The organism is Halomonas hibernica (genome assembly GCF_013183775.1).
Taxonomy (GTDB): Bacteria; Pseudomonadota; Gammaproteobacteria; order Pseudomonadales; family Halomonadaceae; genus Vreelandella; species Vreelandella citrativorans.
Map to the genome: position 1 here is coordinate 230686 of NZ_VIFN01000004.1, position 57671 is coordinate 288356.

The 57671-nt window shown below is 54.1% G+C and carries 53 protein-coding genes and 1 tRNA gene (2 of these 54 only partly in view); 34 read left to right on the forward strand and 20 right to left on the reverse strand.

Annotated elements, in window-relative coordinates:
- The 8 genes from truD to lpxL all read left to right on the forward strand — a co-directional run.
- Positions 1-4, forward strand: partial view of a tRNA pseudouridine(13) synthase TruD gene (gene truD, locus FKN99_RS08730; RefSeq protein ID WP_172117496.1) — the end only. The gene continues 1037 nt to the left of window position 1, outside the view; only the last 4 of its 1041 coding nucleotides appear in the window; the start codon falls outside the window, past its left edge; its stop codon occupies positions 2-4.
- A 35-nt stretch (positions 5-39) separates the two neighbouring features.
- Positions 40-786, forward strand: a complete 747-nt coding sequence (gene surE, locus FKN99_RS08735) for a 5'/3'-nucleotidase SurE (RefSeq protein WP_172117497.1) — start codon at positions 40-42, stop codon at positions 784-786.
- Entirely contained in the window at positions 773-1450 is a 678-nt protein-coding gene (locus FKN99_RS08740; RefSeq protein ID WP_172117498.1) for a protein-L-isoaspartate(D-aspartate) O-methyltransferase, read from the forward strand. Before surE ends, FKN99_RS08740 begins: the two co-directional genes overlap by 14 nt.
- Positions 1447-2406, forward strand: coding sequence for a DUF368 domain-containing protein (locus FKN99_RS08745; protein ID WP_172117499.1), 960 nt, complete (start codon positions 1447-1449; stop codon positions 2404-2406). Before FKN99_RS08740 ends, FKN99_RS08745 begins: the two co-directional genes overlap by 4 nt.
- Before the next feature lie 17 nt (positions 2407-2423).
- Positions 2424-3470: a peptidoglycan DD-metalloendopeptidase family protein gene (locus FKN99_RS08750; protein WP_172117500.1), complete on the forward strand. Its 1047-nt coding sequence runs from the start codon at positions 2424-2426 to the stop codon at positions 3468-3470.
- Between the two features lie 158 nt (positions 3471-3628).
- The gene (gene rpoS, locus FKN99_RS08755) at positions 3629-4603 is read left to right on the forward strand and encodes an RNA polymerase sigma factor RpoS (RefSeq protein ID WP_087112035.1); all 975 of its coding nucleotides are present in this window, start codon (positions 3629-3631) and stop codon (positions 4601-4603) included.
- Between the two features lie 112 nt (positions 4604-4715).
- Positions 4716-5816 (forward strand): alanine racemase, encoded by a 1101-nt coding sequence (gene alr, locus FKN99_RS08760; RefSeq protein ID WP_172117501.1) that lies wholly within the window; start codon positions 4716-4718, stop codon positions 5814-5816.
- A gap of 9 nt (positions 5817-5825) precedes the next feature.
- Complete coding sequence (lpxL, locus tag FKN99_RS08765; RefSeq protein WP_172117502.1) at positions 5826-6740, forward strand: LpxL/LpxP family Kdo(2)-lipid IV(A) lauroyl/palmitoleoyl acyltransferase; 915 nt, start codon at positions 5826-5828, stop codon at positions 6738-6740.
- 88 nt (positions 6741-6828) lie between these two features.
- Here the strand turns inward: lpxL and speD are convergent, their stop codons facing one another.
- The 4 genes from speD to FKN99_RS08785 form a co-directional block, all read right to left on the reverse strand.
- On the reverse strand, positions 6829-7623 hold the full coding sequence (speD, locus tag FKN99_RS08770; protein ID WP_172117503.1) for an adenosylmethionine decarboxylase: 795 nt from the start codon (positions 7621-7623) through the stop codon (positions 6829-6831).
- A gap of 229 nt (positions 7624-7852) precedes the next feature.
- Entirely contained in the window at positions 7853-8272 is a 420-nt protein-coding gene (locus FKN99_RS08775) for an OsmC family protein (RefSeq protein ID WP_087112043.1), read from the reverse strand.
- Positions 8273-8381: 109 nt separating this feature from the next.
- Positions 8382-9041, reverse strand: a complete 660-nt coding sequence (gene murU, locus FKN99_RS08780; RefSeq protein WP_172117504.1) for an N-acetylmuramate alpha-1-phosphate uridylyltransferase MurU — start codon at positions 9039-9041, stop codon at positions 8382-8384.
- On the reverse strand, positions 9038-10048 hold the full coding sequence (locus FKN99_RS08785; protein ID WP_172117505.1) for an aminoglycoside phosphotransferase family protein: 1011 nt from the start codon (positions 10046-10048) through the stop codon (positions 9038-9040). The genes murU and FKN99_RS08785 overlap by 4 nt, the downstream gene beginning before the upstream one ends.
- A gap of 70 nt (positions 10049-10118) precedes the next feature.
- Between FKN99_RS08785 and FKN99_RS08790 the strand changes: the two genes are divergently transcribed.
- The 7 genes from FKN99_RS08790 to FKN99_RS08820 all read left to right on the forward strand — a co-directional run bounded on the left by FKN99_RS08790 (position 10119) and on the right by FKN99_RS08820 (position 18084).
- On the forward strand, positions 10119-12566 hold the full coding sequence (locus FKN99_RS08790) for an LPS-assembly protein LptD (protein WP_172117506.1): 2448 nt from the start codon (positions 10119-10121) through the stop codon (positions 12564-12566).
- A 35-nt stretch (positions 12567-12601) separates the two neighbouring features.
- Positions 12602-13627 (forward strand): peptidylprolyl isomerase, encoded by a 1026-nt coding sequence (locus FKN99_RS08795; protein ID WP_172117507.1) that lies wholly within the window; start codon positions 12602-12604, stop codon positions 13625-13627.
- A complete protein-coding gene (gene pdxA, locus FKN99_RS08800; protein ID WP_172117508.1) occupies positions 13628-14686 on the forward strand; it encodes a 4-hydroxythreonine-4-phosphate dehydrogenase PdxA in 1059 nt (352 codons plus the stop codon).
- Positions 14687-14727: 41 nt separating this feature from the next.
- A complete protein-coding gene (gene rsmA / locus FKN99_RS08805; RefSeq protein ID WP_172117509.1) occupies positions 14728-15558 on the forward strand; it encodes a 16S rRNA (adenine(1518)-N(6)/adenine(1519)-N(6))-dimethyltransferase RsmA in 831 nt (276 codons plus the stop codon).
- On the forward strand, positions 15555-15932 hold the full coding sequence (gene apaG / locus FKN99_RS08810; RefSeq protein ID WP_172117510.1) for a Co2+/Mg2+ efflux protein ApaG: 378 nt from the start codon (positions 15555-15557) through the stop codon (positions 15930-15932). Before rsmA ends, apaG begins: the two co-directional genes overlap by 4 nt.
- A 191-nt stretch (positions 15933-16123) precedes the next feature.
- Positions 16124-16942 (forward strand): symmetrical bis(5'-nucleosyl)-tetraphosphatase, encoded by an 819-nt coding sequence (locus FKN99_RS08815; protein ID WP_172117511.1) that lies wholly within the window; start codon positions 16124-16126, stop codon positions 16940-16942.
- A gap of 2 nt (positions 16943-16944) precedes the next feature.
- Positions 16945-18084, forward strand: coding sequence for a polynucleotide adenylyltransferase (locus tag FKN99_RS08820; protein ID WP_172117512.1), 1140 nt, complete (start codon positions 16945-16947; stop codon positions 18082-18084).
- A 19-nt stretch (positions 18085-18103) separates the two neighbouring features.
- On the opposite strand, the gene folK is transcribed toward FKN99_RS08820, so the two are convergent.
- Together folK and folB are read right to left on the reverse strand one after the other, a co-directional pair.
- Positions 18104-18649 (reverse strand): 2-amino-4-hydroxy-6-hydroxymethyldihydropteridine diphosphokinase, encoded by a 546-nt coding sequence (gene folK, locus FKN99_RS08825; RefSeq protein WP_172117513.1) that lies wholly within the window; start codon positions 18647-18649, stop codon positions 18104-18106.
- Between the two features lie 4 nt (positions 18650-18653).
- Positions 18654-19025 (reverse strand): dihydroneopterin aldolase, encoded by a 372-nt coding sequence (folB, locus tag FKN99_RS08830; protein WP_172117514.1) that lies wholly within the window; start codon positions 19023-19025, stop codon positions 18654-18656.
- Positions 19026-19103: 78 nt separating this feature from the next.
- Between folB and plsY the strand changes: the two genes are divergently transcribed.
- Entirely contained in the window at positions 19104-19676 is a 573-nt protein-coding gene (gene plsY / locus FKN99_RS08835; RefSeq protein ID WP_172117515.1) for a glycerol-3-phosphate 1-O-acyltransferase PlsY, read from the forward strand.
- Here the strand turns inward: plsY and tsaD are convergent, their stop codons facing one another.
- Positions 19677-20726, reverse strand: coding sequence for a tRNA (adenosine(37)-N6)-threonylcarbamoyltransferase complex transferase subunit TsaD (gene tsaD, locus FKN99_RS08840; RefSeq protein WP_172117516.1), 1050 nt, complete (start codon positions 20724-20726; stop codon positions 19677-19679).
- Between the two features lie 235 nt (positions 20727-20961).
- Between tsaD and rpsU the strand changes: the two genes are divergently transcribed.
- The 3 genes from rpsU (at position 20962) to rpoD (ending at position 25284) form a co-directional block, all read left to right on the forward strand.
- Complete coding sequence (rpsU, locus tag FKN99_RS08845; RefSeq protein WP_008956349.1) at positions 20962-21177, forward strand: 30S ribosomal protein S21; 216 nt, start codon at positions 20962-20964, stop codon at positions 21175-21177.
- Positions 21178-21352: 175 nt separating this feature from the next.
- Positions 21353-23203, forward strand: coding sequence for a DNA primase (dnaG, locus tag FKN99_RS08850; protein ID WP_172117517.1), 1851 nt, complete (start codon positions 21353-21355; stop codon positions 23201-23203).
- A 224-nt stretch (positions 23204-23427) separates the two neighbouring features.
- Positions 23428-25284 carry an RNA polymerase sigma factor RpoD gene (gene rpoD, locus FKN99_RS08855; protein ID WP_172117518.1) on the forward strand — a complete coding sequence of 619 codons (1857 nt, stop codon included), beginning with the start codon at positions 23428-23430 and terminating at the stop codon, positions 25282-25284.
- A gap of 125 nt (positions 25285-25409) precedes the next feature.
- On the opposite strand, the gene FKN99_RS08860 is transcribed toward rpoD, so the two are convergent.
- Entirely contained in the window at positions 25410-26981 is a 1572-nt protein-coding gene (locus FKN99_RS08860; RefSeq protein WP_172117519.1) for an AbgT family transporter, read from the reverse strand.
- 174 nt (positions 26982-27155) lie between these two features.
- Positions 27156-28052, reverse strand: a complete 897-nt coding sequence (locus tag FKN99_RS08865) for a LysR family transcriptional regulator (RefSeq protein WP_172117520.1) — start codon at positions 28050-28052, stop codon at positions 27156-27158.
- Between the two features lie 160 nt (positions 28053-28212).
- Between FKN99_RS08865 and FKN99_RS08870 the strand changes: the two genes are divergently transcribed.
- The 6 genes from FKN99_RS08870 to FKN99_RS08895 all read left to right on the forward strand — a co-directional run bounded on the left by FKN99_RS08870 (position 28213) and on the right by FKN99_RS08895 (position 34413).
- Positions 28213-29322: an S-(hydroxymethyl)glutathione dehydrogenase/class III alcohol dehydrogenase gene (locus FKN99_RS08870; protein ID WP_172117521.1), complete on the forward strand. Its 1110-nt coding sequence runs from the start codon at positions 28213-28215 to the stop codon at positions 29320-29322.
- A gap of 90 nt (positions 29323-29412) precedes the next feature.
- Positions 29413-30267, forward strand: coding sequence for an S-formylglutathione hydrolase (fghA, locus tag FKN99_RS08875; protein WP_172117522.1), 855 nt, complete (start codon positions 29413-29415; stop codon positions 30265-30267).
- Positions 30268-30275: 8 nt separating this feature from the next.
- A complete protein-coding gene (mtgA, locus tag FKN99_RS08880) occupies positions 30276-30992 on the forward strand; it encodes a monofunctional biosynthetic peptidoglycan transglycosylase (protein ID WP_172117523.1) in 717 nt (238 codons plus the stop codon).
- Between the two features lie 261 nt (positions 30993-31253).
- Positions 31254-31646 (forward strand): DUF4168 domain-containing protein, encoded by a 393-nt coding sequence (locus FKN99_RS08885; protein WP_172117524.1) that lies wholly within the window; start codon positions 31254-31256, stop codon positions 31644-31646.
- 129 nt (positions 31647-31775) lie between these two features.
- Positions 31776-33686 carry a DUF294 nucleotidyltransferase-like domain-containing protein gene (locus FKN99_RS08890; protein ID WP_172117525.1) on the forward strand — a complete coding sequence of 637 codons (1911 nt, stop codon included), beginning with the start codon at positions 31776-31778 and terminating at the stop codon, positions 33684-33686.
- Position 33687: 1 nt separating this feature from the next.
- Positions 33688-34413 (forward strand): 3'-5' exonuclease, encoded by a 726-nt coding sequence (locus tag FKN99_RS08895; protein WP_172117526.1) that lies wholly within the window; start codon positions 33688-33690, stop codon positions 34411-34413.
- A 70-nt stretch (positions 34414-34483) separates the two neighbouring features.
- On the opposite strand, the gene FKN99_RS08900 is transcribed toward FKN99_RS08895, so the two are convergent.
- The 4 genes from FKN99_RS08900 to FKN99_RS08915 form a co-directional block, all read right to left on the reverse strand.
- Positions 34484-36127 (reverse strand): BCCT family transporter, encoded by a 1644-nt coding sequence (locus tag FKN99_RS08900; protein WP_172117527.1) that lies wholly within the window; start codon positions 36125-36127, stop codon positions 34484-34486.
- 160 nt (positions 36128-36287) lie between these two features.
- Entirely contained in the window at positions 36288-37160 is an 873-nt protein-coding gene (locus FKN99_RS08905) for a glycine betaine ABC transporter substrate-binding protein (RefSeq protein WP_172117528.1), read from the reverse strand.
- Positions 37161-37312: 152 nt separating this feature from the next.
- Complete coding sequence (locus FKN99_RS08910) at positions 37313-38143, reverse strand: ABC transporter permease (protein ID WP_172117529.1); 831 nt, start codon at positions 38141-38143, stop codon at positions 37313-37315.
- A complete protein-coding gene (locus tag FKN99_RS08915) occupies positions 38143-39345 on the reverse strand; it encodes a quaternary amine ABC transporter ATP-binding protein (protein ID WP_172117530.1) in 1203 nt (400 codons plus the stop codon). The genes FKN99_RS08910 and FKN99_RS08915 overlap by 1 nt, the downstream gene beginning before the upstream one ends.
- Positions 39346-39729: 384 nt before the next feature.
- Here FKN99_RS08915 and FKN99_RS08920 point away from each other — a divergent pair, with 384 nt between their 5' ends.
- Both FKN99_RS08920 and FKN99_RS08925 read left to right on the forward strand, forming a co-directional pair.
- Entirely contained in the window at positions 39730-40137 is a 408-nt protein-coding gene (locus FKN99_RS08920) for a hypothetical protein (RefSeq protein ID WP_172117531.1), read from the forward strand.
- 281 nt (positions 40138-40418) lie between these two features.
- On the forward strand, positions 40419-40619 hold the full coding sequence (locus tag FKN99_RS08925) for a hypothetical protein (RefSeq protein ID WP_172117532.1): 201 nt from the start codon (positions 40419-40421) through the stop codon (positions 40617-40619).
- Between the two features lie 91 nt (positions 40620-40710).
- Here FKN99_RS08925 and FKN99_RS08930 read toward each other — a convergent pair whose 3' ends face one another.
- The 5 genes from FKN99_RS08930 to FKN99_RS08950 all read right to left on the reverse strand — a co-directional run bounded on the left by FKN99_RS08930 (position 40711) and on the right by FKN99_RS08950 (position 46841).
- Positions 40711-42111 carry a sigma-54-dependent transcriptional regulator gene (locus FKN99_RS08930; RefSeq protein WP_172117533.1) on the reverse strand — a complete coding sequence of 467 codons (1401 nt, stop codon included), beginning with the start codon at positions 42109-42111 and terminating at the stop codon, positions 40711-40713.
- A gap of 11 nt (positions 42112-42122) precedes the next feature.
- The gene (locus FKN99_RS08935; RefSeq protein WP_172117534.1) at positions 42123-43568 is read right to left on the reverse strand and encodes a sensor histidine kinase; all 1446 of its coding nucleotides are present in this window, start codon (positions 43566-43568) and stop codon (positions 42123-42125) included.
- Positions 43569-43676: 108 nt separating this feature from the next.
- On the reverse strand, positions 43677-44855 hold the full coding sequence (locus tag FKN99_RS08940) for a PQQ-dependent sugar dehydrogenase (RefSeq protein ID WP_172117535.1): 1179 nt from the start codon (positions 44853-44855) through the stop codon (positions 43677-43679).
- 99 nt (positions 44856-44954) lie between these two features.
- Positions 44955-45848 (reverse strand): AEC family transporter, encoded by an 894-nt coding sequence (locus tag FKN99_RS08945; RefSeq protein ID WP_172117536.1) that lies wholly within the window; start codon positions 45846-45848, stop codon positions 44955-44957.
- A 78-nt stretch (positions 45849-45926) separates the two neighbouring features.
- Positions 45927-46841 (reverse strand): LysR family transcriptional regulator, encoded by a 915-nt coding sequence (locus tag FKN99_RS08950; RefSeq protein ID WP_172117537.1) that lies wholly within the window; start codon positions 46839-46841, stop codon positions 45927-45929.
- 183 nt (positions 46842-47024) lie between these two features.
- Between FKN99_RS08950 and FKN99_RS08955 the strand changes: the two genes are divergently transcribed.
- Positions 47025-48983 carry a ligand-gated channel protein gene (locus tag FKN99_RS08955; protein WP_172117538.1) on the forward strand — a complete coding sequence of 653 codons (1959 nt, stop codon included), beginning with the start codon at positions 47025-47027 and terminating at the stop codon, positions 48981-48983.
- 151 nt (positions 48984-49134) lie between these two features.
- On the opposite strand, the gene FKN99_RS08960 is transcribed toward FKN99_RS08955, so the two are convergent.
- Positions 49135-51345 carry a TonB-dependent receptor domain-containing protein gene (locus FKN99_RS08960; protein ID WP_172117539.1) on the reverse strand — a complete coding sequence of 737 codons (2211 nt, stop codon included), beginning with the start codon at positions 51343-51345 and terminating at the stop codon, positions 49135-49137.
- 274 nt (positions 51346-51619) lie between these two features.
- Between FKN99_RS08960 and FKN99_RS08965 the strand changes: the two genes are divergently transcribed.
- The 4 genes from FKN99_RS08965 to FKN99_RS08980 are packed head-to-tail and all read left to right on the forward strand — an operon-like array spanning position 51620 to position 55558.
- Positions 51620-52543 (forward strand): ABC transporter substrate-binding protein, encoded by a 924-nt coding sequence (locus FKN99_RS08965; protein WP_172117540.1) that lies wholly within the window; start codon positions 51620-51622, stop codon positions 52541-52543.
- Positions 52544-52582: 39 nt separating this feature from the next.
- On the forward strand, positions 52583-53596 hold the full coding sequence (locus FKN99_RS08970; protein WP_172117541.1) for a FecCD family ABC transporter permease: 1014 nt from the start codon (positions 52583-52585) through the stop codon (positions 53594-53596).
- A 7-nt stretch (positions 53597-53603) separates the two neighbouring features.
- Positions 53604-54752, forward strand: a complete 1149-nt coding sequence (locus FKN99_RS08975) for a FecCD family ABC transporter permease (protein WP_172117542.1) — start codon at positions 53604-53606, stop codon at positions 54750-54752.
- Positions 54749-55558: an ABC transporter ATP-binding protein gene (locus tag FKN99_RS08980; protein WP_172117543.1), complete on the forward strand. Its 810-nt coding sequence runs from the start codon at positions 54749-54751 to the stop codon at positions 55556-55558. Before FKN99_RS08975 ends, FKN99_RS08980 begins: the two co-directional genes overlap by 4 nt.
- 20 nt (positions 55559-55578) lie before the next feature.
- Here the strand turns inward: FKN99_RS08980 and FKN99_RS08985 are convergent, their stop codons facing one another.
- Positions 55579-56154, reverse strand: a complete 576-nt coding sequence (locus FKN99_RS08985) for a hypothetical protein (RefSeq protein ID WP_253927004.1) — start codon at positions 56152-56154, stop codon at positions 55579-55581.
- Between the two features lie 128 nt (positions 56155-56282).
- On the opposite strand from FKN99_RS08985, the gene FKN99_RS08990 reads away from it, so the two are divergent.
- Together FKN99_RS08990 and FKN99_RS08995 are read left to right on the forward strand one after the other, a co-directional pair.
- Positions 56283-56359, forward strand: a tRNA-Ile gene (locus FKN99_RS08990).
- 292 nt (positions 56360-56651) lie between these two features.
- Positions 56652-57671: the start of a class I SAM-dependent DNA methyltransferase gene (locus FKN99_RS08995; RefSeq protein WP_172117545.1), read on the forward strand. 1764 nt of this gene lie beyond the right edge of the window; 1020 of the gene's 2784 nt are visible here — the first part of the coding sequence; the start codon lies at positions 56652-56654; its stop codon lies beyond the right edge, outside the window.

Sequence of the window (57671 nt, forward strand, 5' to 3'; positions counted from 1 at the left end):
GTAAGCCGCCAGATTACGCTGATCAACAAGGAGGCATCAATGCGGCGACTGCTGCTCTCTAACGACGACGGTGTTTACGCCCCAGGGCTGAAAGCGCTACATGATGCGCTGGAGGCTCATGCCAAGCTGCGTGTCGTTGCCCCGGACCGTGACCGTAGCGGGGCAAGTAACTCGCTGACATTATCGCGCCCGCTCTCATTAATCGCGCTGGAAAATGGTTTCTATAGCGTGGATGGTACGCCCGCTGACTGCGTTTACTTGGGCGTAAATGGCGTGTGGGATGAGCGGCCTGATCTGGTTATTTCAGGGATTAACCACGGTGGCAATTTAGGCGATGACGTGCTCTATTCAGGCACGGTGGCCGCGGCCATGGAAGGACGCAACCTGGGCATGATCGCGATTGCCATGTCGCTATGCGGTGATCGTTACTTTGACACCGCGGCGAAAGTGGCATCCAGCCTGATTGGTGCCGCCGATCAACTCTCCTTGCCGCCCAGAACGCTGCTCAACGTTAACGTTCCAGATGTGCCGTGGGAAGCCATCAAAGGCGTTAAGGTAACCCGGCTTGGATATCGTGGCCCGGCTGAAAAACCGCTTGCGATCAAAGATCCTCGTGGGCGGACGCGCTACTGGATTGCGCCGGTTGCTGCCAATGCGGATGACGGTGAAGATACCGATTTTGCAGCGATCGAGGCAGGGTATGTATCGATTACGCCGCTGCAAACCGACTTGACGCGCCACCCTGCGTGCCGTGACGTACAGGACTGGTTGGATGCCTTTGCCTGATATTTCGCCCATTGAGCGGCGCGGGCGGGGAATGACCTCTCAGCGTACCCGGGATCGCATGATTGATCGGTTGATCGAACAGGGCATTCGACACCCGGATGTGCTTGATGTGATGGCTGGCGAGCCCAGGCATCTGTTTGTTGACGAGGCTTTGGCGCATCGTGCCTATGAAGATACAGCGCTGCCTATCGGCTTTGGGCAGACGTTATCACAGCCGCTTACCGTGGCGCGGATGACAGAACTGGTTGTGAAAGCCGAGCCACGCCGTGTGTTGGAAGTGGGCACCGGCTCTGGGTATCAAACGCTGATTTTGTCGCGCTTAGTGAAAGAGCTTTACTCCATTGAGCGTATTTACGCCTTGCATGAGCGAGCGAGTGATCGCCTTTGGCGCTTGGGCGCAGAGGTAACGCTAACCGTTGCCGATGGCGGCGAGGGCTGGTCAACGGCGGCACCGTTCGATGTTATTTTATTGACGGCTTGTGCGCAGACACTGCCTGAGATATTGCTCGAGCAGCTAAGTCGCGATGGGGTGTTGATTGCGCCGTTGGAAGCGCCTGATGGCAGCCAATGGCTTACCCAGATAAAGCGCAGTGGGAATGCGTTTGAGAAGCGGCGGCTTGAGCCCGTGCGTTTTGTACCTTTATTGCAAGGAGTAGTGGATTGAAGCGTAAATCCTTGGGGATTTTTTTTAAAGGTGCCGGAATGGGGGCCGCAGATGCCATACCCGGAGTTTCCGGGGGCACGATTGCCTTTGTTACCGGCATTTATGAAGAGCTGATCAATACCATTAAGCAGTTTGGTCCTGGCGCGCTGGTGGTTTGGCAGCGTGATGGGTGGCGTGCCCTCGTTAAGCACTTGAACCTGGCCTTTTTGATCCCTTTGCTGGCCGGTGTCGGCATCAGCCTGGTCAGCGTGGCGCACTTGGCGCTATGGCTGATGGAAGCGCACCCTCTGCTGCTTGATGGCTTCTTTTTCGGGCTGGTTGCCGCCTCTGGAATGGTGGTCGCTCAAGCGGGAGACCGCTGGAAATTTTGGTATTTATTTCCGCTGTTGGCCGGTTTACTGTTAGCCAGAATGCTGCCGAGCTTAATGCCCTTGGTGCTATTGCTCGGTAATGAAGCCACGATTGTGATGGTGGCGGGGTGTATTGCGATTAGCGCCATGTTGTTGCCAGGCGTGTCGGGCAGTTTTTTGTTGCTCACGATGGGGCTCTACGGCACGATAATGGGGGCTATTCGCAGTTTCGACATCACTATTATTATGCTGTTTGGTATGGGATGTGTGATAGGCCTTGCGCTGTTTTCGCGGCTATTATCCTGGCTGTTAAGACGTCATCATGGCTTTACGATGCAATTGCTTTTAGGGTTTATTATTGGCTCGTTGCCGGTTCTGTGGCCATGGCGCGAGCTGTTGCGTTATCAGGTTGGTCCAAGCGGGCAAATGATACCCTTGGAGTACCGTTATTTGCTGCCCAGTGATTATGCCGCGTTGACCGGCGCTTCCGCGCAGATTATCGGCGTGGTGCTGCTGATGGTCGTTGGTATATTGCTGGTCATGCTATTGAACCGTCGGGCAGGGAAGTCGACCACGTTAGATTCAACTAATACGGCTCAGCGCTGAAAAGGAGTAGGGTTTGCATGCGTAAAGTCTTCATGATGTCAGCCTTGGTGTTGGCAATTAGCGGGTGTGCCAATCAGCAGCACAATACCCCGCAAGTACGTGACTTGAGTGAAGCGAGTCGCGTGGTGGAAAACTCGCCTCAATATACCGTCAAACCAGGCGATACCCTGTATGGCATCGCTTGGCAGCATAATCTGGATTACCGCCAGCTAGCTACTATCAACAATATTGATGCGCCCTACCAAATTCACCCCGGACAGATGATTGCATTGCGTGAAGGGGCAGGGGCTGGCAATAATTCCCAGCCCGCAAATCAGGCGCAAAACACGCCGAGTGAATCGCGCGGCGTTGTCGCAACCGGGCTCAACCCGCAGGCGACAGCAGTAGCCAGTAACGACCAGGAACTTGATTGGCTACTGCCTGATGAGTCGGCGATTGAACGCGCTCAGCGTTTAAACGCTGAGCGCCCTGAACAACAAGCCGTTGAAAGTGCTCAGCAGGTAGCGTCAACTAACAGTGCGCCGCAAGAATCTCCCTCTCAACCCGAGGTGGCTGCTACCGAGCCAAGGCCTGAGCCAGAAGCGGTCCCAGCATCGGAGCCTGAGGAGCAGGTGGTTGCTCAATCCGAAACACCTGCGGCTGCTCCAGTGGAACGTTCGGACCGCTCATCGCGTACGTTCACGCCCGCAGAGACGATCAACTGGCAATGGCCGACAGATGGGCAAGTCACGGGCAACTTCGGCGAAGGTGATTCGATTACCGCCGGGATTGATATCGCCGGACAAAAGGGGCAACCTGTCAAAGCCGCAGGCCCTGGTATTGTCGTTTATGCGGGTAGTGGTGTACGTGGGTACGGTAATCTTATTCTTCTTAAACACAACGATCAGTTCCTAAGTGCCTATGCGCATAACGACAGCTTAAACGTTAGTGAAAATGACGTGGTTGAAGCAGGCGAAGTGATCGCCACCATGGGAAACAGTGATGCAGAAAGCGTTAGGCTGCACTTTGAGGTGCGCCGTGATGGTCAGCCTCAGGATCCTATGGAGTTTTTACCTGCACGCTAATCAGTGGAGTACCCGATAAGCGAGTAGCGGCAAGGTTTTGTTGAGCCAGCCCCTTACGAGCTGGCCCACATAAAAATAATAACACCAGTAACGCACACGTAAGCGTGGTTACCTTTAAATATTAAAAGGCGGGCAGGCGATACTACGGGGGTAAGGCCATGAGTATGCTGGAGAAGGATCTACAGGAGGTTGACCTGGATGCTGCCGAAGAAGCGTTGGAAAACGCTGACGATGATGTCGCAGCGGAAGAGGAAGCTTTTGAGAAAGCACTAGGACGTGAGGACCGGCAATCGACTCAAAGCCTGGATGCGACGCAAATTTACCTCAATGAAATAGGATTTTCGCCGCTCTTAACGCCAGAAGAAGAGGTCTATTATGGCCGCCTGGCGCGAAAGGGGGATCCGCTTGGTCGTTCTCGAATGATCGAGTCTAACCTGCGGTTGGTGGTTAAAATTGCCCGGCGCTATCTAAACCGTGGGCTGACGCTGCTGGATCTCATTGAAGAGGGTAATTTAGGGCTTATTCGTGCCGTTGAAAAGTTTGACCCTGAGCGTGGGTTTCGCTTTTCAACCTATGCAACATGGTGGATTCGACAGACCATTGAACGCGCGCTAATGAACCAAACGCGCACCATTCGTCTGCCGATACATGTGGTGAAAGAGCTTAATATTTATCTGCGTGCCGCGCGTGAGCTGACACAAAAACTTGACCATGAAGCGACCGCTGAAGAGATTGCTGAGCATCTCGACAAACCGGTTGATACGGTCAAGAAAATGCTTGGCCTCAATGAGCGTGTCTCCTCGGTAGACTACCCCATGGGTGGAGAGAGTGATAAACCGCTGATTGATACCTTGGCCGATGATGATGTTCAAGGCCCAGAAGGTTGCCTGGTAGATGGTGATGTGCGTGAACACGTGGATCTTTGGCTTGATGAGCTAAGTGATAAACAGCGTGAAGTGGTCGTGCGTCGTTTTGGTTTGCGCGGTCATGAGGCGGCCACCCTGGAAGAGGTCGGCGCTGAAATTGGCCTGACACGCGAGCGTGTACGACAGATTCAAGTCGAGGCATTAAAGAAGCTACGCCGTACGCTTGAAAAGCAAGGCCTGTCGCTAGAGGCGATTTTCGAAAGCTAGCCAAGACAGCGTGGCTACGTAGGCACGGCCTCAACGCACCGAGTTTATACTCGGTGCGTTGTTGTTAGAGGGGCTATTTTTGATGACTTATTATGTATAAGCGAGATACGCAATGCGCCCGCTAGCGGCCCATATCGATTTGGATGCTCTGCGTCACAACTATCAGTTGGCGTGCCGCTGCGCGCCACAAAGCCGCTCGGTGGCGGTTATCAAAGCGGATGCCTATGGTCACGGCGCTGTAGCGTGTGCTCACGCGCTTGAAAGTCACGTCCCGGCGTTTGCGGTGGCGTGTATCGAAGAAGCGATTGCGCTACGTAACAGCGGCATCAGCAAACCTATTGTGCTGTTAGAAGGTATCTTTAGCGCTGATGAGTTACCGCTGGTGGAGCGCTACGCACTGTGGACCACCATTCATAGCGCATGGCAGGTAGACGCGCTGCTAGCATTTTCGCCAAGCCAACCCATTCCCGTTTGGTTAAAAGTCGATTCGGGTATGCATCGGCTGGGGTTTGGCCTCACGGAGGCGGAAGCGGTCTGGCAGCACCTGGCCAATGCACCACAGGTCACGGCGCTGCATTTAATGAGCCATTTTGCGACCGCTGATGCCAGCGACGGCCACTATTTTAATCAGCAGCTGTTGAGTTTAAAGGCCTTGGCCAAGGCGCTTGATGCGCCTTTGTGTTTAGCTAATTCACCGGCGACGCTTGCCTGGCCTGACGCCCATGGTGACTGGAACCGACCAGGCATCATGCTCTATGGCAGTGACCCATTGGAAGTGGCCACCCCAACCACGCAGCAATTACGTCCGGTCATGAGTCTGCGTTCGGAAATTATCGGTTTGCGCGAGATTAACGAAGGTGAACCCGTCGGCTACGGAGGGCGCTGGCGCGCCCCGCGCCGGTCACGTATTGCGGTGGTGGCCGCGGGTTACGGCGATGGTTATGACCGCCATGCGGTGGATGGTACGCCGGTACTGGTCAATGGGCAGCGCTGTGCTATCGCCGGCAAAGTGTCGATGGATATGTTGACCGTTGATGTGACCGATATACAAGATGCTGCCATTGGCAGCGAGGTGGTGCTCTGGGGAACGGCCAGCAATGGGGCAGTGCTAGCCGTCGATGAGGTTGCACGCTACTGCGATACGATCAGCTATACCCTGCTTACCGGGGTGTTGCCACGCGTACCCAGACGTTATCAAGAGTCTTCAGTGTAGGTGGTACGTATGTCGAAAAAAGAGTATCCAGCGTCGTTTGCTCACCCACGCTACTGGGGAACCTGGCTTGCCATCGGTGCGATGTATATCGCGGCTTGGTTACCTTGGAGTATTAAGCTTTGGGTAGGCAAGGTCATCGGGCTATTGGCATGGCGATTTGCCAAACGGCGGCGGGACATTACGGCCACCAACCTGGCGCTTTGCTTCCCGGAAAAGAGTGCCGATGAACAACGAAAGTTGGTGAAAGATACCTTTATTGCTAACGGTATTGGCCTGGTGGAAACCGCGACTGGCTGGTGTCGGGAGGCAGAAGGATTTCGTCATCGAGTGGCGTACCATGGCCAGGAGCATTTGGCGAATGCCAAGGCCCAAGGCAAAGGAGTATTGGTCGTCGGGATCCACTTCTCAACGCTTGATTTGGGTGGCGCGCTGCATTCGCTGTTCTTTCCGGCGGATGTCGTATATCGCCCGCATAATAACCCGCTTTTCGAGCGCTTTATGACGCGTGCTCGTTCACGTATTTTCGGCCAGGCGATTGATCGACACGATCTGCGCGGCGTGGTGCGACGTATCAAGGCAGGGCATATTGTCTGGTATTCACCCGACCAGGACTTTGGGCCGGATGTCAGTGTATTTGCCCCCTTGTTTGGTCAGCAGGCGGCCACCATTCGGCTAACGTCTAAAATCGCTCGTATGACGGGCGCGCCGGTGGTGCCGCTGATGTTTCATCGCAACCCGGATAACCGCACCTATACGATTGAGTGCCTACCTGCGTTTGAAAACTTTCCCAGTAACGATGAAGTTAACGACGCAACGCGGGTTAATCAGTTTATTGAGCGTGCCATTCGCAAGCACCCCGAGCAGTACCTGTGGCTGCATCGGCGCTTCAAAACGCGTCCTGAAGGGGATGAAGGTTTCTATTAGATACGATTCTTTTAGATACGGTTTTTTTAGATACAAAGAAGCCGGCGCGATGCCGGCTTCTTTGTGGCTGTTGTTAGCTACTCAGGCATTAATCCAGGTTACGTGAGTAGAAGATTTCCAGCATCTCTTTGCGCAGGCGGCTTTCGATATCGCGGGCTTCTTCAAACGTAATGTCGCGACGCGACTTGCCGAACAGGTAATTGTCGAGCTCGAAGTCTTTCAGCAGCATCTTGGTATGGAACATGTTGTCCTGATACACGTTCACATCCATCATCTGATACGCCTGCTTGGTATCTTCCGCCAGGTAATCCTGGATCGAGGCGATCTCGTGATCGATGAACAGCTTTTTACCGTCGACGTCCCGGGTGAAGCCGCGCACACGGTAATCCATGGTGACGATATCAGAATCAAAGCTATGAATCAGATAGTTCAGCGCTTTCAGCGGGCTGATATGCCCACACGTTGATACGTCGATATCCAGGCGGAAGGTGCTGATGCCGTTGTCAGGATGCGATTCCGGGTAGCTATGTACGGTGACATGGCTCTTATCCAGATGGGCAACCACGGTTTCAGGCAGCGGGCCAGGGCCTGGTTCTGTGTTTTCAGGGTTGGCTTCATCAAGCTCATGTTCAGCAATGAGAATGGTGACGCTTGCCCCGTGAGGTTCATAATCTTGACGGGCAATATTCAACACATGCGCACCGATAATATTGGTGACATCCTTCAAAATTTGCGTCAGCCGTTCGGCGTTGTACAGCTCATCGATATAGTCGATATAAGCGGTACGTTGCTCTTCGGTCTTGGCATAGCAGATGTCGTAAATATTAAAGCTCAGCGAGCTGGTCAGGTTATTGAACCCGTGGAGTCGGAGACTATCTGTCATGTCCGAACCTCCCTATGGCTGATGAAGACACCCCGACGAGCCAGCGCCGGAACCGAGAAAAACCTAATGCCATACGTGGTGCGCATGTTCTAAAAGCACTTGCAGGGCAGTCAGGGGGAATACAAGGAGGCGTATTATGCCCGGCCGGGGCAGGGGATGCATCCAGGCAGGGCATTTTTTTTCGCTGTGCTGCATCGTAGGCCGAAGGAGCGAGCGTCGTCGCTCTGCCTCAAGCCTCTACAATCTCAAAGGAGTGCGTAATTTCAACACCGCCTTTGACAAGCATAATGGACGCACTGCAGTACTTTTCGGCGGAAAGCTCTACGGCACGTGCAACTTGCTTCTCTTTTAGCGCTCGGCCTGTGACCACGAAGTGAACATGAATTTTGGTGAATACGGCAGGCACTTCATCGGCGCGCTCAGCATCCAATTCGGCAACACAGTCGGTCACATCGGCACGGGCTTTATCGAGAATATTCAGGATATCAAACGCCGTGCAGCTGCCCATGCCCATCAGCAGCATTTCCATGGGGCGAGGCCCGGTATTGCGGCCGCCGTGGTCGGGTGGGCCATCGATCACAACGCTGTGCCCGCTGCCCGACTCGGCGATAAATTGACGGCCATCCGTCCATTTTACCCTTGCTTTCACGTGGCTCTCCTTATCTTGGCGATGACAGGTAAGTCGCGCAGCATAACATTTCTTTGCCTGGGCGCACTGTTTGAATCCCCTCTCTGGGCCTTCTTATAACGAGGGGGATTTATTGGCTTAAAAAGTGCTCCAGGGCGGCAAGGCGTTCGGGCGTTCCTACATCAACCCAGTGTCCTGCGAAGTGTTCCCCTGACACCTGCTGTTCATTCATCGCATTTTTTAATAGTGGCGCGAGCGCAAACGCCTCGGTGGGCTGGCCAGCCAACAGCCTGGGATGAATAATGCTGACACCGGCATAGGTATAGCGCTGTGCGCCTTGATTAAGAACGCGCCCCTTATCCAGGGAAAAGTCGCCTTCAGGATGATGGTCAGGGTTATTCACCAGTATCAGGTGCGCTAGATCGCCCCTGTTTAGCTGAGTGTTGGCGGGCAGGTAGTCACACCACACATCACCATTGACCAGCAGAAAGGGTTCCTCGCCCAGCAGCGGTAGCGCCTTTTGAATGCCTCCGCCCGTTTCAAGCGGCGTGGCCTCATGGCTCCACTGAATATTGACACCGTAGGCCCGGCCATCGCCTATCGCTTGAATGATTTGCTCGGCGCGATAGCTCACATTAATAATGACGTCTTCAATACCTGCCCGCTGAAGCCGCTCCAGGTGATGAACGATCAGCGGCTTCCCTGCGACCGGGAGCAGGGGCTTGGGGCAGTGGTCGGTTAACGGGCGCATTCGCTTGCCTAAGCCGGCCGCTAATATCATCGCTTTCATGGATGCTCTTCCGCCAGGCGTTGCAGAATGGCTGGGCGCAGCGTGAGCCTTACCCAGTTGGCAAAGGCGACGTGTTCGGGCAGGCCTTTCAGGCTATCTTCAAGGTGATCCAGGAAGTGGGGTAAGCGTGCCAGGTAGCCCTGTTTGTGGTCACGTAGCGTTAACCGACAAAAAATGCCCAACACTTTTAACGAGCGCTGAGCGGCCATGGCGTGGCACTGGGTAATAAAGTCGGCCTCTGTTAGTACGCTGGACAGGCGCCCATCGCTGCGGGCCTGGCGATAGAACAGGGTGGCCAGTTCAGCGAATTGGGTCGCATTAAAGCGCCAATAGCGGCCTCGCAGCAAGGAAATAACGTCGTAACTAATCGGCCCTGCCACGGCGTCCTGAAAGTCGATCATATATAAGCGGTCATGGTTGATCATGATGTTCATGGCATCAAAATCACGGTGAACGCTAACCGTCGGTTGTTGAAGCGCCCGGTGAATAAGGTCTGTGCGCAGTGCCTCCCAGCTGGATGGGCAAGGTAGCGTCAGCCACTTATCCATGCACCACTCAGGGAACAGGTCGAGTTCACGAGCCAATAGCGCAGCATCATAGTCGGGAAGTGCGGTTGGGCTGGCCCTGTTTTGCAGCTCGGCAATCAAGCCCAGAGCTTTTTCATGATACTGAATCACCGCGGCACTATCGGTAAACCGGTCCTGCATGGGGGTACTGCCTAAATCGTCCAGCAGTAAAAAACCGTCGTCTAAATTCGCGGCATAAATTTTGGGAACGGGTAAGCCCGCCGCGTACCAGCGGTGGCCAATGGTAACAAAAGGGGCTGAATCCTCTTGAGCAGGCGGTGCATCCATGACTATTTGGGTGTCGCCATTAGGTAGTGTTAGACGAAAATAGCCCCGAAAGCTGGCGTCGCCGCCCGCTGGAGAGAGGGTAATCAACGCCGGATTTAGGCTGTTTTGTTCTGCGGCCCATCGGGTGAGGGCATCAATCCGTAAAGAGGACATGCAAGCTCCTTGCTGGTCGGGCATCATGCGGGCTGTATAATACCTATTCTGGATGCCAAGGATAACGAACATGGGCAAGCGATTTTCGCGCATCATACCGGTTGCGCATACGCTGATGGGCAGTTTGCTCGCTAGCGCCTCGTTCTCGGTGGTGGCTCAGAATCAAGCGCTGCCCGCACAAGCGCTTGACTGGCAGGCCTGGGAAGGAGATGAAGCGTCACAACAGTTGTGCCGTGGCCGGTACGTGATGCCCAGCTACCGGTTGCCTGTAGAGCAGAACCCGGAAACGCTGTCAGTTGAAACCCAGGACGTAGATTACGCCGCCGATGGCGAGGCATTGCTGCGAGGCGATGTGGTATTGCGACGTGGTAATTCGGAATTAGAAGCCGAACGCATTTATTTACCCGCAAACCGTGAGCAGGTGGATGCTGAGGGTAATCTCGCTTTGCGTGATGGCCAAGCGTTGGTGCGTGGCGACAGCGCCACCTTAATGCTCAATGAAGATCGCGCGAGTGTGCGTAACAGCCACTATGTGCTGTATGAAGAGCGTTTGCGTGGCCAGGCAAGTCAGCTTGAGCAAACAGGCGAGTCTCAGTATCGCTTGCGAGATGCCACCTTTACGACCTGTGAGCCCGGCGCCAATACCTGGGAGCTGGTGAGCAGTGATATACGCCTAAATCAGGAATCGGGGTTTGGTACCGCGACGCATGCCCGCTTAAAAGTAAAAGACGTGCCTGTTTTTTACTGGCCGTGGTTGCGCTTCCCTATTGACGACAAGCGTCACACGGGGCTGTTGTCCCCGGCTATCGGGTTTTCGTCAGATGGATTTAATTACGCACAGCCGTTTTACTGGAATATCGCCCCTAATCACGACGCCACCATTACGCCGCGTTGGATGAGTGACCGTGGGTTGCTGCTCAACGGTGAATACCGCTACCTGTTTTCGGAAAGCGAGGGAACCATTGAGGGGGGCTACTTAAGTAGGGACGACGGAGGTAACAGTGGTAGTGACCGCTTTGCTGGCGAAACCCGTTGGTATGTCGATGCGCGCCATGCGGGCCGAGTCAACAGCCGCAGCAATTATCGGTTGCGCTATGGCGCTTCCAGTGACGGCCGCTATTTCGACGACTTCGGTGATGAGTTTGGAGGGAGCGACCGCGTAAGCCTTGAGCGGCTTGCCCAGATAGATTATCAGGGTGACCAGTGGTATCTCGATGCCAGGGCGCAAGGCTTTCAGCGCCTTGAAGACCCGCTTAGCGACTCTGATAAGCCGTTCTACCGCTTGCCCAGTTTGACCGCGAATTCCAGTTGGCAGCTAGGCAGTGGCTTCTTCAGCGAATGGCGCTCCAACGCGACCTATTTTTGGCGTGACGTGGATGAGCGGCTGGTGCCGGAACGCGAGGCGGCAACCGGCACGCGTCTACACTTAACGCCGGCCGTCGGCTGGCGCGAAGAAAAGCCCTGGGGATATATCGAACCACGGGCTGAGCTTTGGTATACCGCCTACGAGTTGGACTACGGTGACCGTGAAACGGAGCGCAATACCTCACCAAGTCGAACTGTGCCGGTGACGTCGGTGGATGGCGGCTTGGTATTTGAGCGTGAATTGGAGCTTGGAAATCGCGGCTATCGGCAAACGCTGGAGCCGCGGTTTAACTATGCCTATGTGCCCCGCAAGAACCAGACCCAGCTACCCGATTTCGATAGTCGTGAGCGGGCTTTCTCATGGGACCAGCTGTGGTCGCCCCACCGCTTCTCCGGTGGAGATCGGGTCGGCGATCTTAACCGTGTGTCAGTGGGTGTGCAGACGCGCTTTATCGAAGATGACAGTGGCCGTGATCGGCTAACATTCGGTATCGGGCAAAGTCTCTATTTTTCGGACCGCCGTATTGATAGTGACGGAGATCCGGATACCCTGCCAGCGCGGCCAGAAGAAGACCCTTACGTTAACCCGCAGCGTTACTATCAGGCCACGCGTGATCGTTCGCCTCTGGTAACCCGGCTGGACTGGCAGATCAATGATCGCTGGAGTACCGGCTACGAATGGCTTTACGATGATCACCGTGAAAAGACGGAACGCACTCGCTTTGACCTGCGTTATCGGCACCCTGAAGGCCATGTAGTGAACCTGGGTTACCGTTGGGAGATCGAAGGCTTCGACCCTGATACGTTACCAGGCGATGATGGCTTTCGTGATTACAACCGCGAAGAGTGGGACGTGTCATTTGCCTGGAAAACCAGCCCAAGGGTGGATCTGATAGGCCGGTATCTTCACGACCAAACCAATGATCGTGCGCTTGAAAAATTGGCAGGGGTACAATGGAACGACTGCTGCTACGGCGTGCAGCTTGTTTGGCGCGAGTGGGTGGATGACAACGACACTGCGCGTGTTGCAGATGACTTCAACGATCGCGGGCTATTTTTACGCTTTGTATTCCGTGGCTTGGGCGGCGTTGGCCAAGAGGCTGACAGCTATTTTGAACGGACCATTCCGGGTTACCGTCCTACTCCCTTGTAACGACGTTCTTGAATGGCGACTGAAAGAGACTTTTTATGAAAACCAGAAATATGCTGCTAGCTCATGCAAAAACGATGTCGGCCGCAAGCGTTATCGCGCTGTGCATGGGCGCAGGCACGCTTGCCGCTCCACTGGTAACGCAAGCGCAGAATTTTGAGTCCACCCAGCGCCAGCCGATCGATAGCATCGTTGCCGTGGTTAACGATGGCGTTATTATGCGCAGTGAACTCGACGATCGTGTTGCTCAGATAGAGCAGCAAGCGCAAGCTCAGGGAGGCTCGCTTCCGCCAGGCTCTGCGCTTCAGGCGCAAGTGCTTGAACGGATGATACTGGATGAAATCCAGTTACAGCTGGCAAATCGCAGCAATCTAAGCATCGATGATACCGAGCTGAACCGTCAGCTGCGTACGATTGCTGAATCCAACAACATGACGTTGGATCAGTTCGCAAACGCGGTAGAAGCCGATGGCATGACGCTAGCTGAGGTGCGTGAAGACATTCGTCGTGAAATGTTGATGCGCCAAGTGCAGCAGCGCCAGGTTGGCCAGCGCGTATCGGTCAGCGACCGTGATGTTCAGCGCGTGCTTGATCAACAGGGCAATCAAAATAGCGATCAGGCGTTTGTCGAAGAGATCCGCGCACGTCACGTACTGGTTGAGCTAACGCCAACGCGCAGTGAAGAGCAGGCGCGTGCCCGGGCTCAGGAGGTGCGTCAGCGTTTACAGCAAGGTGCTGACTTTGCCTCCGTAGCACGTGAGTTTAGTGACGACAGCGGTAGTGCGCTTAACGGTGGCGAGCTGGGTTGGGTGCGTCCTGGCCAAACCGTACCGGCGTTTGAGGAAGCATTGCAGACGCTGAACGTTAACCAAATCTCCGAGCCAGTGCGCTCACAGTTCGGCTACCACGTAATTGAAGTTGAAGAGCGTCGTCGTCAGAACGTGACCAATGAGAGCCGCCAGGAGCAAGTGCGTCAGGCCATTTTCCAGCGCCGCGCCAATGAAGAGCTGCAAGTCTGGCAGCAGGAAATTCGCGCGGAAGCCTTTGTGGATGTTCGCCTTTAAATGAGCCAAATCGCTGACCTTCCGCTGCTGATTACCACGGGAGAGCCTGCGGGTATTGGGCCTGAGCTAGTGCTTATGCTGGCCGTACAGGGCCACCTACCGGCGCAGGCCGTCGCCATTGGTGATGCCGATATGTTGCGCCAGCGGGCCGCTGCGCTAGAGCTTGATGTGGCACTGGTGGAAACAAGCCCAGGCCAGGAAGTAGCCGCTTGCGCGGGGCAGTTACCCGTTTGGCCCGTAGCGTTGAATGAGCCCGCAACGCCTGGCGTGCTTAACCCGGCCAATGCAGGGTATGTGCTTGCCACGCTTGAGCTGGCCGTGGCTGCCTGTCAGGCAGGCCAGGCGGCCGCCATTGTCACCGCACCGCTGCATAAAGGCGTCATCATTGAAGGCGGCTACCCAGGGTTCACAGGGCATACAGAGTGGTTGCGTGATGCCTGCGGTGTTGATGAGGTCGTGATGATGCTGGCAACCGATGCCGCGTTACACGCCAACGCACCGGACTGGCAAGGCAGTGGTGATCTTCGCGTTGCATTGGTCACCACACACTTGCCGCTGCGCCAGGTTGCCGATGCGATTACCGTCGCGCGGGTAACCCGGATTAGCCGCTTGCTGGCCGATGATCTGGTGCATCAGTTTGGTATTGCCTCGCCGCGTATTGCCGTGTGCGGGCTAAATCCTCACGCGGGCGAAGATGGCCATTTGGGCCATGAAGAGCAAGAGACGATTATCCCCGCGCTTGAATCCCTGCGTGCGCAAGGGCTGGATATTCAAGGCCCTTTTCCTGCCGATACGCTGTTTACGCCTCGCCACTTGGCGGGTGTTGATGCCGTGCTGGCGATGTACCATGACCAGGGCTTGGCCGTGCTTAAGTATGCTGGCTTTGGTCAAGCTGCTAATATCACGCTGGGCTTGCCGCTAGTGCGTACGTCGGTAGACCACGGCACCGCGCTTGACCTCGCGGGTAAAGGCGTGGCTGACCCTGGTAGCTTGCGCGTTGCGCTATCGCTTGCTCGGCGTCTTGCCGAACAGCGCGCCCAAATGGCCCGCCAGGCGTAACGCCTCCACGATTGAAAAATACCTCCAAGGAATTCTGTTAGATGTCTCAAGTGCCCCAGCAGCACCGTGCTCGCAAACGCTTCGGTCAAAACTTTCTACGTGACCTGGGTATCATCTCGCGTATTGTGCGCTCTATTGGGCCGCGGGAAGGCGACCGTCTTGTTGAAATTGGGCCGGGCCAAGGCGCGCTGACCGCGCCACTGCTTGAGGCGGCAGGGAAGCTTGAGGTGATTGAGCTGGACCGCGATTTGATTCCTGGCCTACGCGTGCAGTTCTTCAACTACCCCGACTTTATTATCCATGAAGGCGATGCGCTGAAGTTTGACTTCGCGGCGCTGAAAGGCGATGGCCCCGCCCTGCGCGTCGTCGGCAATCTGCCCTATAACATCTCAACACCTCTGATCGTGCATCTGCTCACGGCCGGTAATGCGATTGCCGACATGCACTTTATGCTCCAAAAAGAGGTCGTTGAGCGGCTGGCTGCCCAGCCAGGCGGTACGGATTGGGGGCGGCTTTCTGTGATGGCGCAGTACTACTGCCACGTCGACCAGCTGTTTATCGTACCGCCCGAGGCCTTTGTACCCCGGCCTAACGTCGACTCTGCCATTGTGCGCCTCACACCGCACGCAAGTTTGCCGCACGTAGCCGACGACCCGGCACTCCTGTTTGAGCTGGTAAAGCTAGCCTTTGGCCAACGCCGTAAAACCTTACGTAATAACTTGAAAGGACGCGTCAGTCCTGAAACGTTAGAAGCGCTGGGTATTGACCCCACGCGCCGCCCGCAAACGCTAACGGTTGCTGAGTATGTAACCATTGCTAACCGTGTGGCTGCTGATGAAAGGCCAGGTAGTGATGGGAGTGAAAACGGGTGAGTGGTTTAGCTATCGACGTCAGTGTAACGCCTGAATATTGTGCCGAAGAATCCAGCGACGTGGAATCACGCTACGTATTTAGCTATACCGTGACGGTGCATAATCAAAGCCCGCATAGCGTACAGCTGATGGCACGTTACTGGAAAATCACCCAGGGCAACGGCGATAGTCAGGAAGTGCGTGGCAAGGGCGTGGTCGGGCAGCAGCCATTGATCGGCCCCGGTCAGCGCTTTCGCTATACCAGCCGGGCGATTTTGCAAACACCGGTGGGCGTGATGGAAGGTGCCTATACGTTGTTGAACACCTATACCCAGCGTGCCTTTGAAGTGCCCGTAGCGCCTTTTCGCTTGGCTGTGCCGCGTCAGTTGCACTAACGTTAGTGATCGCCATCGCGAATACTGCGTTAAAGCATTGTTGAGTTCAGTCTGACGGCCAGACAGTGCTGGTTTGGTATGGGGCTCTTGCCAGGACAGGCGCTCAGAGCGCAATCGTACACCGCGCAGCATGTGTAATGTGCGCGTTTTAATATGCATGTTTAATGCCCTCGTTTATATAAGGCCCGCGCATGAGTACCTACGCGATTGGCGATTTGCATGGCTGCTACGCCGAGTTTATGACGCTACTTGAAGCCCTGAACTTTAATCCCTTGCACGACACATTGTGGCTGGTGGGCGATGTGATCAACCGTGGGCCAGGCTCCCTTGAGTGTTTACGCGAAGCGCACGCACTGGGCGGCTCGGTACGCTGTGTGCTGGGCAACCACGACTTTCATCTGTTGGTGGTCGCGCGTGGCGGCGGCAGGCAAAAAAAGCACGATACCCTCAACGATATTCTTAATGCGCCAGATCGCGAGCAACTGCTGGATTGGCTGCAGTGCCAGCCGCTTGCAGTGCAGCAAGGCAATACCCTAATGACGCATGCCGGTTTGCTGCCTCAGTGGCGCATAGAGCAGGCTGTCGCTTATAGCCGTGAGGTTGAGCAAGCGCTTGCCAGCGAGCAGTCAGGGCATTTCTTGACCGAGCTTTTTGGTAATCAGCCTGATCGTTGGCGAGAGGACCTGGAGGGAATGGACCGGCTGCGCTTTATTGTTAACGCTATGGCACGTATGCGCTTTATTGACAGCCAAGGGCGGCTGGAGTTTGCTGCTAAAGAGGGCCTCGCTAGCACCCCGCCTGGCTTTGCGCCGTGGTTTCAGTATGCCCGTGACGACGACCCTCACCTCCTGTTTGGACACTGGGCCGCGCTAGAAGGAAAGACGCGGGGCGCCAGGGTTCGGGTAGACGCGTTGGATACGGGCTGCGTGTGGGGTGGGACGTTAACCGCGCTTAATATAGATACCGGTGAGCGAATGAGCGTACCCAGCCAGCAACGAGGAGGGCGGTAGTAATGGCGCACTCAAATGATCCGCGCATTGCCGGGCTGGACGTATACCGCGTGGGCGGCGCTGTTCGCGATGCGCTGCTGGGCTGGCCAGTGTATGACAACGACTGGGTGGTGGTGGGCGCTACTCCAGCGGCTATGCGCCAGCGCGGCTTTAAGCCGGTGGGGCGAGATTTTCCAGTGTTTTTGCACCCTGATACAGCGGAGGAGTATGCGCTGGCGCGTACGGAGCGAAAAACCGGACACGGATATTCGGGGTTTGAAGTGCATGCCAGCCCCGAAGTAACGCTGGAAGAGGACCTGCTGCGTCGCGACCTGACCGTGAATGCCATTGCACAACGGGTCGATGGGCCGCTGATTGACCCCTTTGATGGCCAGAAGGATATCGAACAACGCGTGCTGCGGCATATTTCCTCTGCGTTTGGTGAAGACCCGCTGCGGGTGCTGCGTACGGCACGTTTTTTAGCCCGCTATGCGTCGCTGGGGTTCTCTATCGCCTCTGAAACCCTGGCACTGATGACCGAGGTTAGCCGCAGTGGTGAGCTTGAGCATTTAGCCGCTGAACGAGTATGGGTCGAAACCGAAAAAGCCTTGGGTGAACCCAGCCCCGAAGCTTACTTCACGACGTTGGCGCAGTGTGAGGCGCTGGCAATATGGTGGTCGTTCTCAGCAGAAAAACTGCAGAGCGGCTTGGCCGCACTGCAGTACGTGCCTGACGATAGCTCAACGCCGCTGGCACATTGGCGCTATGCATTACTGGTGAGCGTGCTGGATGACGCGGGTCGCGAGGCATTGGCGTCAACGCTACGTTTACCCAATGCCGTAGCGCAGTTGGCACGCTATGTCGCGTTGACCCTGTCGCTGCTAAAAGAGCCTTTAGAGGCGATAGCGGTGCTGCATTGGCTGGAACGCCTGGATGGTTTTCGTAAGCCTGACCAGGTCGCCACACAGCTCACGTTAGTCGGTGTGATTGAAAGTGCCGGTGTTATTGAAAAAAATTATGCCCAGCCGCTACAGGCTGCTTGGCTGGCGGCACGCAGCGTTAGCCCGCAGGGGCTCATCGCTCAAGGATTCAAGGGGGCTGAATTAGGCCAAGCGCTACGTAAACAGCGCCAGCAAGCAGTCAGTGATGCGTTAAGCGAATGATTAGCCAATCAAAAGAGGTTTAGCGAGCCTGGGACGTACAGAACGCAGGCTCCGCGTGCGATATCCAGGCGCTACCCCAGGTAAAGTCTACCGCCCAAAGCCGCTGATTTCCCAGCGAAAAATTATTCCAAAGTGTGGCGTAAGGCGTGTTGCAAGCCGGGTGCCGTTCGTTAGGTAGCAGCTCCGCCAAGGGCTGTAACACGAATGCGCTTTCGGTCATTTCGGCGCGGGGCAGTGCAACACCTTCAACGACGCCCTGCAGGTTGCCCACCGTTAGCAGGTCGATATCCAGCGTTTTAGGGTTGTATTTGTCCAAGCCCTGCTTACGGCCATGAATAATTTCCAAAGCCTTGGCCCATGCCTGTAATTCACTCGGCGACCAGTTACTTTCGAAGGCCACGACCAGGTTATAAAAATTACGGGTATCGCTAAAACCAACCGGCTCGCTTTCAAAAACGCGCGAGACGTTTAAAGGCCCGAAGGTATCGAAAAGTGCATCGAGACACAGGCGGATATGACGCACAGGATCAATATTGCTGCCTAAACTGACGGTAACCAGGCTCATGAGATTATGTCCTTGTGGCCTCCAGTAGCTCGCCACGTGTAATTTCAAGGCCTACGCTCGCCGCTTGCGGCACCGCGCCGGGTTTACGCACCCGCAAGCGTAACCAGGTAATGGAAAACTCGCTGCGCAGGCAGTCAGCCAGGCGTTCCGCGAAGGTCTCCACCAGCGCGAATTGATGCGTGTCAGCGAATCGTTGGATACGCTGGCAGATAGCCGCATAGTCTAGCGTTAAGCTTAAATCGTCAGTAGCGGCAGCCGGGCGAATATCGGTCGCCAGGGTTAAGTCCAGGCTAAGCGACTGTTGAATGGTGCGCTCCCAATCGTAAACACCAATCACGGTGTCTACCTTGAGTGCTTCGATCAAAATGCGGTCCACAAGCTCTTCCTCGGCGACAACAAGCGGGCGATTGTACGTTAGGATGAAACGAAACGACAGTAGGATGGAAAAGGCGCCATGGCGTGGTTAGTGTTCGGCTATTTAAGCGGCAGTTGGCTGGCAGCGATTAGTGTTTGCCGGATAGCGGGAGTGGGCGATCCTCGTCGCTGTGGCTCCGGTAATCCTGGTTTTTCTAACGTGTTACGCCTTTATGGGCCGCGCCTGGCGGGCGCCACGCTTTTGCTGGATGCGTTAAAAGGCGTACCCATAGTGCTTGCCAGTAAATTAATGGCGTTACCGGTCAGTTGGCAGGGGCTGATTGGGCTGGCGGTATTACTGGGGCATAGCTACCCGGTATGGTATGGATTTCGTGGTGGAAAGGCCGTCGCCAGCGCGCTGGGCGTGTTGCTGGTGCTGACCCCGGGTGTTGCACTGGTGAGCGTGGGGGTGTGGACCTTGCTGGCGTGGCGCTTAAAAACCGCGGCAATGGCTTCCTTGTTAAGCGCGCTGGTGGCGCCGCTTGCCTGTATCTGGCTGGCGCCTGCTTATGTGGGCGTAGTGGGCGGCTTGAGCCTACTGGTGCTGCTGCGTCATGGGCTTAATATTCGCAGATTAAGACGCGGCGATGAGCCGCGCCTGGGGCGTCGCTAATTATTCGGCGTTGGGAGGCGTCAACTGATCAAGCGGCCAGCGCGGCGTAGCCTGCATAACGCCATCCTTGTCCTGTTCACCAGCGGCCAAGCGCTGGGCGCCCACGTACGCGATCATGGCGCCGTTATCCGTGCAGAACCGGCCACGAGGATAGTAGGCCTTTGCCTGACGTTTTTGACACTCAAGTGCCAGGCGCTCACGCAACCGGTGATTGGCGCTCACCCCGCCAGCCACCACCAGCCGTTTTAACCCCGTTTGGTCCAGCGCCCGGCGGCATTTGATGACCAGTGTATCGACCACGGCTTCTTCAAAGGCGCGGGCCACATCAGCGCGCGCCTGCTCGTCAAGCTCGCCAGCCGCTTCCAACTGGCGTATGGCCGTTAAGGTATGCGTTTTTAACCCTGAGAAACTGAAATTAAGCCCCGGCCGGTCAGTCATCGGACGTGGAAAACGAAACCGTTTGGGGTCGCCCTGTTCGGCAAGCTTGGCCACCAACGGGCCGCCGGGATAAGCAAGGCCGAGCATTTTAGCGGCTTTATCAAACGCTTCACCGGCTGCATCATCAACGGATTCACCCAATAGCTGATAGCTTCCAAGTCCTTGGACTTCGACCAACTGGGTATGGCCACCAGATACCAGTAGGGCCACAAAAGGAAACGCTGGTGCATCGTCTTCCAGCATGGGAGCGAGTAGATGACCTTCCATGTGGTGCACGCCCAATACCGGAATGCCTAGTGCACGGGCCATACCGTGGGCCGTACTGGCACCTACCATGAGCGCGCCTACCAACCCCGGGCCTGCGGTATAGGCAATACCCTCTAAATCGTTTCTTGTCAGCTTGGCATCACTTAACACTTGCTCAATCAAAGGGAGCAGCTTGCGCGTGTGGTCCCGTGAGGCAAGCTCGGGTACCACGCCGCCATACTCGGCGTGCATGGCAATTTGGCTATACAGCGCATCGGCCAGCAGGCCGTCGCCCCCTGAGCGGGAGGTGTCATAAAGAGCAACGCCAGTTTCGTCGCAGGAAGTTTCGATGCCAAGCACACGCATAGGAAGTCTCTACAGAGGGCTAACAGATTGCATAAGGCAAAATTTTAACATGTCTAACGCCCATAAAGGTGGCATTGATTACACAATGTCAGGGGTGCAGTTTGCAATCATTGCCAACCACGACTAAACTATCGTGCGCTGTAAAAACTGGGTCGTACGCTATGTTCTTCGCAATAATGCGATGATGGTGTACGTACTTTCGAACTCAAGACTCCTTAAGGTAGGTGAGTGCTTAATGCCTTCTGTAAAAGTACGTGATAACGAGCCGTTTGACGTCGCCCTGCGTCGCTTCAAGCGTTCTTGCGAAAAAGCTGGTGTTCTTTCTGAAGTACGCCGTCGCGAGCACTATGAGAAGCCGACTGCTGAGCGTAAACGCAAAGCGGCAGCTGCCGTAAAACGCCACGCCAAGAAAGTTCAGCGTGAGCAAAAGCGTTTCGAACGGCTCTATTGATCCGTACCCGAGAGAGCCAGAGCGGTTAGCTGGTTGTCTCAAGAGGGATGCCAAGCGGCCGCCACTAGGTGGCCGTTTGTTTTTTCAGTTTTCTACGCTGTTTAAGGTGATTGGGCAGTCCGCCAGATGACGTTAAGCAAGCGTTTAGCGCACATGCGCGAGGGTGCCGTTGTAAATGGCAGGCCAGATTCCCCAGCGTTTTATTGACGATTTGCTTAGCCGCGTTGACGTGGTGGAAGTGGTTGGTGAGCGTGTGCAGCTTAAAAAGGCTGGCCGGAACTACTCGGGTCTTTGCCCTTTTCATCAGGAAAAAACGCCTTCGTTTACGGTAAGTGCTGATAAACAGTTTTATCACTGCTTTGGCTGTGGCGTGCATGGGAATGCACTACGCTTCTTGATGGAATACGACAAATTGCCGTTTCCTGAAGCGGTGGAGCAGTTGGCCGGGCGGCTGGGTCTTGATGTGCCGCGCGAAGGCGCTGACGACCCACGTGCACATCAGCGTGAAAAAAAGCGCAAAGAGGGCGTTAACCTGCTCGAGCTTGCGGCAAGCTTTTATCGCGAGCGCCTTAAAATGCGCGAAGGGCAAGGCGCCCAGCAATATCTGGAAAACCGAGGGCTTTCTGCTGAGGTGATCAATGCCTACGGCATAGGCTACGCGCCTGGCGGCTGGGAAGCGCTCAAGCAGCACCTTGGTGAGCGGGAGATATCAGAACCTGTCCAGATTGAGTATGGCCTGTTGATTCATCGTGAAGATACGGGGCGTACTTACGATCGTTTTCGGGATCGGGTGATGTTTCCGATCCGCGATCTACGAGGGCGGACGATTGCATTTGGTGGGCGAGTGATGGGCGACGAGCAGCCCAAATACCTCAACTCACCAGAAACCCCAGTGTTTCATAAAGGGCGCGAGCTTTATGGGCTTTATGAGGCGCGCCAGGCATCCAGCAAGCTTGAACAGCTGGTGATGGTAGAAGGCTATATGGACGTTGTGGCGCTTGCGCAGTACGGCATCCATAACGCTGTGGCTACGCTGGGAACCGCGACGACCGAAGATCATCTAAGCCGTCTGTTTCGTTTGGTCAGCCGAGTGGTGTTCTGCTTTGATGGCGACCGCGCTGGCCGCCAGGCCGCCAGTCGAGCACTGGAAACCGCGCTGCCGTTGATGATTGACGGCCGTGAGGCGCGTTTTCTATTTCTGCCAGAAGGCGATGACCCGGATACGCTGGTGCGTCGTGAAGGCGCCGAAGCGTTTAAGGATCGTGTTACCTGTGCGATGCCGCTGTCGGAGTTTTTGTTTGAGCAGGCGGCTCAGGGTCGTGATTTAAACACGGTGGAGGGGCGCGAGCGATTTGCAAGCCAGGTGCTTGAAGCGTTGAACAAAGTACCTGATGGCATGCTCAAATCGTTACTGCTTGAAGCGCTTGCCAAGCGCAGTGGCTTGGCGCAACAGCAGTTGCAAGCGCTGTTGGATAAGCGCACAGCGGCACCCAAGGGGCAAGCGTATTGGGAGGCGGCTGAACCTGTTGTCGAAGATAGCGCGGAGCAGACGAGTACTGTAAAGGCGGGCTCTACTGGAGCTACGTCACGTGCACGTAACCGGGTGCTTACGCCCGTTGGGCGCATCGTGCAGCTTCTGCTGCACGAGCCGAGCGTAGTGTCAGCCTTGCCGGATAATCTGGAGTGGCTGCCTGATGATGCGGATACGCCGCTCTGTCGCGATTTGATCGTGCTCTTGCAGGCCGGACGCTATCGCAGTCCGCAGGTCGTGCTGGCGCATTTTCAGGGTACGCCACAGGGCGCGGTGCTGGCAGAGTTTGCCGCGCGGGAGTTATTGATCCCCAAGGCAGCACGAGAAGCAGAGTTAAGGGGGTTGGTTGAGCACTTGCAGCAGAAGCAACGTAAGCGCTCGCCCCAGGAAGAGTACGAGGCGTTGTTGGCTCAGGAACGCGCTGGGCAGAAATTGGATAAACAGCAGCGTCAGCGCTTGGCCGGCTTGGTAGTCGAGTTGGCCCAGCGGTTTTGACCGGTGTTCGGAGAGAGGGGGTTGAATTTTTCCCTCACCAACACCAGATATAGGGTCAGTCACCAAGTGCTGGCCTAACCGAACAACCTAACACACCTGAATGACCGCGCAAATACGTTTCGCTGGAAAAAATACAGCTATTTACGCTATACTGTTCGGCTTGTTGAGTTTAATCGATTCAGCGCTCCAGGTGTTTCATTCTTCTTCGTCGAGATAGGGTTTCTATGGCTGGAAATGCGCAGCAGCAGTCACGTCTGAAGGAGTTGATCGCGCGCGGCAAAGAGCAGGGTTACCTGACGTATGCCGAGGTCAACGACCATCTACCCGAGGATATCGCCGACCCGGATCAAGTGGAAGACATCATTGGCATGATCAACGACATGGGTATCCGTGTCGCTGAAGAAGCGCCTGATGAAGACACTTTGATGATGTCGGATCACTCCACGGACGAGTCCGCTGCGGAAGAGGCCGTTGCGGCACTCGCTGCCGTGGAAAGCGACGTGGGTCGCACCACAGACCCAGTCCGCATGTACATGCGTGAAATGGGCACAGTAGAACTCTTGACCCGTGAAGGCGAAATCGAAATTGCCAAGCGGATCGAAGAGGGTACACGTGAAGTCATGTCGGCCCTGGCCTACTTGCCAGGGGCTGTCGCCTCCATTCTGGATGCTTACGACGCTACTCAGGATGAAGAAGCGCCTGGCCGTCTGTCGGATCTTTTCTCAGGGTTTATCGATCCCGATGAAGGTATCCCCGGCGTTGCCGAGGCGGATGTGCCTGAACCTGAGGTAGCCACCGACTTAAGCGACGACGAAGACGGCGACAGCGATGGCGAGGAGGATGACGAAGATTCCAACGCCAGCGAAGGCGGTCCGGACCCTGAAGAGGCGCGGGCGCGTTTTGAGCAAATTCGCGAGCAAAACGCGTTAGCCGGAGCGGCGCTTACCAAGCACGGTCGCGGCAGCGCCGAGCTGAAAGCCGAGCAGGCTCGTCTTGCCGAATTGTTCTCGCCGATCAAACTGGTGCCAAAACACTTTGAACGCCTGGTAGGCCAGGTACGTATTAGTGTTGAGCAAGTGCGTGCCCAGGAAAAAGCGGTCATGCAGCTTTGTGTTAAAAAAGCCAAAGTGCCGCGCAAGACGTTTATCAAATCGTTCCCGGGTAGCGAATCTAACCCCAAGTGGTTGGATGCGTTCCAGGAAGCGCAGCCCAAATACGCTGACCGTCTTGAGCCGTTACGTTCTGATATCGCCCGTTCGCAGCGTAAAATTGCTTTCGAAGAAGACATGGTGCAGCTCACCGTGGCGGATTTGAAAGAGGTGAACCGCAAGCTGTCGATTGGTGAGGCAAAAGCACGCCGCGCCAAGAAAGAGATGGTTGAGGCCAACCTGCGTCTGGTTATCTCGATTGCCAAGAAGTACACCAACCGTGGTCTGCAATTCCTTGATTTGATTCAGGAAGGCAACATCGGTTTGATGAAGGCAGTGGATAAGTTCGAATACCGTCGGGGTTATAAGTTCTCTACTTATGCGACCTGGTGGATTCGTCAGGCGATTACCCGCTCAATTGCTGACCAGGCACGGACGATCCGTATTCCGGTTCACATGATCGAGACGATCAACAAGCTTAACCGCGTGTCGCGCCAGATGCTGCAGGAAATGGGCCGCGAACCGACCCCGGAAGAGCTCGGCGAACGTCTTGAAATGCCGGAAGACAAGGTACGTAAGGTGCTCAAAATTGCCAAAGAGCCTATCTCCATGGAGACGCCGATTGGTGATGATGATGACTCGCACTTGGGCGACTTTATCGAGGACGGCACCATGCTGCTGCCTATCGATATGGCCACCGGCGAAGGCTTGATTGAAGCGACGCGTAACGTACTGGGCGGCCTCACCGCACGTGAAGCCAAGGTACTGCGCATGCGGTTCGGTATTGATATGAATACTGACCACACGCTTGAAGAAGTGGGCAAGCAGTTTGACGTAACCCGTGAACGGATTCGTCAGATTGAGGCCAAGGCGCTGCGCAAGCTTCGCCACCCTAGCCGTTCTGAGCCGCTACGTTCGTTCCTGGACGAGTAAGGCAGTCCAGGTTAGTGCTTAGGCGCTAGTATCTAGCGTAAAAAAAGCCCGCCGTTTTTTAAACGGCGGGCTTTTTGCTATCTAGTGTCAAGTACTCCACGAATCCTGATGCCGTTGAGCCTTTGTTATAGCGTGTAGTGAGTTGCAGAGCCAGGACCAACAGGCAGCCCCAGCAAAAACACCCACACAAAGAACAGTAAACTCCAGCCGATCAACATGAATAGCGTATAGGGCAACATTAAGGCGACCAGTGTGCCTATGCCCATATCGTTGCGATAACGGGTAGCAACCGCCAGTATCAGCCCAAAATAGCTCATCATCGGAGTGATCAGGTTGGTGACAGAGTCACCGATCCGGTAGGCCGCCTGAATCACCTCTGGCGCGTAGCCCATCAGCATCAGCATGGGAACGAAAATCGGAGCGGTCACCGCCCATTGCGCCGATGCGCTGCCCAGCGACAGGTTGACGAACGCACACAGTAAAATAAACAGCGCAAACAGGCCGGGGCCACGTAACCCAAGCGACTCCAGCAGATCAGCGCCCGCCACGGCCGTCACAGTACCAAAATTGCTCCAGTTAAACAGCGCCACAAACTGAGCGGCAAAGAAGACCAGCACAATATACAGCCCAAGGCTGCTCATGCTTTTGGCCATGGCATTTACCACATCACGATCATTGTGCATCGTGCCTTCCAGGCGCCCATAGATGAAGCCCAGTAGTGAGAAGGAGACCGCTACAATGACCACAATGCCGCTCAGGAAGGGCGAGCCACTGATTAGCCCTGTTTCTGGATTACGCAAGATGCCATTTTCAGGTATCACGGTCATGGCAATTAAGCCAATAAGCACCAGCGTGGCTAACCCCGTGCCTTTTAGCGCCCGCTTCTCCTCAGCGGAAAGCCCTTGCATGGACTGCTGGCCAATGTCGCTATCGGCATCAGCGGCATCGTATTTGCCAAGCTTCGGTTCCACGATACGTTCGGTAACCAGGCCGCCGATCAAGGTCACAAAGAAGGTGCTGACAAACATGAAGAACCAGTTTGCTTCAGCGCCTACCACATAAGCCGGGTCCAGTAGGCGAGCGGCCTCTTGGGTAATACCAGAAAGTAACGGGTCGACGGTTCCAATGAGCAGGTTGGCGCTGTAGCCGCCGGAAACACCACAGAAAGCCGCAGCGAGCCCCGCCAAAGGGTGGCGCCCAAGTGAATGGAAGATCATGGCGGCCAGAGGAATAAGTACAACGTAACCAAGCTCGGCCGCCATGTTGGACATTATGCCCGCAAACACAATGGCATAGGTAACGATGCGGGGTGAGCGGTTAAGCACCAACGCTCTCATGCTGGCAGAAAGTAGCCCTGAGTGTTCGGCTACGCCAACGCCCAGCATGGCAACCAGCACAGTGCCTAAAGGCGCAAAGCTTGTGAAGTTTGTCACCATCTCGGTGACCAGCCGGCGTAAGCCTTCGGCGTTAAGGAGGGAATTAACCGCAATCCATTCGCCCTCGTTAGCGGGGCGTGGGTCGGCAACTGACACGCCTAAGGCACCGGCAATACCGCTGGCTATCACCACAAGGACACATAAAATGGCAAATAGCGTGACCGGATGAGGGAGCAAGTTGCCAAGCCACTCAACGCTATCGAGAAAGCGGGTAAACGCGCCACGCTTTAGGTTTTTTTCATGGTTTTTAGGGGGTGTCATAAGTTTTATGTCGTTAGAGTGGAGGTTTGTAGCAAAAAAAGCCCATTGGGGCTAAAAGATGACACTACGTTGAAGTGTATAAGGGCGCAAACGGCTTTACGTATAGCGGGATTTAAAAAATGAAATGCCGTAAGCGCAGGAGGGGCTATGGCAAGCGAAAGGTCGGCCCTGGCGTTAAAGTGATGGCGTGTTCGGCAGTACTCGCGACATATTGGCCACCAGATAATCGACCAATTGACGAATCTTGGGGGACAAGTGGCGGTGGCGGGGGTAAACCGCCCAGACAGCCGTATCATGATGTTGAAAGGGTTCCAGTACGGCGATGAGTTCGCCACTTGCAAGGTGAGGTGCTACGTAATAGTCGGGCAGTTGGGCAAGGCCCAGGCCCTTAAGCGCGGCATCCAGCAGGGCGGGCCCGGAGTTACCCGTCCAGCAGCTTTCTACGCGTACTTCGCGGCGTTGGCCGTTGCTATCAAACAGCCAATTAGGCCGTGAACCTACCAGACAACGATGTTGGCCAAGTTCTGCTAACGTGTGAGGAGGCGGTGTCTGGCGAAAGTAATCCTGGGAGCCGACAACGTATTCACGTCGGTCGCACAGGCGTCTGGCGATTAGGCTTGAATCCTTTAATACGCCCATGCGAATGGCGATATCAAAGCCTTCCTCAATGAGTTCAACGGGCCGGTTGGTAAAATGCATGTACACTTCAAGATCAGGATGTAGGCATTGAAATTCATTCACCAGCGGTGCGATATAACGCTCGCCAAAGGTAGTGGCTGAGGTCAGCTTAAGCAGGCCCCGAGGCTTGGCCTGCAGTTCGCTCAGCGCCTGTTCGGCATCTTTCAATCCATCAAACAGATGCTGACAATGCTCCATATACAGAGCGCCTGCATCCGTTAAGCGTATTTGACGCGTTGTACGGTAGAGAAGCTGAATGCCGAGCTGGTTTTCGAGTTGGCTCACCAAGCGGCTAATATGCGAGGTTGATACTTTTAGATGGTTTGCGGCCGCAGAAAATGTGCCCAGTCTGACTACTTCAATAAAGGCTTCGACACGATCCCAGCGCTGCATGGAGATTCATCCGTTGTAGGTGATTGTTGCTCAGTGGCAATAATATTATGAGTATATCCCGCTTTTTCTAGTACCTCTAGCTACCTTACACTGTCGCTATTGGAGCAAGACGTTATCTGTTCAGGCGACTTACTGCGCCACTGTCTTAAGGAGTGACACTATGAAATCACGTGCTGCCGTTGCGTTAGAGGCGGGTAAACCGCTTGAGCTGGTTGAAATTGATGTGGAAGGTCCGAAAGCGGGCGAAGTGTTGGTAAAAATGGCGGCTACTAGCGTTTGTCATACCGATGCTTATACGTTGTCGGGCGCTGACCCGGAAGGACTCTTCCCTTCAGTGCTGGGTCATGAAGGCGCCGGTGTCGTTCAGGAAGTAGGTGAAGGGGTGACCAGCCTCAAGCCAGGCGACCATGTTATTCCGCTATATACCGCTGAGTGCGGCAAGTGCAAATTCTGTCTGTCAGGTAAAACTAACCTGTGCGGCAGCGTGCGTGCCACCCAGGGTAAAGGCGTAATGCCCGATGGCACCTCGCGCTTCTGGCTGGATGGCAAGATGCTGCACCACTACATGGGAACGTCCACGTTCAGCGAATACACCGTACTTCCTGAAGTCTCGTTAGCGGCGGTTTCCAAAGAAGCCCCGATGGATAAAATCTGCTTGCTGGGCTGTGGCGTGACTACCGGTATTGGCGCGGTACTCAACACTGCAAAAGTAGAGCCAGGCGCTACCGTCGCAGTCTTTGGTTTGGGTGCGATTGGTCTGGCGGTAATCCAGGGCGCGGTCATGGCGAAAGCGGGTCGAATTATCGCCATTGATGTTAATGCGGATAAGTTTGAGCTGGCCAAGCAGTTTGGCGCGACTGACTTTGTAAACCCCAAGGATTACAGCGACTCCATTCAGCAGGTTATTGTTGATTTGACCGATGGCGGCGTGGACTATTCGTTTGAGTGTATCGGTAACGTCAATGTGATGCGCTCAGCGCTTGAGTGCTGCCACAAAGGCTGGGGCGAATCGATCGTGATTGGTGTCGCCGGTGCGGGGGAGGAGATTTCCACACGTCCGTTCCAACTGGTGACCGGGCGCGTTTGGAAAGGCTCCGCATTTGGTGGTGTGAAAGGCCGCAGTGAACTGCCAGGCTACGTTGAGCGTTACATGAACGGTGAGATTAATATTGATGATTTCATTACTCACGATATGCCGTTTGAGAAAATCAACGAAGCGTTTGAACTGCTGCATGCGGGCAAGAGCATCCGCACCGTTCTGCATTACTAGGTCGTTATTAACAGGTCTGTATTGTTAATTTACTGATAAAGCGCGGCAGGCAGCACTGCCGCGCTTCTCTTTTCGCAAGGAGCCTGCCCCATGAGCATGAGTGAAACCCTGGAACTGGTGTCTGCCAATCGCAGTTTTGGTGGCTGGCACAAACGCTACCGCCATTACTCTCGGGCGCTGGATTGCGATATGGAATTTGCGGTGTACTTACCGCCACAAGCCGAAAGCGAGCGTGTACCGCTTTTATGGTGGTTGTCCGGGCTTACCTGCAACGATGAAAACTTCATGCAGAAAGCGGGCGCCCAGCGGATAGCGGCAGAGCTTGGGATTGCCATCGTTTGTCCGGATACCAGCCCGCGTGGCACAGACTTACCGGGTGAGCACGATAGTTATGACCTTGGCTCGGGGGCAGGTTTTTATGTCAACGCTACCCAAGCGCCGTGGAAGCCACACTATCGAATGTACGACTATATCGTGGAAGAGTTGCCTTCCGTTGTACGCCAGCACTTCCCGGTAAACGGGCGTGAGTCGATTAGCGGCCACTCGATGGGCGGCCACGGGGCATTAATTTTAGCGTTGCGTCACCCAGGGCGTTTTAGCTCGGTGTCAGCATTCTCGCCGATTGTGAACCCGATGAACTGCCCTTGGGGTCAAAAGGCGTTTACCAGCTATTTGGGTGAGGATCAGTCCACTTGGCGTCAGTACGATGCTTGTGAATTGGTCGCTAATGGCGCCTCGCGTCAACGGCTGTTTATTGACCAGGGCGAGGCGGACCAGTTTTTAGAAGAGCAGCTCAAGCCCGAGCGGCTTGAAGCCGTATGTGACGCGCATGATCATCCGCTGACACTGCGTCGTCAGCCAGGTTACGACCATAGTTACTTCTTTATTGCCTCGTTCATTGAGGAGCATCTACGTTATCATGCGGAACATCTTATGAAATCTTAAGGATAACGATGCTTAAACGTACGCTGAGCCGCTTTCTTCGTCAGCTATGGCGTCTTGTGTGGCGCGGCGTGCTGGTTTTTGTGCTCCTTTCTGTGGCGCTGGTCATTCTGTTTCGTTTTGTGCCCTTGCCAGGCTCCATGATCATGGTGGAGCGCAAAATACAGAGCTGGGTAAACAGCGAGCCTATTCGCATTCAGCATCAGTGGCGAAGCTGGGACAATTTATCCAGCAATGCCAAGTTGGCGGTGATTGCTGCTGAAGATCAGCGTTTCCCTCTGCATCGAGGCTTTGACTTTGTTGAGTTGCGACGCGCCTGGGAGGCCAGTCGTGATGGCGGCCGCTTGCGCGGCGCCAGCACGCTGAGTCAGCAAACAGCCAAAAATGTTTTTTTGTGGAGTGGGCGCAGTTGGACGCGCAAAGCGTTAGAGGCCTGGTTCACGCTGTTGATTGAAATTTTCTGGAGCAAACAGCGTATTCTTGAGGTGTATCTGAATATCGCTGAATGGGATAGCGGCGTGTTTGGCCTGGAAGCCGCAGCGCAACACTATTTTGGCGCCTCCGGTGGAGCGATGACGGAGCGCCAGGCAAGCCTGCTCGCGGCCATCCTCCCCAGCCCGCGTACCCGCAGCGCCTCTCGACCTGACGCCCAAGTGGAAAGGCGTAGCCAATGGGTACGCCAGCAGATGCATAACCTGGGCGGAGTAGGGTACCTGGAACGGCTATAGAAGGCTGGATTAAAGAGCTAAAGCCAGCTTCTTCCCTTGATGCGCTTCTATTTATAAAACAGTGCGCGAATATTATTCAAAATGATAGCGGTATTTTTTTTGTATAAGTGATTGAATATAAACTGTTTTGATATATTTTTATGTGTGTTGTTATTATCGTAACTTCATTTTGTTACGTTCTCTTACTTAAAAAATTGAACCTGTGCTGAATCCTTGCGTCACACTTACCACATTCATATCGCGTCAATGAGGTTTCTTACTATGCAACGTATAACTGCTCTATTCTCTGCTGCCCTGCTCGCCACTGGCTTAATGGCATCTACTGCCAACGCCCAGCAAGCGCAGGACCCGGCTCAGGATCCCATGGCTACTCAGCAAGCAGCACCCGCCCAGGATTTTTCTGACCAGCAGTTACAGCAGTTCGCCGATGCTTCTCAAGAAATCGCCGTGATCTCGCAAGAGTATACACAGCGTCTGCAGGAAGCAGGAGATGAGTCAGCCCAACAGGAAGTTCGCGCCGAAGCTAACGATCGGATGATCGAAGTGGTTGAAGACAGCGGCTTGGATGTCGATACCTTCAATGCTATCGGTCAGTCTATCCAGCAAGATCCGGAAATGATGCAGCGTGTTCAAGAGATGGCAAACCAGTCCTAAGCCATCACTAGCTGATACACCATCAAAGCCCGACACCCTGGTGTCGGGCTTTTTTTGCGTCCAGGGTTTACGCTAGTGATGAACCGAGCCAAACTCGGCTTATCTATTAGACACGTCTTGGGAGATCACATGGACGTAGAGCTACTTGAAATACGCCAATTTATGGGCCAGTTTCCTCCTTTTGATGGTCTCTCGGATGAGCTGCTTGATGCGATTGCCGAGCGCGTTGAGGTCAGCTATTTCAAAACGGGCAGCGAGATCTTGGAGCTAAATGATATCGTTAGTGAGCTGTGCTTTATAAGAAGTGGCGCCGTTGAGGTGTATCGCCGCCAGGGTGAGCTTTATAACCGATTAGGCGAGGGGGATATTTTTGGCCACTTTAGCTTATTGCGGAATCACAAAGTGCGCTTCCCGGCCCAGGCGATTGAAGATACGCTGATCTATTTTATTCCCAACGATGTCTTTCAGCGCTTATGCGAAGAGGACGATAACTTCGCTGACTTTGTAGAGCTTGAGCGGCCACGGCTTGAAACGGTTGCCGAGCAACAAAAAAAGTCGAACGATATGATGGTCACGCGTATTCGCAAACTGGTGACCCGCTATCCCGTCATGGTGGCATCCACCACCAGCCTTCAGCAGGTTGCCCAGCAAATTAACGATGCCCAGGCATCAGCGGCCATTGTGCTCACCCAATGCACCGGCAGCCCGCGCTACAGTTTTCAAGACAGCGAGGGCGCCAAATGGAAAATGGTGGGTATTTTTACCGATAGTGACTTTAGAACCCGGGTCGTGGCAGAGGGGCTTTCACCACAAACCGCGATTGGCGATGTCGCGTCCTCTCATTTGATTACCATACAGTCGGATGCGTCGATATATGAGGCCATGCTGACCATGCTGCGCAACAATGTTCATCACTTGCCGGTGCTGTATCGGCAGCGGCCTGTTGGCGTGGTGCACCTTTCCGATATTATTCGCTATGAAACGCATAGCGGACTCTACCTGGTCAGCAATGTTTTCAATCAGTCCAGCGCACAAGGACTTGCTAAGCTGGCACCTGATGTTAGTGCGGCGTTTGTGCGAATGGTTCAGGAGGGTGCTAACTCGCAAATGGTGGGCAGCGCGCTTTCAACGGTGGGGCGTAGCTTCTTCCGGCGCCTGCTGGAATTGGCCGAAGCTGAGCTTGGGCCACCGCCGGTGCCTTACTGTTTTATGGTTAATGGCTCAATGGCACGCAATGAACAAAGCATTGTGACTGACCAGGATAACGCGCTCATTTTGTCTGATGACTTTATCCCTGAAGAGCATGACGCTTATTTTTATGCGTTGGCCAAGTTTGTTAGCGATGGGCTGGATGCCTGCGGTTATACCTACTGCAAAGGCGATATCATGGCCACCAATCAAGAGTGGCGTCAGCCGCTGAGCGTTTGGAAAGACTATTTTGGAGACTGGATTTCCAATCCGACGCCTAAAAAGCTGCTGCAGAGTTCGATCTTCTTTGACCTTGATAGCATCTATGGCGAAGAACATTTTGTTGAAACGCTACAGGACCTAATTGCGCGTAGAGCTGCTGAATCGCCGTTGTTTTTAGCGGCAATGGCGCGTAACGCGTTGAACCGTACGCCGCCGCTTGGCTTCTTCCGTACCTTTGTCATGGAAAAAGATGGCAAGCATAACAATTCAATTAACCTGAAACGCCGTGGCACAGCGCCGATGGTTGACCTAATCCGTATCCATGCGCTGGCGTGTGGTTCCAAAGCGCAAAATACGTTTCAGCGACTAAAAGATATAAGCGATACCCAGCTTTTAGCTCCAGGTGTTAGCGATAAGCTGAGCTATGCGTTTGAGTTTTTATGTATGACGCGGTTGCGCCACCAGATGATCGATATTCAGGAAGACCGAGAGCCAGATAACAATATTGAGCCTGAAAATGTAGAGGACAGCGAGCGGCATACGCTGAAAGATGCTTTCCATGTGCTTAGCAATGCTCAGAAATTTTTAAAGTTCCGTTACCCGGTGCCCGCTCAACGGCAGAGGCACTAACATGCTAGGCATTCGCCCGCGTCACCGCATCACCCAGCCCGACTGGATTGACTATATGGCGCAGCGTGAGCGCCAGGCGAAAGACCCTGCTATCCAGCGGTTTTTTGCCACATCACTGCCTTCTGGTGATACCCCCATTGCTGACGTGCCGATGGTTGCGCTGGATTTGGAAACCACCGGTTTGGATGAGCGGCGCCATGCCATTGTTAGTATGGGCGTCGTGCCGTTTACACTGGACCGTATCAAGCTCGCGGAGCGCCGTTATTGGGTCGTCAAGCCCACTAGAACGCTGTCTGAATCCTCGATAGCTTTCCACCATATTACCCATTCCGAGGTGGCAGATGCCCCGGATTTGGACGTGGTGCTGGATGAGTTGTTGGACGCGCTCGCGGGCCATTTGGTCGTGGTGCACTTTCGCAATATTGAGCGGCCCTTCCTGGATACGGCGATTAAAGCACGGCGGGGCGAGGGGGTGATGTTCCCAATGATCGATACGATGTCGCTTGAGGCGAGGATACATCGACAAACGTTATGGGCACGTTTTCGCCGCTGGTTGGGACGCCCCCCGGTTTCAATACGTTTAAACGCTAGCCGTGCCCGCTATGGTTTGCCTGCCTACCAGGGGCATCATGCGCTGGTCGATGCATTGGCCACGGCAGAACTTCTCCAGGCGCAAATCGCCACCCATTATCAGCCAGATACGCCTTTAAAAAATATCTGGTGCTAGCACGGCACCGGCACCCATAAAAAAACGGGCAGCCCTTGGGCTGCCCATTTTGGTCATGCGTACCGATTAATTACACCGCTTTGGGTTCGCTCATCAAACCTTTGACGATTGCGTAGCACGCCACCAATAGAATAATGGTGAACGGGAAACCGGTGGAAACGGCCATGGTTTGTAGCGCCGTAAGGCCGCCGCCCAGCAGTAGCGCAATGGCAATGGCGCCTTCAATGATCGCCCAGAACACGCGTTGCGGTGTGGGGGCATCCACTTTGCCGCCCGCAGTGATGGAGTCAATCACAAGCGAGCCTGAGTCGGAGGAGGTGACAAAGAAGATGATGACCAGCAAAATCGCCACGAAAGAGGTGATTTGTGCCAGTGGCAATTGCTCCAGCATCAGGAATAGCTGAAGGTCGACGCCCGCATCGCGCACGGTGCTAATACCCTGGCTTACATATTGATCAATGGCGGTGCCGCCAAAGGTCGTCATCCAAAGTACCGATACTACTGAGGGGATAATAAGTACGGAAATCAAAAACTCTCGAACCGTACGGCCACGTGATACGCGGGCGATAAACATGCCGACGTAAGGAGACCAGGAGATCCACCATGCCCAGTAGAAGGCTGTCCAGCCTTGGCTGAAGTTAGCATCTTCACGGCCGAACGGGTTTGAAAGCGCGGTGAAGTGAGTCGCATAGCTCCACAGGTTTTCAAAGAAGCCCGTCGCGATGAACAGAGTCGGGCCTACCGCAATCACAAAGAACAGTAGCAACGCCGCCATGGCGATGTTGATCTTGGAGAGCAGTTGCACGCCCTTATCAACACCAGCAACAATGGATGCAATCGCCACCAGGGTAATGCCGACGATCAATAGAATCATCGTGACATCGCTTTCAGGCGCGCCAAACAAATACGAAAGCCCCGCTGCCGCCTGGCTGGCACCTAGGCCTAGTGACGTAGCCAAACCAAACAGCGATGCAAACACCGCCAGAATATCGATCACATGGCCTGGCCAGCCCCAAACGCGCTCACCCAAAATGGGGTAAAACACCGAGCGCATTGAAAGCGGCAAGCCTTTATTGAACGAGAACAGGGCCAGCGAAAGTGCCACGATGGCGTAAATCGCCCAAGGGTGCAGGCCCCAGTGGTAAATGGTGGCTGCCATGGCAAGCGATGTGGCTGCTGCAGCGTTGCCTTCGGCGCCGCCAAGCGGTGCCCAATTACTGCCATCAAAGGCGGTGCCGAAGTGGGTAAGTGGCTCATTTACGCCAAAGAACATCAAGCCAATGCCCATGCCAGCGGCAAACAGCATAGAGAACCAGCCCATATAGGTGTAATCCGGTTTGGCGTCGACGCCACCAAGGCGGATTTTACCCAACGGGGAGAAAATCAAACCAATACATAAAATAACGAATATGTTGGCAGCCGTGATAAAAAACCAGGACAGGTTGCCGGTTAGGAAGTTGAAAATGGAATCGTATACCGGCGCAATGGTGTCTTGCAGCGCCAGCGTCAAGACCACGAATAGCAGTACAATAATCGCTGAAATGCTAAACACCTTGCCGTGCAGGTCAAGGTCAAAGCCCATTTTATTGGTCGTAATGTTGTCCTGACCAACAACGTAGTCGGTATCGATCAGATTTGCCGCCCCATCGGGAGCGGGTATGCCTTCAGGGGATTTTGGCTCCTCAGGGGAGCTATTGGGCTCTTGTTTATCCACGAGTACCTCTCCGTTCTAATTAGAAAACACGCGTAGTGTCGTTTTGCTTAACTATATATTAACAAGCATTGTATTGCTGTTTTATTGGAACTGTTTTGTAAGTGCAAACAAAGGTGCCGACCCCAGTATCAACTGACGTCGGCACAGTGGCGGATAGCGATTAGCTATTTAGCCATTGCTCAACCACATCCTGGTTTTCTTCGACCCATTTCTTGGCGTTCTCGTAGGGGTCGCTTCCGTCTTCCTGATTCATCAGCATTACTTCACCCATTTGCTCTGGGGTCCATTCGAATGCATTGAGAATCGCGTAGGCTTCTGGCATTTCATCGGCAAAACCGTTACGTACAACGGTATGAATTTGCTCAGCGCCTCCAAACACGTTTTCTGGATCTTCCAGGTATTTAAGGTCCCAGCGTGCAAACATCCAGTGGGGCGTCCAGCTGGTGATCACGATATCTTCTTCATTATTAATGGCGTTACTAAGCGCTGCCACCATCGTGGCGTCGCTGCCACTGCGCAGGCGAAGATCAAGGTCATAGGTATCGACAACTTGCTCCGTCAAGCCCATCAGGCCTGCACCAGGGTCTATACCGATGATCTCACTGTTAAAGAGGTCTGCGTTGCTATTAAGGTCGGCAATCGAGTCAACGTCTGTGTAAGACGGTACGACGAGCCCCAGTTTGGTGCCGTCCAGGTTGGGGCCCAGGTCTTCGACGTGGTCACCAATGCGCTCCATATACTCAGCGTGCGTTGTCGGCAGCCATGCGGCAACAATCGCATCGGCGTCACCGGTTGAAAGCGCCTGGAACATGGCCGCTGCGGAAAGCGAAGTCATGTCTACTTCGTAGCCAGCCTGCTCCAACACCGCAGCAACGACGTTAGTGGAGGCTACTTCTGACGACCATTCAACATACGCAAGATTGATGGTGCCTTGATCCTGCGCCTGAGCGGCACTGCCTACGACTAACCCAGTACCTGCAATCAATGCGGCAGAGGCCAGACGGATACGACGATTTAGCATACGTGTTTTCATTCACTTGCTCCCTTTTGTATTGTTTGCCTTAACATAACATCATGTTAGGCAATTCAGCATGGTCGTGAAAATAAAGCTCATCAAGTCAAAGGGGCTAACACCCCATCAAGCTACTTCTCATTTTCTCGTTGTCGTTGGGTATTTCAGTCAGCTTACCTTGAGGTCTTGCGTAACGACTGCGTTAAACGGTCAAGCAGCATGGCCAGAATAACAACGGCAATACCGGCTTCAAAGCCGTCGCCTGGGCGCAGGCGCTGTATTGCACGCCATACTTCGCTGCCTAGCCCATCGGCACCTATCATCGCGGCAATAACCACCATGGAAAGCGCTAGCATGATCGTTTGGTTAATGCCCGCCATCACAGTAGGTAACGAGAGCGGTAGCTGCACTTTAAATAGTTTTTGGCTTCGAGTAGCGCCGTAAGCATCCGCAGCTTCTATTAACTCTGTAGGTACCTGACGAATGCCGAGCGTCGTAAAGCGAATGGCGGGCGGCATGGAAAAGATAACCGTGGCAAAAATGGCGGACACAGAACCAATGCCGAAAAAGGGAATGGCCGGTATCAGATAGACGAACGCAGGCATGGTCTGCATAAAATCCAGCAGCGGCATGAACAAGCGATAAAGGCGTTCCGATAAGGCCGCGGTAATGCCGATAGGCAGTGCAATGACAACGGCAACGACGGTTGCGATCACCACCAGCGTTAACGTCTCGATCATGGGTCCCCAAAGGCCCATGTTCCAGATTAATGCCAAGCCAAGGACCGCTCCCAGTGCCAAGCGCGGGCCCGCAAGCCTCCAGCAAAGCAGCGCAATAATGGCCAGCAGTGCCCACTCCGGTAGCCACATCAGCCCATCATTCAGGCTGTTAATCCCGGTTTGGGTAAAGCGTGAAATGCCGCGAGTAACCACAGAGTATTCGCTGGTTAGCCAAGTGAGGCCACCTTCGATCCAACTGCCTAGCGGGATACGGGGAATGTCCATTACGGTTCTCCTGCTCGTGCCAATTCATCCAGTACCGCGCCTTTCACCACAACGCCCAGAAGGCGTTGCTGTTCATCTACCACGGCAATAGGAAAGCTCTTTTCACTAAACATGGCGAACAGGTTCTGCAACGGCTCGTCGGGGGACACTTTGCGGAAGTCCTGAGTCAGGTAGTCGGCGATTTTTTCGGCGCCTTCCTTGATCGCCGTACTCGCGGACTCGGCTTCCAGTAGCCCGAGCAGACGGCGGTCACGGTCAGTTACGTAGATAGAGTCAATTGCGTGGTCCCGCATGCGGTGAAGTGCCGTGCGGGGGCCATCACTATCACGCGCGGTGCTACGCAGTGGGCGCATAGCGCTCTCGGCCGTTAGCACACGCGAGCGGTCGACCCCTTCGATAAACCGACGCACATAATCGTCCGCAGGTTGGGTCAGAATTTCTTCAGGAGTGCCAATTTGGACGACTTCGCCATCTTTAAGCAGCACGATTCGATCACCGATATTCAGCGCTTCATCCAAATCGTGGGTAATGAAGACCGTGGTCTTTTGCATTTTGGCTTGGAGCTGCAAAAGTTCCAGTTGCATGTCCTTACGAATCAAGGGGTCAAGCGCTGAAAATGCTTCATCCATTAACAGTACGCTGGCATCGTTAGCCAGTGCGCGGGCCAGGCCAACGCGCTGCTGCATTCCCCCTGAAAGCTGGTGGGGATACGCGTTCTCCCAGCCTTCCAGACCCACCTGTTTAAGGGCGGTATGGGCGATTTTATGACGCTCGGCTTTATCAATGCCGCGTATTTCCAAGCCAAACTCTGCGTTTTTTTGCACCGTGCGATGCGGAAACAGCGCAAAATTTTGGAAGACCATCGAGAAATGGCGGCGTCGGCACTCCAGTAACGCTTTTTCACTCAGGGTGGGAATGTTTTCATCATCAATGATGATCTCACCTTCCGTTGTGTCAATCAGGCGATTAAGACAGCGGATCAGTGTCGATTTGCCTGAGCCCGAAAGGCCCATGATGACGAGGAGTTCACCTTCATAAACATCGAAGGATATGTTGGAAAGGCCGAGTGTCTGGCCTGTTTGCTCAAGGATTTCTGGACGTTTAAGACCCTGGTCGCGTAGCTCTAATGCTTTTCGAGGTTGTTTACCAAAGACCTTACTTAAGCCTCGGACTCTAATTTTAACAGGACGTTGCTCATCCATAGGCGATGCCTTTTATGTGTATGAGGCGCTTTGTATGGTTGCTCTTTCTGATTTGCCGCCATTTACATAAAAGCAGCACCACCTTCTGTATAAAGCAGCCACACAAAGCATTCATAATGAAAAAACAGTATATGGTTGTATATTTATTAAAAAATATTATACATAAATGAGAGGGTTGTGTCACAACGCCTCTTTAAGCGCGGTCAAGAAATGCCACATGTGTCATTTTGCGCCCACGCGTGGTTGATTGTTAATAGTGATTGTTTCTTTTAAGATGTTGATTTTAATTATTATTTTTAATAATTCATTGAGTTGGCTTGATGTGTGCTTGGTTTGGGATAGTGATTCAGGATGTTTTTTGCAGGTTTCAAGGAGATGAATTTTATGAATAAGCACGCGGATGTAAAAGCGAAGCGCCCACGTCTACTTTCTTTGTGCATGATCGCAACTGCTGCCAGTGTCCTCTTGCTTGCTGGCTGTGGTGACAATGAAGAAGAATTGCCGCCTGCCCAACAGCCTGAAACCATGGAGCAAAGTGCAGCACCTGACGTTGAGCAGGATGCCACTATGACCCAAGAGCCTTCCTCAACGGATCAAGCCGCAGATCCCGCTGATCCAGCAGGCACGGGTTCAGCAGATAACGATGAAGCAATTGTCCCGCAAGAGTCAATACAGCCTGAAGATGAGGCGCGTACCCAGGATGTTGAAGAAGAGCCCGGTTTTGGTGAAGGTACAGATCCCATGCCAGGAGCCGCCGATGAAGAAAATGATGATGAGTTAACTAACGGCTAATACCTACGTACTGTTCCCTACGATGATAAGCCGCTTCAGCTGTTCGTTCCCTGCGGCTGCTCCACACGGTTTATCATCTTTACCCTCGCACCTGCGAGGGTTTTTTTTGCGCTGAAGTATGATGCTACTAAGGGTTGCTACTCGTGTACCCGCGCTATCGTAGCCAGACGCTTGCATCGTAGACGCGCCTGGCTATGTTGATAAGGGCTATGTTGATAAAGACAAGGTTGATAAAGGCAAGGTTGGTACTCATACCACTGTGATAAGCAAAGGAGAGCGGCATGGTGATACTCGATAAAACACGCATCAAGGCACTGTTGTTGGCCTTTATCTGCGCATCAAGCACGGTTTTTCTGGTGGGATGTGGAGAAGACAGTCCCCCCAATGAGAATGCTCAGCCGGAGCCTGAAGAACCGCTGAATCAGGGGCCGATGGCCAATGATGATGCTACCGGCGTACCGCCAACAGAAGACGGTACTTAAGTTTTTCACGTAAAGGCCAGACCAGCGATGGGGGTTGGCCTTTTCATACAGAGTCCTGTTGGTCTAGTCCGATTGAACCAGTCCTATTGATCTACTCTTCGCTATCTTCAAGACGGCGATAGAGTGTGCGTCGAGCGATACCCAAAAGCTCCGCTGTTCGGCGTTTGTTGCCTCCTGTCGCTTCGAGCACTTTTCGAATATAGCGCTTTTCCACTTCCTCCAGGCTAGGCCATCGAGTGGGCGAGGGCGTCGGTAACTGTGCCCCTGGCAGTACTTCTCCGCTTAACGTCGGCGTGATCTCGGCACCAGCTTCCGGATGAGAATTCTCGCGCAAGCGTTCGGGTAAATCCTGGTGCTGCAAAAGACCCTCTTCACTGAGCGTTACCGCTCGCATAATGGCGTTTTCCAATTCGCGGACGTTACCGGGGTAGGTGTAATTCAGCAGGCTGTTGAGTGCCTCGGGCTCAATTTGCTCAATCTGCTTGTTTTGCGCTTCCGCATGTTTATCAATCAACGCAAAAATCAGATGTTCAATATCGCTGCCCCGTTCACGCAGGGGAGGAATGCGCAGTGAAAAGGTTTCCAGACGATAAAACAAGTCGCTACGAAAACTCTCCTGCTCAATCTCTTTATCCAGGTTGCGGTGGGTCGCCGCGATGATGCGCACATCCACAGCTTCTTCGCGCTCGCCGCCGACCGGGCGCACGGTTTTTTCCTGAAGCGCCCGGAGCAGCTTGGCCTGGAGGTTGATCGGCATTTCGCCTATTTCATCTAAAAACAGACTGCCACCTTGAGCGGTATGAAAAAGCCCTTTGCGCGCTTCATTGGCCCCGGTAAAGGCGCCTTTCACATGGCCGAAAAACTCACTTTCCATCAGCTCAGCAGGTATGCTGGCGCAGTTGACGGGGATAAAAGGGGCCTCATGGCGAGGGCTTTCCTGATGAATGGCGCGCGCCAAAAGCTCCTTGCCGGTACCGCTTTCCCCCAAAATAAGAATGGGTGCATTACTTTTAGCCAATCGCGATGCGTCATGAAACAGCGACTGCATAACATTACTTTTGCCCACAATGCCGTGAAAGTGGCTGAGCTCTGTATCGTGTGAAAGCGATAGACGCTGGCGCTCCAGCACCCGAAAGACCGCCTCACGGATAGCATCAAGGTCAAGTGGCTTGGTCAGGAAGTCGTTGGCGCCAAGCTTGAGCGCTTCAACGGCCTGATCGATAGTGCCAAAAGCGGTAATAACGATGATCCCCAATTCGCTGCCACTTTGACGAATTTGCTGCAGCAGCTGAATGCCCGTCATCCCCGGCAGGCGTACATCGGTAATCATCATGGCCACAGGGGTATGGCTTAGTAGGGCAATGGCCTCTTCAGCGCTGGGCACGCCAAGCGTTTGATAGCCCGCATCGTTCAACTCTTCTTCTAAAAGCTCTCGGATAGCGGGGTCATCTTCCACTACCAGCAAAGGTAAAGGATGTTCCTGATGGGTCACAAATGTTGTCCTCAAGCGGATGCGGTTTCACTAAGTGGAAGTGTGATTTCAAATCCAGCGCCACCAAGAGCGCTGTCAAACACACCAATCGTACCGCCGTGGTCATTAATAATACGGTGCACCATGGAGAGCCCCAAGCCACTGCCTTGACCCACCGGTTTGGTAGTGAAAAATGGGTCAAAAACGTGCTGATGGTTGCTAGCAGGGATGCCAGGGCCATCGTCTTCTACATAGAGCGTTAATTCATGATCATGCGTACGTACGCGTACGCGGATATGGCTTACGTTAGGAGCTTGCGCTGCATTACGCAGTAGATTGGTAAGCACCTGAACGATTTGCTGTTCGTTTGCCAGTAAATGAGGCGTGGGCGAGGGAAGATGGATATCCAACCGGATATTTCGCGGTTCAAGCTCCTCTTCTACTAAATCGCTGGCATTTTGAATTAACCGATCAAGCGCCAGTTCGCCTTTTTCGACATTATGCTGTCGGCCTAATTCCATTAATTGACGAACTATTTCGACAATTCGCTCAACTTCGCCGCGAATGCGGACAAGTTTGGCCCGTTCCTCATCGCCAATGACGTTTCGGCGAGCTAGCCGCTGGGCCTGGCCGTTAATAACCGTAAGGGGGGCGCCAATTTCGTGGGCGACGCCGGCTGCAAGAACACCCAGCTCTGCCAGTTTTTTGGATTTACGCAGGCGCTTTTCAAGCTCAATTTCACGCTGTTGACGCTCTTCAATATCGTGATCTTTTTCAGCCATGGCGTCGAGCATGCCATTTAAACCTGAGGCAAGCCGACTATACTCAGCCGGGCCGTCTATCGTCGCACGCTGGCTACGATCACCGTCTTCCACCAGCAGCATAACGTGCAATAAACGATTAAGCGGACGTTCAATATAGCGCCTAAACCCCCACCAAATGCTAAAGACGATGCCAGCTGCGCCAATGACAAACACCAGAACCGCCACAATACTTATAAACCCGGTGTAATTTTCGATGCCGGTATTTAAGCGGTTAACCTGAAGTGCACCATGAACGGTGCCATCCTGGGTGCGTAGTGGGATGATGGCCGAGTAATAGGTCCAGCCATCATACTGGCGATAATTACTGTAAAGGTCATCCTGCTCAATTACCTGGCGGATCTCTTCGGGAGAGAAAAGGTCTTTGCCTAAGCCCAGCCCGTAAACTTCGCGCCCCTGAAGGTCAAAGACGTAAGCGCCATAAATTCGATGGAACGAAAACGCCGATTGCAGTGCTTCTTCTAGCGGTGTTGGGCTGTCTCGGGAGACCGCACCACTCAGTGAGGTGCTAAGCGCCCGAGTAATGATCTCGACTTCCGTTTGCAGTTTGGAGCGAACATTGTCTTCCAGCGATTTTATGGCCACTAAGCTGAACACCACCAATACAACAAACAGCGGTACGATGACGGTGATGATAATTAAATTACGAAGTCGCATGCTGCTTCCATGGTGGCATTAAGCGTTTCATCAGTGAAAAGCATTATCAGTAGAAACGGCGGTTGATGAATAGAGTTATGAACATGGGGCCATCAAAGAATCGCCGGATTAAGGGGATTCTGCAGGCAGTAGCCGATAAAGGCTGCCTTGGCGCTCATCGGTTAGCAAGTAAATGGCGCCGTCTGGGCCTTGGCGCACATCACGAATACGGCCAATATGACCATCAAGAATACGCTCACTTTCAGTAACTTCATCGCCATTAAGCGTGAGGCGTAGCAGCTGTTCACTGCTTAAACCACCTGCGAGCAGGTTGCCCTCCCAAGCGTTGAACGTGCTTCCTCTGACTTCGGCTAAGCCGGATGGTGCAAAACGTCCTTCAAAGTCATAATTCGGGTCTTCCATGCTTGGCAGCGACTTTTCGCCTATGGGTTGCTGGGTAGCGTAATCGTTGCCGAGCGTAACCTCAGGCCAGCCGTAGTTAGCACCTGCCTTGATGTGATTCAGCTCATCTCCCGTGAGCGGGCCATGTTCCGATACCCACGGCTCACCGTTTTTCAATACGGTCATACCTTGAATATTACGATTACCCAGCGAGTAGATCTCATCTCGGGTGTTGGCATCATTCACAAACGGGTTGTTTTCCGGCACGCCGCCTGTTTCGGTCAAGCGCAGCGTAGAGCCTGCGTGGTCATCGCGCGCCTGCGCTCTGGAAGGCTCCGAACCCCGGTCGCCAACGCTCATAAGCAGCGTACCATCGTTTAACCAGGCCAGGCGTGAGCCGTAATGGCGACCGGGAGCCGAGGCGCGATCCTGCTCAAACAGATGCTCTACATCGCCTAATTGGTCATCTTGCCAGTAAACACGCGAAAGCGCTGTACGGCTGTTGTTAGCGTCGGGTTTGCTCCAGGTAACGTAAATCCAGTCGTGTTCGCCGCTGCCGTCTGCAAAATCCGGGTGTAGTACCACGTCAAGTAGGCCACCCTGGCCATGATGATTGACCGTTGGCATGCCCTCCTGCGCCTGATATTCACCGCTGCGCGAATCCACCAGATTTAGTTGCCCGTTGCGCTCGCTTACCAGGAGGCGGCCATCTGGAAGAAATGCCACCGCCCAAGGGTGTTCAAACCCCGAGGCTACCCGCTCAATGGCGACGGCTAGATGCTCGGTTTCGATAGATTCATGGACAACCTCAGCATGCGCCGTACCCGCTGCACTCGTTAGCAGCAGTCCGCCCAAAACGGTTGATAGCCATGAAGTAACCGGCTTGGCGTTTTGTTCCACGTGCATAGCGCATTCTCCTGTAGTGATGAGCCCAAGGGGAACCTCAGCGGGGCGAACCTTGTAATAAGGCCATCATCAGTCTAGCAGGGACTTTTCCTATTGGGCTCATTCCCCACCAAGAGAAGGCATTAGGAGTGCTAACAGTATCGGTAGGTAGATCAGTGCTAACAGGGTCGAGCAAAATACCAGGCTGGCCACGTAGGCTGGCTCACGCCGGGCACGCTGGGCAAATAAATAGTTAAACACCGCCACGGGCATACACATTTGTAAAACGAGAATGCCTTGCGCCAGCGGCGGAAGCCCTACCCAGCCTGCGATGAACCAGGCCGCCACCGCCGCCAACGGTATGCGCACGAGGCTAAACCCTAACCCGGAACGCAGGCTTTTTACCTGAATGCTCGCCAAGGAAACACCCAGGGTGATCAGCATCAGCGGCACGGTAAAGCCCGACATAAGGCCTACGGTGTTGCCAAGCCAAGGCGGTAGTGAGGTATCGGTTAGCAGCAGCACCATGGAAATTAAAATGGCATATACCGTCGGGGTCTTAACGAGCGTTTTTAGCGGGTTGCCTTGGCTATTGAGAACAGAGCCCAGAGTGAACTGGAACAGCGAGACCGTTACCATCACCGTGATGCCATAAGCAAAACCAGCGCTACCAAATGCATAAAGAACCACTGGTAGCCCCATGTTGCCGGTATTGGGGTACATCATGGGAGACAGCAGAACGCGCCAGTCACGGCCCAGCAGCTTGGCAACAGCAAAGGTCGCTAGCCCCATGGTGATGATCACCAGCGCAGTCGCCAGCATGGTGCGACCAAAGGTGTCGGCATCTATGTCGGCACCCGCAAGCGAGGCCAACACCAGCGCGGGCGTGCCGATGTTGAAAACCAGTCGAGTAACAAAATCGACAGGATAAGGGTGTCCTAGCCGAATCCACAAAAAACCTAACCCCGCACCGGCAAGTACGGGGGCCATAACAGCAAACAGTTCGGCAAGCATTAACGGTCCTTGGCAATCGTGGGTTGCCTATTGTCGTTAATGAGCCTGCTAATAGGCAAGGCGAATACGCAAAATTCGTTAAGCGTTTACGGCTGAACGTTGCCACTGCACGGGAACGTGCTGGCGCAAAAAATCAAGCAACGCGTTGGTTCGCCGAGGTTGGTGGCCGTAAGCGTAAAGTAAATTAATGGGCAGCGGCGTAGGCTCCCAGCCCACCAGGCAAGGGATCAGCTCGCCAGGGTGATGTTCTTCACGCCGTTTAACTAACCAGTGGGGCAGTAGACCTATCCCTTGATGACCCGCAATGGCGTCGATATGCAGCGCGGTCAAATCGACGCGCAGGCGCGAGCGTGGCGGGTCGAAAAGATAATCACCGTACCTGGCGTGATGGAGCGTTAGTCCGTTGGATGCCGTGTTGAGCAAGTCGATCCAGGCGTACTGGGGTAACTCATCAGGATGGGTTGGTGACCCGTTTTCGGCCAGATAGCGTGGGCTGGCATATAACCCGCGGGTTAAATGGCCCAGACACTCCTGGTTAAGCCCGCATTCATTGGTAAAGCCCAGCCATACATGCACGCTATTGCTATGCATTTTGGTGGGCGGTGTTTCGCGGGTTCGAAGCTCTAGCTCTACTTTTGGGTAACTGTTTAAAAAGGCATTGACCACAGGGGCCATCCAGCTTCTCGCCAAGGCCCCATGGATTTCCAGCGTGACTTTGCCACTAATTTCTTCGCGCAGCTCGGCCAAGGCTTCCTGGCTGTGGCTTGCCATCGAGAGCAATTCAGTACAGTACGTATGAAAGAGCAGGCCAGCCTCGGTAGGAATTAAACGATTGGCCTGGCGGCGTAGTAGTGGCTGATTAAGCCGTGCTTCCAACTGGCTGATACGACGACTCAGTGTTGATTTTGCTAACCCCAGCTTTTGCGCACTGCGTGTCACGCTACCGGTCGCCATTACATCCGCGAAAGCAGCCAGTTCGTCAAAGTCATACATGGTCGCGCCACAGGTCAATTAAGAAGCGTCTATTGTGCCACTTTTGGGGTGGAATGAAAATAATTGGCATTTAGGTTGCGTATTACCGAACACCCCGTGCCGTCCCATGGTGGAACTTTGTAGGTAACATGATAATGCTAATAGTTACCATTCAGCTTAATTATTTTAGACAATGGAAATAACATGCCTAACTCATTTCGTCTAACGCTACTTGCAACTACGGTTGCCTCGTTGGCAACAAGCACCGCGCTGGCCCAGCAGTCTGAGACATTAAACAATATGGTGGTGACCGCTTCGGGCTTCGAACAGCAGATAAAGGACGCCCCCGCCTCCATTAGCGTATTATCTCGCGAGCAGTTGGAGCGAGGCCATTACCAAAATATTACGGACGCGCTGCGCGATGTACCGGGGGTAACAGTAACCGGGGGCGGAGGGGGTGATAACGGCCACGACATTTCCATTCGCGGTATGCCTGCCCAGTACACGCTGGTTTTGGTAGATGGTCGTCCGCAGAATTCTCGAGAATCGCGTCCGAACGGTAGCGCTGGTTTCGAACAGGATTGGCTGCCGCCCTTACAAGCTATTGAACGTATTGAAATCGTGCGCGGGCCCATGTCGACTCTATATGGATCAGACGCTATTGGTGGGGTAATCAACGTGATCACTCGCAAGGTGGCCCAGCAATGGCATGGCAACCTTCAGATCGACACCGTGCTGCAGGAAAGCAGTTCTTCAGGCGATAGCCGTCAAGGTAACTTCTACCTAAGTGGGCCGCTGGTGGGCGATACGCTAGGGCTTCAACTCTATGGTCAAGCCTCCCAGCGTGATGAAGACAACATCATCAATGGCTATGAGGATAAAAGCCTGCAGAGCCTGACCGCGCGTTTAAGTTTGGCGGCCAGCGACAACCACGACGTTACCGCCGAGGCGGGTATTACTGAGCAAGAGCGCCAAGCGTTGATGGGGCGTTCTGCGCCTTCTGAAGGTTGCCGTGGCGGCTGCTCTGACAGCCTCAACAAATTTACCAATCGGCATATGGCGGTGACCCATAGCGGTCGTTTTGATTGGGGTACCAGCGAAACGTTCGTTCAGCGCGAAAATAGCCGCAACGACTCGCGAGATATCGAAATTACCAACACGACAGCCAAGACCAGTGGCGTCATTCCGCTTGGTACGCACATGGTGACGGTGGGGGCCAGTTACGAGGAGGAGAAGCTGGAGGATGGCACTACCAACCAGATTTCCGACCTTACTACGCTTGATCAACGTCAGTGGGCTGTGTTTGTTGAAGACGAATGGATGTTGACCGATAGCTGGTCGCTAACAGGCGGTATACGCCTTGATGAGTCAGATAAATACAGCAGTCATATAAGCCCACGACTTTACAGCGTCTGGAATATGACGCCGGATTGGACACTGAAAGGGGGCGTATCTACTGGGTATCGCTCACCCAATATTCGTGAGACGGCGCCCGGCTGGGGGCAGGTTAGCCGCGGGGGCAACGTATATGGCAATCCGAATTTAAAGCCGGAAACCTCGCTCAACAAAGAACTGGCGCTTTATTATGGAAATGAAAATGGATTTAACGGTAGCTTGACGGTTTTCCATAACGACTTTGACGACAAGATCACCCGCATTGCATGCCCTGTTTCAATTTGTGATGCAGGCCCCAACGACTTTGGCAGTGACCCGACGTACCGCATTAACGTTGATGAAGCGATAACGCGTGGGGTGGAAATCAGCATGGCCGCACCGCTTAATGAGTCGCTTGATTTAACCGGAAGCTACACATTCACCGACTCCGAACAGAAGAGTGGTGAGTACGCCGGTAGCCCGCTCACGCAACTGCCCCGCCATCAAATTTCAGCATCGCTTGATTGGCAGGTGTCTGCTCGGTTAAGCCAGTGGACCAGAGCAACCTACCGGGGTAAGGAGAGCCAGCCGGTCACCGGGCCTTCCTCAAGCTCCACTATCGCGCCTTCTTACACCTTTGTAGATACAGGTCTTGGCTATCAACTGAATGCCAATACGCAGCTTAATGCCGGTATCTATAACCTGCTGGATGAAACGATTACTTACGATGAGTATGGCTATGTGGAAGACGGCCGCCGGGTGTGGTTAGGCTTGAGCGTGGATTTTTAATTCTTCAAGAGCAATTAACCAAGCGGCCACTTTTAAGTGGTCGCTTTTTTTATAGCGGTTATAAAAGAGAGCGCTATAAAAAAGCCCCGGCAAAGCCGAGGCGTAAAGAGAGCATTGAAACAGCAAGCAGAGCCGTTCAAGTAGGAAGCGATTAGAACTCGTAAGTAGCTGAGACCCAGAAATTACGGCCATCCAAGGCGACGCCGTCGGTGGAACGACCTGTCTGAGTGTAGTGATAGGCGATGTAGGTATCCCCTTCATACTCGTAGGTGTCGTGACCTGCGAAATCCTTGTCGAACAGGTTGTAAATGGCGCCCGTGAGGCGAACGTTATCGGAGAATAGGTAAGAGCTTTTCAGGTTGAACAGCGTGTAGCCGTTCAGGTTATTACCTAATTGGTCAACAAGTGCGGCGGAGGAGCCGGTTACATTACCGCTAAAACGCTCCCGTGAAGAGTAGTACTCCCCTTCAAGCGTAGTGTTCCAGCGATCATTAATTGCCCAGTTAAGATCAGTGGTCAACTTATGCTTGGGTGCATTGGTAAGCGGTTGACCTTCATTCTCTCCGGAAGTGATTTCGGTGTCAGTGTAGGTATAGCCACCGCTGATCGCCCAGGCAGGAGCAATTTGGTAGCTGCTGGTCAGTTCAATACCACGAGTTTCCGCGCGGTCAATATTGATTGATTGGTCAAAGCTAGCCTGCTGAGTGAAATTCCCTACGCTTAAGCAGTTAGCGGCATTGGCGTAAGGCTGATTGCCATTACCGTCAATATACTGGCAGTTGGGCAGGCTGTCGCCATCAGCGATACGGTCGCGAAACTGGGTATAAAAGACAGTTGCCCCGGCAGAGAAGCCGCTAAGGTTGTCGTAGATCGCACCCACTTCATAGTTGGTACTTTTCTCGGGTCCAAGGTCTGGCGAGCCAAGACTGACGGATTGGCCTTGATTGCCAAAACCGTTAACACCATCGTGTAGCTGGTTCAGCGTGGGCGTTTTGTACCCTTGGCTAATACCCCCTTTAAGGGTTAACTGGTCAGTGGTATTCCACACTAAGTAACCGCGCGGGCTAAAGTGGCCACCGAACGCATCATGGTTTTCATAGCGACCGCCCAAGGTTAGCGCTAAGTCATCGGTTAGCAGCCACTCATCTTCGGCAAAAAATGACCAGCTTGATTGAGAAAATTTCTCGTTGCCTGCAGTGCCTTCTTTAAGCTCAGCATCAATATACTGAACGCCTACGGTCACCATGTGGTCATCCAGCGGTGCAATGAATTTGCTGTCGACCACAGTGTCACGATTTTCCAGAAGACGTGGCTCGCCTCCTTGGGCTATATAGCCATAGTCAGGTGCGTTTCCGGCAGGCAGTGTACGCCCAAGTGTCTCCGTAAAATTATGCGTAACGCTACTCTCAAGGGTGCCTGCGGCGTAGTGGCCGGTATGCCCTACGGCAATTTGGTCGCGGTTAAAGCGCAGCTCATCTGAGTAGCCGAAAAACTCACCCGGTTGGGGGGTGGAGCAGTCATCACGCTTTAAGCCATCCAGACTGCCCAAGCGACAATCTGAGTTGTCGTACACCTGGCGGGAGCGTTCGGCATCCAGCCAAAATTCGTTGGTATCATCGGGCGTTAGGTTTAAGCGCCCGCCAATCGAGTAGATGCGCGCTTCCACTGGGCGAGGGTCGCGTCCTGCGCTGCCCTCTACCATGCGCTCGGAGCTATCGCGGTCAAACAAGCGCCCACGCAACTGCAGGCCTAGCGTATCTTCAACCAGTGGGCCTGAAGTGTAGAGATTAATTGCTGAGTTGTTGCCCGCATCACGATCTTGCTGAAAGGTGTTCTCAAGCGTTACTGAGCCTGCCCATTCAGTACTAACGCGACGAGTAATTATATTGATAACCCCGCCCATGGCGTCCGACCCATAAAGAGTGGACATTGGGCCACGGATAACTTCAATACGCTCAATCGCTGAAAGGGGCGGCATAAAGCTGGTTGAGGTCTCGCCAAAGCCATTGGGTGTGACATTGCCCGAGGCGTTTTGGCGGCGTCCATCAATCAGGATCAGCGTATAAGCACTTGGCATGCCACGGATGGAAATATTGAAGCCACCTGTTTTGCCGGTTCCAGAGCGAATATCGACGCCTGGAATATCCTTGATTGCCTCGGCAATGTTGGAAAACTGGTTTTGCTCCAGCTCTTCCCGCGTTACCACTGAGATACTCGCAGGGGCACTATTTAGCGTTTGCTCATACCCGGAAGCGGTCACCACCATGTTATTAAGCTGAGTATTTTCCTGAGCATTGGCCGCGCCAGCGGTCAGCCCAAGAGCAACAGCGCTGGCTAAAGCATTACGAGTAAAGCGTGGCATAGCAATCCCCTTGGTTAATGGTTTGGTAATGATATTTATTATCAAATGAGGGTGGGATTCTAAAAAGAAAAGTTCCCATGCGCGAGTCAATGTCATGGAACAATGCGTTGCTAAAATCGAAACGTAGAGAGGCCCGGTTTAGAGGCAGGGGTATTACACAAGTGGTTTTCTTTGTGTTGCGTAAAGTGGAACGCCGGGTTCTATTTAATATAGATGCAAATGTTTTTGAGAATCGTTACTATTCGAACGAATGGTCTAAGAATAGAGGTTCACTATGCTGCGTTCGGTACTGCGTCTTGGCTTGGCCGGTGTGCTATTGAGTAGCTTGATTACCAATGCGCAAGCCCGAGAGCTGGATACTGCTTTTGGAGAAATTGAAGTGCCTGATGCGCCGGAGCGTGTTGTAACGCTATATGAAGGCGCGTTAGACGCATCGTTGGCCGCTGGTGTCACCCCGATAGGCGCCATTGCTTCGCGTGGCAGCAACGATGTCGCTGCTTATATTGGTGAACACACCGATGTAAGCGCGCTGGAAATGGTTGGTGTTACCCGTGAACTCAACATCGAAGCGGTGCTTCGTTTACAACCGGACCTGATTCTTGCAGCGCCCCAGCTTGCTGAAGAGCAGTACCAGTTGCTGTCACGTATTGCCCCCACGGTCGTTCCTAAAACACGCGGTTTTTCTCGCGACGGCTGGAAAGCAGAAACGCAGCTGTTTGGTCAGGCGCTGGGTAAAGAAGCAGAAATTGATGAAGCGCTTGAAAAGGTAGAGCAGCGTGCCGCAGAGCTTAACGAACGTTTGAGTGATGCCAATGTCGGCGGCACCGCTTACCTGGTGCGGTGGATGCCTGCTGGCCCCATGGTCATGTCCTCTGAGCTGTTTTCAACTGGCGTACTTGCTTCGACAGGGCTGATAGTGGAAGACGAAGGCCTGGTCAGTGAGGGCAGTGCCCATAGTGATGTATTAAGCCTTGAAAACCTCTCATTGATTGACAGCGACTGGCTATTTCTTGCCACGCTAAATGAAGATGGCCAGCAAGCGTTGGAGGCTGCCGAACAGAGTAATGCCTTCACCCGTTTGAATGTTGTGCAACAAGAACACGTTGTGCCTGTGAATGGCCAGGTATGGAGCAGCGCTTCAGGGCCGCTGGCCGCCCAGGCCATCCTGAACGATATCGAACAAGCGCTCTTGCCTTAAGCGTCCTTACTATCAAGGTACGCCTGTGAAGGAACGAACATGTCAGTAAGTTCGCTAACGCAGCGCTTTGAACAACGAACGCTGCTGTTAAGCCTGCTCACCGCCCTAGTGGCGGTGAGCGTCGTTAGTTTGTTGGTGGGGGCTGGCAGCGTTTCGCCATTACAAGCGCTCTCTATGCTGTTGGGTAGCGAAGACAGTGACGCGCATTTTGTGGTATGGGAACTGCGTGCACCACGCACCTTGATTGGCATTGCGGTGGGTATGGCGCTGGGTGTTTCGGGTGCGCTCTTGCAAGCCGTTGCGCGTAACCCGCTAGCGGAACCGGGGTTGCTGGGCGTCAGTGCGGGGGCGGCGTTTGCTGTTGCATTGGCGCTAGTGCTGGGTTCAAGTGCGGCCACCCTGCGTATTTCCGTCGCGCAGTTGGGTGCATTGATAGGCTGCCTCTGCGTATTGGGCGTAGCGCGTTGGCGCGGCGTGGGTAATGACCCAGTGCGCCTGGTGCTGGCCGGCGCTGCTTTCTCGGCGTTGCTGGGGGCGATGACCGCGCTACTGCTGCTGTTTGACCAGCGCTCTGCTGACGAAGTGCGCTTCTGGGTGATTGGCAGTTTGGCGGGCCGTCGTCTGGAAGATTTAATAGCCGTATTGCCTTCTATCGCCTTTTGCACGCTTTTGGTTGTGTTGATTGCGCGCCCTTTATCCGCATTAGCGCTCGGGGAGCGGATGGCATCGGGGCTGGGGCATCATCCTCAGCTGATTCGTGCATTGGTCGTACTTTGCGTAGCGCTTTTGGTCGGGGCCGCAACGGCCATTGCCGGGCCTATTATTTTTGTCGGGCTGGTAGTGCCTTTTGTTGCTCGCGCGTTTGCCGGGCCAGATATCCGACGCACTCTATGGTTTTGTTTACCGATTGGCCCGTTAATCGTCGTCTCGGCCGATGTTATTTCCCGCTTGGTGGTCGCTCCCTCTGAACTACCGCTGGGTGTTCTTACGGCATTGTGCGGAGCGCCTGTGCTTATTGCTGTTGTACGCGCCCGCCGTTTACCCATGTTGTGAGTTTGTTATGACGCCTCGCTGGTTAAAAGCTGAATTCAAAAAACAGGGCGCCACGGCTGTGGTCGCGAGAACACCCGATATGGGCATGGTGCGTTATGAAGAAGAGCCGGTAGAGCCGCCAACGGGCTACTGGCGCTGGGGCGAGCGCCGAGGCGATGGCTACAGTATTCTGCTTGAGCAGCGAGCCGTTTGGGTTAACAGTGGGTTAGCGGTCACATTGCTGCTCGCCTGCATTACCTACCTTAGCCTTGGCACCGTCACCCTGGACCCGCGCGATGTAGTACAAGCACTGGTTGGGCAGGGCGATATGATGACCGGTTTTATGGTGCAGGAGTTACGCTTGCCGCGGCTTGTAGCCGCCTGTTTGACCGGAGGCGCCTTTGCGCTGGCGGGTATTTTAATGCAAACGCTGGCACGTAACCGCTTGGCCACGCCCGGTATTATTGGTATTGATAACGGTGCCACCGCCTTTGCGGTGGCCTCCGTTGTGGGGATGAGCGTATCGCTGGCGCCTTCTGCGATGGCCTTGACCGGTGCCGCCACAGCTGCCGTTATTACCTTTGGGCTTGCAGCTGGCAGCGGCACGCAAGGGTACCGGTTTATCGTTGCGGGGATTGGGGTAGGAGCCATCTTTGGGGCTATCACGCAACTGATGTTGGCGCGCGTGGCTATCGATACAGCCAATGCTGCTTACCCTTGGACTGTCGGTTCCCTCAATGCCCGTTCCGGCGGCTCAATCCAACTGCTGGGAATTGGCTTAGTGCTGGGCTTTGTTGCTGCGCTGGTGCTGGCACGCTCACTCACGGTGTTGCGGTTTTCCGACGCTACGGCCAGCGGTTTGGGCATCAACACCACCGTGCGCCGTATCCAAATATTACTGCTATCGGTTGCTTTAACGGCCTTGGCCGTTGCGGTGGCGGGGCCCGTAGGCATGGTGGGGCTAATCGGCCCTGAAATTGCTCGTGCGCTTTCCACTCCGCGCCATGTGCCGGTAGTCGCGGCTACGCTGGCAGGTGCGCTGGTGATGGTGTTAGCGGACCTTGCGGGACGAACGCTACTGTCGCCAATCGAACTGCCGGTTGGTATTGTCACCGCCATCATCGGCGGCCCTTGGCTTTTATGGATTTTGATGCGCCCGCAACGGAGTCACGCATGAACGATTTTCGAACCCCGCCCACACTAGCCACTCACGCACTAAGCATGGGTTATGGCACGCGGCGGGTGATCGATGGCCTGGACGTGACACTGCCCAGTGCCAGAGTGACGGCCATTGTAGGACCTAACGGATGTGGTAAATCGACATTACTTGCGGGCCTGGCGCGTTTGCATAAGCCCGATGAAGGTAGCGTGTTGCTCAACGGTGAAGATATTCAACGCTTACCGTCTCGCCAACTCGCCACGCAGTTGGCGCTGCTGCCCCAGGAGGCTATCGCTCCAGAAGGGCTAACGGTAACGGAACTGATTCGTTTTGGGCGTCAGCCGCATCAGGGTTGGTTGCGGCAATGGTCAGCCGAAGACCAGCGGGTGGTACAACACGCGCTTTTAGCGGCAGGGCTTGAGGATTTAGCGGATCGCCCCATTGATGCGCTTTCGGGTGGGCAACGCCAGCGTGCGTGGATCGCTATGACCATCGCTCAACAAACGCCGCTTTTACTGCTGGATGAGCCGACTTCCGCGCTTGATTTAGGCCACCAGATCGAGGTGTTTGAACTGGTGCGTCACTTGGCTGGGCATGGGCGCACTGTGGTGATGGTACTGCATGATTTAGCCAGCGCTTGCCGCTACGCGGACCACTTGATCGCCATGTGTGATGGGAAAATTGTTGATCAGGGCGCGCCCGCGAATGTGGTCACGCCAGAGCTGGTGCGCAAGCTGTATCAGGTCGACTGCACGTTACTTTCTGACCCGGCGACCGGTAGCCCGTTACTGGCTAATGTGCGCCGGGCGACTGAGCCCGCTTAAAAAGATTATTCGCTAAAGGCTTAGCGGTTAATCAGCAAGGCATTCAGGGTAATGGGCACGTTATCGTCAATCTGTTGATAGCCAAGCATGGACAGCAGAGTACGGACCGTGGTGTTCGCCATTAACGCCTTGCCATCCAGCGTCATTGGCTCTGCGTGAGTCACCCTCACTTGATTCAAGCCTTCGCGGGTAAAGCGCAAGGGCACCGACTCCTCCCGGTTCACCATTTCGTTTTGTACACGAAAGGTAATGGTCTCGACCAGCGACTCATTGATATCCAATGCATCCAGCCGTTCCGGCGGCATCTGCCCAACCAGCGTGACCAGCGGAGTATTCGACAGCAGAGCGACCCACGGTGGTAGATCATTAAAGCGCGAAAGCAGGTCGGTCTGGCTCAGCTTAAGCGGCAGGCGCAGCGTGCCATCGGGCGAGATATCACCTTCTAGATTACGCACCTGGTGATGATGCGTTTGAGGTGTCGCCCCGTTGAGCTGAGTAATCGCCGCCTCTACACGCGACTCACCAGGATCAAGCTGCCAATCGGCCTGAACCGGCACCGTTAGCAGCAACGGGAAAAGAGCAATCAAAGCTTTCAAGGCGCGTCTCCGCATAAAGAACTTCACTTCAAGACCTGCAATCCCGTAAAAAGTGCCATTCCCGCACGAAGATACGTGTGTAGGGGTAGCCTCGCCCCGCCACATTCGCTATTATATGCACGCTTTTCGGGCCTATAGCTCAGTTGGTCAGAGCAGGGGACTCATAATCCCTTGGTCGTAGGTTCAAGTCCTACTGGGCCCACCATTTCTATGTTATCTGCTTCTTCAAAGCAGGGGATTATGAGTCCCTTGGTCCTTGGCTCCCCGCCGCTTGTTTTATCTATTTATTATTCGCATCTCTTTTACACATGGTAGACGCTGAAGCAGTGCCTCTGGGTGTGTATGATATCTATCAATCAATGAATATTTATTTTTCCTAATATGCTTTGAGCGCACAGAGCTATATCGCCCGTTAAAAATGCTCAGCGATATACTCAAACTGCTTGGCAGTGAAAAATAAGCACTCGCCAGATGGCGAACTGAATAGACGGCATCCCATGAACGCAGTAGAAATCGAATCCGCAATTTCTGACTTAGCACAACAGCCCTTTGATCCGGCTGAGTTTCCCTATGCCTTCCTGGAAGCTTTTGGAAACAAGGCGACCACCATTAAGCGGTTGCGTTCGGGCACGTCCAATAAGTCGGATCTTGGCGGGGTATTGCAGACGAACAATATCCATATCGCTGTGGCGAATGCTGGTGCCGTTACCCAAACCTTGGCTGCTTTGAAGGCGAGCCCGGCCACCACGCGTGCCAAGGCCAAGTTTGTGCTCGCCACCGATGGTGAGGTATTGGAGGCCGAAGAACTGGAAAGCGGCGAGACAGTCGCCTGCAGATATGAAGAATTTCCTGATCACTTTGGCTTCTTTTTGCCCCTGGCGGGTATCACCACCGTTAAGCAGGTGCGTGAAAGCTCGTTTGATATTCGGGCTACCAGCCGCCTGAACCGGCTGTATGTTGAGCTTCTGAAAGATAACCCTGGTTGGGGCACGGAAGAGCAACGCCATGAAATGAACCACTTCATGGCTAGGCTGATCTTCTGTTTTTTTGCCGAAGACACTGACATCTTCGCCGGTAGCGGCCTTTTTACCGACACCGTCTCAGAAATGAGCGCTAGAGACTCTGCTAATACCCATGAAGTGATTAGCGAAATTTTCCGTGCCATGAACACGCGGCAAGAAGAGCATGCTGCGGCGAACATCCCCCGTTCGGCAAGGAAATTCCCCTATGTAAACGGAGGTTTGTTTTCAGGCAGTGTCGAAGTGCCGCGCTTTAGTAAAATTGCGCGCTCCTACCTACTGCACATTGGTAGCCTGGATTGGACACAGATCAACCCTGATATTTTCGGTTCGATGATTCAAGCGGTGGCCGACGACGAAGAGCGTGGTGCATTGGGCATGCACTACACTAGCGTGCCGAACATTCTGAAAGTGCTTAACCCTTTATTTTTGGACGATTTACGCGAGAAGCTAGAAGACGCAGGCGACAGCGCCCGCAAGCTGCTAAATCTGCGCAAC

Coding starts and splice junctions, on each gene's coding strand:
- FKN99_RS08970 (WP_172117541.1), top strand. CDS start 52,583: ATGTCAGTAAGTTCGCTAACGCAGCGCTTTGAACAACGAACGCTGCTG.
- FKN99_RS08790 (WP_172117506.1), top strand. CDS start 10,119: ATGGGCAAGCGATTTTCGCGCATCATACCGGTTGCGCATACGCTGATG.
- FKN99_RS08815 (WP_172117511.1), top strand. CDS start 16,124: ATGAGTACCTACGCGATTGGCGATTTGCATGGCTGCTACGCCGAGTTT.
- alr (WP_172117501.1), top strand. CDS start 4,716: ATGCGCCCGCTAGCGGCCCATATCGATTTGGATGCTCTGCGTCACAAC.
- FKN99_RS08960 (WP_172117539.1), bottom strand. CDS start 51,345: ATGCCACGCTTTACTCGTAATGCTTTAGCCAGCGCTGTTGCTCTTGGG.
- FKN99_RS08955 (WP_172117538.1), top strand. CDS start 47,025: ATGCCTAACTCATTTCGTCTAACGCTACTTGCAACTACGGTTGCCTCG.
- FKN99_RS08945 (WP_172117536.1), bottom strand. CDS start 45,848: ATGCTTGCCGAACTGTTTGCTGTTATGGCCCCCGTACTTGCCGGTGCG.
- folK (WP_172117513.1), bottom strand. CDS start 18,649: ATGAGCCTGGTTACCGTCAGTTTAGGCAGCAATATTGATCCTGTGCGT.
- FKN99_RS08885 (WP_172117524.1), top strand. CDS start 31,254: ATGCAACGTATAACTGCTCTATTCTCTGCTGCCCTGCTCGCCACTGGC.
- rpsU (WP_008956349.1), top strand. CDS start 20,962: ATGCCTTCTGTAAAAGTACGTGATAACGAGCCGTTTGACGTCGCCCTG.
- rsmA (WP_172117509.1), top strand. CDS start 14,728: ATGTCTCAAGTGCCCCAGCAGCACCGTGCTCGCAAACGCTTCGGTCAA.
- FKN99_RS08980 (WP_172117543.1), top strand. CDS start 54,749: ATGAACGATTTTCGAACCCCGCCCACACTAGCCACTCACGCACTAAGC.
- FKN99_RS08965 (WP_172117540.1), top strand. CDS start 51,620: ATGCTGCGTTCGGTACTGCGTCTTGGCTTGGCCGGTGTGCTATTGAGT.
- fghA (WP_172117522.1), top strand. CDS start 29,413: ATGAGCATGAGTGAAACCCTGGAACTGGTGTCTGCCAATCGCAGTTTT.
- murU (WP_172117504.1), bottom strand. CDS start 9,041: ATGAAAGCGATGATATTAGCGGCCGGCTTAGGCAAGCGAATGCGCCCG.
- FKN99_RS08920 (WP_172117531.1), top strand. CDS start 39,730: ATGAATAAGCACGCGGATGTAAAAGCGAAGCGCCCACGTCTACTTTCT.
- lpxL (WP_172117502.1), top strand. CDS start 5,826: ATGTCGAAAAAAGAGTATCCAGCGTCGTTTGCTCACCCACGCTACTGG.
- FKN99_RS08895 (WP_172117526.1), top strand. CDS start 33,688: ATGCTAGGCATTCGCCCGCGTCACCGCATCACCCAGCCCGACTGGATT.
- tsaD (WP_172117516.1), bottom strand. CDS start 20,726: ATGCGTGTGCTTGGCATCGAAACTTCCTGCGACGAAACTGGCGTTGCT.
- FKN99_RS08940 (WP_172117535.1), bottom strand. CDS start 44,855: ATGCACGTGGAACAAAACGCCAAGCCGGTTACTTCATGGCTATCAACC.
- FKN99_RS08890 (WP_172117525.1), top strand. CDS start 31,776: ATGGACGTAGAGCTACTTGAAATACGCCAATTTATGGGCCAGTTTCCT.
- FKN99_RS08795 (WP_172117507.1), top strand. CDS start 12,602: ATGAAAACCAGAAATATGCTGCTAGCTCATGCAAAAACGATGTCGGCC.
- FKN99_RS08905 (WP_172117528.1), bottom strand. CDS start 37,160: ATGAAAACACGTATGCTAAATCGTCGTATCCGTCTGGCCTCTGCCGCA.
- FKN99_RS08935 (WP_172117534.1), bottom strand. CDS start 43,568: ATGCGACTTCGTAATTTAATTATCATCACCGTCATCGTACCGCTGTTT.
- plsY (WP_172117515.1), top strand. CDS start 19,104: ATGGCGTGGTTAGTGTTCGGCTATTTAAGCGGCAGTTGGCTGGCAGCG.
- surE (WP_172117497.1), top strand. CDS start 40: ATGCGGCGACTGCTGCTCTCTAACGACGACGGTGTTTACGCCCCAGGG.
- dnaG (WP_172117517.1), top strand. CDS start 21,353: ATGGCAGGCCAGATTCCCCAGCGTTTTATTGACGATTTGCTTAGCCGC.
- FKN99_RS08950 (WP_172117537.1), bottom strand. CDS start 46,841: ATGTATGACTTTGACGAACTGGCTGCTTTCGCGGATGTAATGGCGACC.
- pdxA (WP_172117508.1), top strand. CDS start 13,628: ATGAGCCAAATCGCTGACCTTCCGCTGCTGATTACCACGGGAGAGCCT.
- FKN99_RS08750 (WP_172117500.1), top strand. CDS start 2,424: ATGCGTAAAGTCTTCATGATGTCAGCCTTGGTGTTGGCAATTAGCGGG.
- FKN99_RS08910 (WP_172117529.1), bottom strand. CDS start 38,143: ATGGACATTCCCCGTATCCCGCTAGGCAGTTGGATCGAAGGTGGCCTC.
- speD (WP_172117503.1), bottom strand. CDS start 7,623: ATGACAGATAGTCTCCGACTCCACGGGTTCAATAACCTGACCAGCTCG.
- FKN99_RS08975 (WP_172117542.1), top strand. CDS start 53,604: ATGACGCCTCGCTGGTTAAAAGCTGAATTCAAAAAACAGGGCGCCACG.
- rpoD (WP_172117518.1), top strand. CDS start 23,428: ATGGCTGGAAATGCGCAGCAGCAGTCACGTCTGAAGGAGTTGATCGCG.
- FKN99_RS08820 (WP_172117512.1), top strand. CDS start 16,945: ATGGCGCACTCAAATGATCCGCGCATTGCCGGGCTGGACGTATACCGC.
- FKN99_RS08860 (WP_172117519.1), bottom strand. CDS start 26,981: ATGACACCCCCTAAAAACCATGAAAAAAACCTAAAGCGTGGCGCGTTT.
- FKN99_RS08785 (WP_172117505.1), bottom strand. CDS start 10,048: ATGTCCTCTTTACGGATTGATGCCCTCACCCGATGGGCCGCAGAACAA.
- rpoS (WP_087112035.1), top strand. CDS start 3,629: ATGAGTATGCTGGAGAAGGATCTACAGGAGGTTGACCTGGATGCTGCC.
- FKN99_RS08865 (WP_172117520.1), bottom strand. CDS start 28,052: ATGCAGCGCTGGGATCGTGTCGAAGCCTTTATTGAAGTAGTCAGACTG.
- mtgA (WP_172117523.1), top strand. CDS start 30,276: ATGCTTAAACGTACGCTGAGCCGCTTTCTTCGTCAGCTATGGCGTCTT.
- FKN99_RS08915 (WP_172117530.1), bottom strand. CDS start 39,345: ATGGATGAGCAACGTCCTGTTAAAATTAGAGTCCGAGGCTTAAGTAAG.
- FKN99_RS08925 (WP_172117532.1), top strand. CDS start 40,419: ATGGTGATACTCGATAAAACACGCATCAAGGCACTGTTGTTGGCCTTT.
- FKN99_RS08740 (WP_172117498.1), top strand. CDS start 773: ATGCCTTTGCCTGATATTTCGCCCATTGAGCGGCGCGGGCGGGGAATG.
- FKN99_RS08870 (WP_172117521.1), top strand. CDS start 28,213: ATGAAATCACGTGCTGCCGTTGCGTTAGAGGCGGGTAAACCGCTTGAG.